The sequence below is a fragment of the Pseudoalteromonas sp. MB41 genome, assembly GCF_020966275.1.
Taxonomy (GTDB): Bacteria; Pseudomonadota; Gammaproteobacteria; order Enterobacterales; family Alteromonadaceae; genus Pseudoalteromonas; species Pseudoalteromonas lipolytica.
In genome coordinates, this window is sequence record NZ_JAJJZF010000014.1 from 57,672 (window position 1) to 111,183 (window position 53,512).

Here is a 53,512-nt window from a genome sequence, read left to right on the forward strand (position 1 = left end):
AGCTTAAATTCACCCAAAGTTTGATCTGTTCAACACTCTGCTCCCCTTTGGCTTTGCCTACTTTTGCTTCGCTCGCATAAGCAATACCATCTAAAGCAAAACTCACCAACATCAGAAAGTTCAGCAATACGGCATTAGCTGCTAATGTTGTTTCACCGATTCTAGCGCCATAAAAAGTCATAAAGCTAAAGCACAATTGCAGTGCCAGTGAACGAATGAAAATATCGCGGTTTAAATTAAGCAGCTCGCCTATTTTAGCTACGCTTAACCATGCTTTAACGGCCAAATTAATACCTTGCTTTTTAGCAAGTTGTAACACCAGAAAAACAGCAAAACCGAATGCGATATAATCGGCAATAAGCGAGGCCCAAGCCGCGCCCGCCACTCCCCAATTAAGAAAAACCACAAAGTAAATATCGAGCACAATATTTGTGATATTGGTAATTAATAATAAATAAAATGGACCTCGTCCATAATGTACACCGAGCATCCACCCTAATAGCACCAAATTACAAAGGGCCGCTGGCGCACTAAAAATACGAACAGAAAAATAGCTATACGCCTGTTCTAAAACAGCTTGATTGGCATTTGACAAGTAAGCCATTAAGGATTGAATTGGTGTGCTGAGCGCGATTAATAACAACGCAACCCCAGTTGCAAGCAACAAACTACGCTTTAACAGTTCACCTAGCAAAGTAAGGTCATTTTTACCGTAAGCTTGTGCCACCAGCCCCGTCGTACTCATTCTTAAAAAGCCTGCCAGCCAAAATAGTAACGAAATAACCGTAGAGCCTAACGCTATCCCCGCCAAGTAGTGAGCACTTCCTAAGTGACCAATCACGGCAGTATCAACTAATCCTAACAGTGGGACAGTAATATTTGATAAGATCATTGGACCGGCTAATAACAGCAAACTTTTATGGTGTGCCTTATGACGTTTAAGAAAATGTTTCATGTAATTTTTGCAGTCCTGTTAGGTTTATCAATGCGTGCCCACGGCGCCGTTATTTTACAGTATCATCATGTGAGTGAAACCCTTCCTGCGGTCACCAGTGTCAGCAGTGAAACATTTATAAAACACATGCAGTATTTAAAAGATCATCACTTTACTGTAGTGCCATTAAATGAGCTAATTAGTTCACTGCAATCTGGCAAAGAATTAACCGATAAAACCGTCGCAATTACCTTTGACGATGGTTATAAAAACAATTATGAACAAGCCGCGCCAATTCTTGAGAAGTTCGGCTACCCCTACACTATTTTTGTTAATCCAAAACTGATTGATGAAGGTAAAAGCTATGTCATGACATGGCAGCAATTAAAAGCGCTTTCTAAAAAAGGGGCACTTATTAGTAATCACACCCAAGCGCATAATTACATGCATTTAAAGCAACAGGGTGAAACTGACGCACAATGGCAAGCACGGACTAAAAACGACATTCTCGCAGCACAAAAGCGTATCAAAGAAGAGATTGGTCATGACTATAAATACGTAGCCTATCCCTATGGCGAATTTAATAATTCACTTCAAGCACTGGTTAAGTCAATTGGCTTTGTTGGTATTGGTCAACACTCAGGTGCGGTGGGTATTCATTCTGACTTTACCCGTTTACCACGCTTCCCTGCATCAGGCTTTTACTCCAAACTTGATACATTATCGACAAAATTAGCGTCACAGGCTTTCACTATCAAAGCGTTAAATTACTCAGACAGTGTTACTAACGAGAATCCACCTAGCTTAAGCATTCAATTTGATATGCAAGACTTTCATAAAAGCCAATTTGCGTGCTATGTCTCGGGGATTGGTCAAGCAGACTTAAATTGGACAAGCAAAGACACGGTGCAAATTATCTCGCCAGCTAAATTGAAAAGTGGCCGTTCACGTTTTAATTGTACGGCCCCTTCGATTGAGAAAAAAGGCAGCTATTATTGGTTTTCACAACCTTGGGTGATCACACCTTAACGGCCTGCTTAAGCATTTGCGCGGTAATTTTATCAAGACGCACAATTTCATGAGCCGCATCCAGTTCGATAGCGGCTTTTGGCATGCCCCACACCACTGACGATAACTCGTCTTGTGCAATTGTATAAGCCCCCGCTTGTTTTAATGCCAGTAACCCTTTCGCGCCATCACTCCCCATGCCTGTGAGTAACGCAGCAATCGTGGCTTTTGGACACGCAACCAATAACGAATTAAACAATACATCCACTGCAGGTCGATGGCGATTAACTAATTCAGATGTATCGAGTTGGCAATACAAAGCAGAACCTTGTTTTACAATACTTAAATGTTGATCGCCCGGTGCAATGTAAGCCCAACCGGGGCGTAATTTATCACCGTGCTCTGCCTCTTTGACATTAATTTTACAGGTACGATCCATACGCATAGCAAACGAAGTGCTAAATACTGGCGGAATGTGCTGCGTAATGACAATAGGTGGACATTGCTCAGGCATACGCACCAAAACCTCTTTAATTGCCTCGGTGCCACCTGTCGAAGCACCAATCGCCAGCACACTATTTGCTTTAAATTGTAAGGTTGATAAGGCGCTATCGGCTTCTAGGCTCTGCTCCTTGAATGTGCGAACCCGAGCACCAGCCGCTGTACGTATTTTTTGATGTAATAAATGCGCATACCGTTGCAAACTTTGAGACACGTTAGCGGTCGGTTTTGCTATAAAATCAACCGCTCCCGTTTCAAGCGCTTCGAGGGTAATGGGCGATCCCTTTTGTGTTAATGTTGATATCATTACCACCGGCATAGGCCGTAGACGCATTAAGTTTTTAAGAAAACTTAAACCATCCATTTTGGGCATTTCAATATCAAGCGTTAACACGTCAGGGTTGAGGCGTTTTATTTGTTCTCTCGCTTCGTAGGGGTCTTCTGCAGACCCCACAACGTGAATATCATCTGCTTGCTCAAGAATCTCTTTAAGCAATCCGCGTATCAAAGGAGAATCATCAACAATAAGGACTTTGATCATATGCTCTCCTAAAATAGCTCAATATCCGTTTTTGCATCTTGTTGCTCAATTTCGTGTAAGTATTTAACTTCACGTTCTTCAAGTTTATCTGTATGTAGTTCACGTAGCTTTTTCACCTGTGCTTTTCCCGTTTGCGGATCAAAGATGATCTTACGAGGCCAAGGTCCACCTACATCGTGAGATACTAAATCTAAACCCTCTTCAAGTACATAAGCATTTGCAAAACGAATATTACCCACCCCGATATCTGTCATTGAGCGAATAATTTTACCCCCGCCGAATAACTTTACTTTTAAGTTTCGTTTTGAGGCTCCATTTTTCAGAATTTCATTGATCAAGTACTCCATAGCCCAGTTGCCATAACGGCAATTAAGGCTATGCGCATTGGCGGGATCAACGCCTTTTTCAATCGGTAACATAAAGTGATTCATGCCACCAATGCCTAACCCATCATCGTAGATACACGCTGCAATACAAGACCCTAACACCGTGGTGATGAGTTCATCCGATTTTGAAACATAGAATTCACCCGGCAATACTTTCGCTATCACCTTTTGCCTGCGGTTATCCCAAAAGCGTTTTACATGCTCAAACCCTGGTAAAACTGCTTTATAATGAGTGTTCATAGACCACCTTTTGGTAGATCGTTTGGCCTAAATTCTTAAATTCTCTGTGATCTTTACCGAGTGTCTCTGAGTGCCCCAAAAATAAATGGCCTGAGTTACTAAGTAACTCATAATAGCGTCGAAAGAGTGTATCTTTGGTCGACTTATCAAAGTAAATCACCACATTGCGACAAAAAATCACATCAAAAGGACCTTTCATTGGCCAACTTTGCAGTAAGTTTAAGCGTTTAAAAAAAATGTTTTTTTGTAGCGCTGGTTTCACTTTATAAAGCTGTCCATCGTGGCTTTTTAGAAACCAACGTTTAAGCTGACTGTCTTCTAAGCCATTTACATTCGCAGCCGTGTAAGTGCCTGCTTGTGCTTTCGCAAGCACATTAGAGTCAAGATCGGTGGCCAGTATTTTCACATCCCAATCTTTTGGAAATAAATCACTTAGGGTCATTGCAATTGTGTAAGGCTCTTCACCTGTAGAGCACCCAGCCGACCAAACACGTACTCGCTTGCTCTTCGCATTAGAAACGAGCAGCTTAGGTACAATGGTATTTTTTAGGTAACTAAAGTGATGAGGCTCACGAAAGAAAGAGGTTAAGTTGGTGGTAATTGCATTTATAAACTCGCTAAACTCATGCTCTTTATGCTCTTCTAAGTAATCTAAGTACTCTTTAAAGCTTTTAAGCTTATGAAGCCGTATACGCCTTGCTAGGCGTGAATACACCATTTCTCGTTTATGTTCAGCAAGCACAATACCGCAAGCATCATATACCTGTGACGAAATGTTTTTGAAATCACTGTCTGTCAGTAAAAACTCTTTCATGTCTGGACCCACTAGCCTCAAAGAGTGCGCGCATTATAGTCAAACCATTAACTTAAGTGGTTAATCAGTCCCGCGGGTAAAAACAGCGAGACGATCATAAGCGTGTTAAGCATGATTGCACCGATACGTAAGGTAACCCACTGCAGGTAAGCGGTTACTCATGATCCCCTTACTTTGGTCACCTTGCCGTGTCTTTTTGCTCAATAAGCTTTGTTAGTTCACACCATTGACATTCACTATGGTGAAACGGCAAGCGTATTAAAACTCTTCCCACTCATCGCCTGGGTCAACAAAGTTATTTCCTTTGGGAGCTGAGCGCCCAGACGGGCTCGATTGTTTAATCGGTGACGCTGTCACTCTGCTTGTGATGTCTGTTTCCTCTTGATTCGATAGCGAGAAGAAGTTAAGCAAGCGGCGCATATCATTGGCTTGTTCTGCCATTGATTCACCTGCTGCAGATGCCTGCTCAACAAGCGCCGCATTTTGCTGTGTCATTTCATCCATTTGTGCAATGGCTTTATTTACTTGCTCAATACCTGAGCTTTGCTCTTCCGATGCCTGCGCAATATCCGAAATCATGGCCGTTACGCGTTGTACCGCTGTGACAATTTCTTGTAACGTTGAACCTGATTCATTCACCAATAATGTGCCATCTTCAACTTTGCCGACACTGTCGCGAATAAGCTCTTTAATTTCTTTTGCCGCAGCAGCTGAGCGCTGTGCAAGATTACGCACTTCACCCGCAACAACCGCAAAGCCACGCCCTTGTTCACCAGCACGTGCAGCCTCTACCGCGGCATTTAATGCAAGTAGATTAGTTTGGAAGGCAATTTCATCAATTACACTGATGATATCTGCTATCTTCTTACTCGATTCATTAATAGCCGACATACTCGTTACGGCACGGTTGACAACCTCGCCTCCTTTTTGTGCCTTGCTACGAGTCTCTTCGGCAAGCTCGTTAACCTCTTTTGCATTATCGGCATTTTGACGAACTGTACTGGTCATCTCTTCCATACTTGATGCTGTTTCTTCAAGCGAAGATGCCTGCTCTTCAGTACGTTGACTTAAGTCTGCATTGCCTTGCGAGATTTCTTCTGCACCACTGGCCACCAATGTCGCTGATGTATTTATGCGGTTAATAACCTCCGTTAACTTATCAGCCGTGGCATTCGCATCGCGTTTTAATTTATCAAATGAACCTTGGTACTCTTGTTCAATACGCTTAGATAAATCACCATTAGCCATAGCATCAAGCATATTAGCAGTGTCTTTTACGGCATCATCTACAATACCCACTAAGCTATTTAGGCCCTGTGCTAAACGTAAGAAGAAGCCTGTTTTACCCGCAATTTCAACTCGTGCCTCTAAATCACCTTTACCTGCAGCGGTTACCAGACCAGCGATTTCTTTCTCGATAGCAACTTCTGCGGTTCTATCTTCCCACTCAACAACCGTTCCAATTCGTTCGTTTTCAGGGGTAAAAATAGGGTTAGCTACCAAACCAAAAGTACGTCCACCTACTTGAATCTCAGTGCTGTAGGTATCACTCAGTTTTGATAATAAATTACGTTGATGTGCAGGGTTTTTATGGAACACATCAATATTCTGACCGAGTAAATTACTGCTGTTAAAGTTAGGCAGGTCTTTTCGAAGATCGCTCTCTGCCACTTTCATCATATTGAGCACCGCTTCGTTCATATAGATGATGTCGTTATTCGCATCGGCAATCATGGTGTTAGTGCCTACGCGGTCAAGCGCGCGACGTACCCGTAGATTCTCTTCAGCTTCACGCTTTTCGGCTTCTGCTTTATTGACACTGTCAGTGATATCTTGCCATTCAACAATTGTCCCTAAACGCTTACCCGACGAATTAACCCAAGGGGTTGCAATCAAGCTAAAAATAAGACCCGCTAAGCGCAGTGTCGTTTTATAGGGTTCAGATAAATTCTTTAGTAATTCACGTTGATGTGAAGGATGCTTATGAAAATCATCAACACAGGTGCCAATTAAATTTTCAACAGAAAAGCTAGGCAGCACTGTTTTCAATGCGGCTTCACGTGCTTTGAGCATTTGCTTCACTTGCTCATTTACAAACACTATTTCTAAATCATTGTTAGCCATCATCACATTTGCTTGGCATACACGCAGTGCATTTGACAGGTCAGCATCACGTTTAGATTGTTTTTCAAGCTCCTTCTGTGCAGTGATATCGCTGGCGAATTTAATCACTTTGACTACGCTACCATTGCTATCAATAATTGGGTTATAGGTTGCTTGGATCCAAATTTCTTTGCCGTTTTTACCGAACCGTTTAAATTCATCCGAAATAAATTCACCGCTGCGCAAGCGCTGCCAAAACTGTTGGTATTCGGGACTTTGTGCATCTTCTTCTGCAATAAACATTGAATGATGTTGACCCTGAACTTCTTCTAGCCGATAGCCCATGGCATTTAAAAAATTTGCATTGGCAGTAATGATCGACCCAGACGGTTGAAACTCAATCACTGCAAGCGATTTATTTAATGCTGCAACAACCAAATCATTATTTGACTCAACATTTTTAGGACTGCTAAACCATCCCATACCCTTCACCTTCTTGTTAATCTACCCAATTAAATGTCCATTGTTTTTTGTAGGTCGAGTAACGCGACCATTTTTTCACCCACATTTACTAACCCCGCAACGTACTGTGCGTTATCTGAGTCAGATAGATGTGGCACTGCTTTTGCCTCATGCTCAGCAATGCTATAGACATCCGAAACAGCATCAACAACGATGCCCATAATTTTACTTGCGTTCTCTAACTCTACTTTCAGTACAATCACCACTGTGAGTGGCCCATACTCAATAGCCGGAATACCAAATCGCAACCGCAAATCAACAATAGGCACTATCGTGCCACGTAAGTTGATCACCCCCTTGACGAAATCGGGTGAGTTTGGAATAACCGTTATTTCTTCCCAACTGCGTATTTCTTGCACAGTTAAAATATCTACACCGTACTCTTCTTCAGCCATAAAGAAGGTTAGAAACTGTTTAACATCTTGGTCTTGCTCAATATTCAGCTTATTATGTAGGTCATCGTGTGCTGCAATCATGACGCCTCCAAGTTAGCTTTTGACTCTATTATTAGCTCTTGACTGCCGGGCTTTCTAAGCCCTGATAACTTAATTAAGCCACTAATATCAACAATCAGTGAAACGCGGCCATCCCCTAAGATTGTTGCCCCTGAGACGCCATCGACCTTTTGATAATTCGCCTCTAAGCTCTTAATAACAACCTGTTGCTGGGATAATAAGTCATCAACCAATAAACCAATTTTTTGGTTATCACTTTCCACCACCACCAGTAAGGTTTTATCCAGTGTTTCAATCGCACCTTGATGATTAAAAATACTGTATAGACGTAAAATCGGGATGTATTCATCGCGTAGCCGCAACACATCCAAATCTTTTCCAACTCGACTGACCTTCGTGATATCGATTTGCAACGATTCAATAATCGAAATAAGTGGAATAATGTAGGTATGCTCAGCCACACGAACAAGTTGACCATCTAATATAGCCAGCGTGAGTGGTAAGCGAATGGTGAACGTTGAACCAACACCTGGGGCAGACGACACTTCAACGGAACCACTCAAGGCTTCAATATTTCGTCTAACCACATCCATACCAACACCGCGACCCGACAAGTCGCTCACTTGGTCAGCCGTTGAAAAGCCGGGTAAGAAAATTAGTTCGTTAACTTCATTATCAGATAGATCGTCTGCTTCTGATATCAAGCCATTTTTAATGGCTTTTTCGCGTATTTTGGTGGTATTGAGGCCTTGTCCGTCATCCATAATTTCAATGACAATATTACCACCTTGATGAAAGGCATTAAGCGTCACGGTACCAACCGGATTTTTACCGGCAGCAACACGTTTATCGACCGTTTCAAGGCCATGATCAAGCGAGTTTCTAACCAAATGCACCATCGGGTCAGAAATCTTCTCCATCACCGTTTTATCTAACTCAGTTTGCTCACCAAGTAGTTTCAGTTCGACTTGTTTGTCTAGTTTTTGCGAAATATCGCGGACTAAACGAGGAAAACGACTGAACACAAAACTAATAGGCAACATTCTGATACGCATAACACTTTCTTGTAAATCGCGGGTGTTATGTGCAAGTTGAGCAAGCCCCTCTTGCAACGATGCAATCGTGGCTTCAGTAATTTCTTGCTCACCTAATTGAGTCAGCATAGCTTGCGTAATGACTAACTCACCAACCATGTTGATTAAGGAGTCAACTTTATCAATACCAACACGGATTGAGGTGGATTCGGTGTTGGTTGTTGTTGATTTTACAGCAGGGACTTTCTTTACTTCGGCATCGGGCTTGGTGGCTGCTTTTTCATTTTTGTTGTCAGTCTCGACCTGCGTTGATGGCGCCGCGCTCACAGCGACTTCATCACCAAATAAACCGCCGCATAAGGTAATCGTAATATCGGCGTCATCCTCAACCCATTCGAAAATTTCTTCGATACAACTCTGGTCTTTTTCTGTGGTTAAGAAAAAACGCCACGACAAAAAGCAATCTTCGGGGGCGAGGTCGGTAACATCAGGAACAGCATCTTGAAACGCTTGAGTTTCTAAGTCACCTAACTCAGCTAATTCACTGATCATATACAGCGGTTCATTGCCGGTTTTAAATAGGTGATGATGTGGTTTAAAATCGATTTGGAAAGTATTAATACTGTTTTCGCTGAGTGGCTCCTGCACAGGCTCTGCCACTTTACTTGCCGCACGCATACCGAGTATTTCTTCGAATTTGATTCGCAGTTCATCCGCTTCGGTTAAGTCGGGTTGCTGTTCTGCTTGCAATGCTCTAAGTAAAGCTCGTAAACAATCCACTGATTTTAGTAATAAGTTTACATGTTCGGCCGTTAAATCTCGTGAACCTTCCCGAATTTGGTCTAACAGCGTTTCTAAAACATGGGTAAAATCAGCAACAGAATTAAAGCCAAATGTACCACTGCCCCCTTTAATAGAATGCGCGGCGCGAAAAATAGTGTTGATTGTTTCTGAGTCTTCTTCGCCCGGAACTAAGTTTAATAACTCAGCCTCCATAGCATCCAGTCCTTCAAAGCTTTCTTCGAAAAACACTTCATAAAATTGGCTTAGATCTATACTCATGCCCCGCTCCTATTGTTAGCGAATCACTTTTTTTAAAACCGCTAACAATTGCTCAGGATTAAATGGTTTAACAATCCATCCCGTTGCCCCCGCTGCTTTTCCTTCGGATTTTTTATCAAGGCCAGACTCGGTCGTTAGCATCAATAAAGGGGTAAATTTATAGTTTGGTAAACTACGTAATTCACGTATGAGCGTAATACCATCCATCACTGGCATATTCACATCGGATATAACGGCATCGAAACCTTGCTGTTTAGCTATGTTCAACGCCTCACTGCCATCTTTTGCTTCCGTGACTTCAAAGCCTGCTTTTTTTAGCGTAAAACCTACCATTTGTCGCATAGATGCAGAGTCATCAACAGCTAAAATTCTTTTCATAAAAACCTCTTAATTGGTATTCTCAAGTACAAGATAATGACTTAAGCCCAAACTATTTATTGCCTCTTGCAACGGCTTGCTTTCGCCTACCCAAATAATTTTGTGTTGGACTGAAAGCAAATGCTTTTGTAATGAACATAACAGCTGAATTGAGGCCGTATCGGCACGAGTCACCTCACTAATATCAAGGCAAATATCATCGTTTGCTGACAACTCTTGCAACAAATCTTGATGTAGTGATTCGACTTGAGTGATGGCTAATTCAGTAGGAAGCTTCAACATTACTGGCACTTTCCCTGCTTAAAACAATTCATAACAAAAGCTTAGACCGAGTTATTAAAATTGCCATTAATTGAATTAAAAAATTGTAAAATTTTTTAGTAGCTTACATGTTGAAATCAAAAAAGGGAGCAATCGCTCCCTCGAAAATAATCACACTTGTCTATACAGATACTTAGTGATAATAATCTGCAATTTTTTTAAACTCTTCTGTTAACGTACTGGCGTTAATAAGCGGAACATTGCCCTGTTTAAACTCGGGCTTGAAAATTGCGCGTACCGCGCCATCGGGGTCAACCATCACGACTGACGCACTGTGATCAACAGCATATTCTTGCTCATCACTGTCATTAATCGCGTAAATGAGCCCTAAATCTCTAACAAAGGGAAAGAGCTGTTTATGAGGGCCTGATACGGCTAAAAAATCAGGGTTAAAATAATCAATATAGGCTTTGCGTTTTGCGGTGGTATCTCGTTTTGGATCAACCGCTACAAACCACACTTGTACCGTGTAATCTTGGCTCAGCTGCTGTTGCACACTGGTCAATTTAGCCAACGTCATTGGGCAAATATCAGGGCAACTTGTGTAACCTAAAAAGACTAAATTCCAATGACCTTTGAAGCGACTATTATCGGCGGCGTCGCCATGCTGATCAATCAATGTAAATGACTTAACAGGCTTGGCTTGCTGATACACCAGCGCATCCACATCGGGAGGTGATTTTTCGGGGCTACAGCCCGTTAAAAAAAACACCACTCCCAAACAAAGTGCCACTAAAAAACGCGTCATAAAAGCAACCATTTATCAATAAATAAGGCGATAAAGAGTAGCATTAAATGCACAATTGAAAAACGAAATAAGTCCATCGCGGTATCATCTTTCCCACCCAGTTTTAGCTTTAATGCTTTATAAACGAAAATGGCATTTAACGCACTTGCCGCCATTAAGTATATGCCCCCTGACATACCAATTAAATAAGGTAATACACACACCAATGCCAGTAAAACAGAGTAAGCAACCACACATGTTTTGCAAAATTCGATACCATGGGTAACGGGTAACATCGGAATTTTTGCTCGCTCATAGTCACTTTTACGCGCAATCGCTAACGCCCAGAAGTGAGGCGGAGTCCAGGTAAAAATAATCATAACAAGTAGCCAAGGCGCTGCCGCCATATGACCCGTTTCAGACACCCACCCTAATAAGGGTGGCATAGCACCGGCCAGCCCCCCTATAACAATATTTTGCGGTGTGGCACGCTTTAAGAAAGAAGTGTAGATAAATGCATAACCCACTAACGCAAAAAGTGTCAGTATCGCCGTTAAGGTGTTTGCCCAAATGATCAACATCATAAAGCCTGCAGTACCAATAGCAGCTGCAAAACTTAAAGCATGTTGCTTGCTCAAACGCCCCTTAGCGACAGGACGGTGGCGAGTGCGCGCCATCTTGCTATCAATTTCACTATCAACAACATGATTAATCACCGCAGCAGCGGCTGAAAGTAAACCTATACCCAACAAGCTTGCCAATTGAACAAAAAGACCTCGCCCCATATCAGGAGCAAGTGCTAAACCGACCCATGCGGTGAGAACAAGCATCGCAACGACTTTAAATTTGCTAATCGCAAGATAGTCTTTTAACAACGCATGACCATGAGAAAATATTGATTTTTCAGTATGTAATGTTAAGGCCATTATCGCCTCCTAAGTTCTTGCTTTTAAGTGGAAACATAGTCTAACCATTGTTAATAACAACATGGCTGCCATTAAGTTATGAGCAAGCGCTACGCTTAAAGGGAAATGCCAATGAACAACCGCAAGGCCTAAACAGATTTGACACAGTAAGGCTATTAATACGGTGACCGTGCAATGCTTTATTTTTCGAGAATAAGAGTGCGAATAGATACGCCACATAATGAGTGCCAATACAACACAGGTAACAAGGGCCCAAATACGGTGTAATAAGTGAATAGACATACGTGCCTGCTGCGATAAAACACCATATTCATAAGTACTGTGTTCAAGTGGCAGTTGAAAAACGCTCTTTAACGAGAAAGGTTGAGCATAACTGCACAATGGCAACCCATTGCAGTGCGGTGCCGCATAATTAGCCGCAAGCCACCCTCCTAAGGCAATCTGAAGTATCAGGACGACTAAGCCAATCAAGGCTAATCGGTAATACGGCCGAGCTCCCGTATCCCCACCCACAATGGGTTTTGTGGTTAGCCTCAAGTACAACAAGAACACTAAAGACAAAATACTGAATCCCCCAAGCAAATGCCCCATCACCACTAATGGTTGTAAGTTCATGGTAACGGTCCACATACCTAGCGCGGCTTGAAATACCACTAACAAAAGGAGCAGTAACGTTAACTTAACTGGGGTAGTTGGGTATTGGCGTTTTAACCAAGCCAAAACAAACAAAGCCAAAATAAATAACCCAAGCGCACCGGCAAAATAACGATGGATCATTTCTTTCCACGCTTTTGCCGCTTCAAACATCATATCTGGGTAGTTTTGTTCAACATGTAGTAATGCTGTTTCGTGCTTTGGCACCGTTAAAAACCCATAGCAACCGGGCCAGTCCGGGCAGCCTAAACCTGCATCACTGAGCCGTGTATAAGCCCCCAGTCCAACGACTAACACCGACATAAAACACGTAATTAAGACTAAATATTTATAATTTTTATACATCTTTTGCATCCTTACTGAGCTTTAACTTGAACGCGCATAATTAAGTAGTTTTTTTAGATCTTTCAGTAACCCTTTTTGAATTAATCTGTTTTGTTCTGGCTCATCAGTGTAAGGATAGTGCAGTACCACCAAGCCCATATGATCGACCAAATATAAATCTCCCGCTTTAAGCGCTGAGTTTTCATCTAATTGTCGCCAACTAGTGGCTATATCTTGCTGATTTGTAAGAACGGCAACATCAACCTTTTGCTGATTCTTACCCAAGGCAATATGAAGGTTGTCTAAGCTGGCTAACTGGGCTTCACAAACCGAGTGACAGCTTTTTGGGTAGTTAAGCGCAATCGTCCATGGTTTCGGATCGCCCTGCTGCCAATTTGCAAGCTTTACTTCTGTTTCTAACAGCTCCCCGTAATTACTTGAACCGCTGGGCAGCCAATCAAGTTTCAATGCTGTATACGCTAACGCCAGTGGCACAAAGCAACATAAAGCAAATAAACTAAGTGGATTAACTTTCATTACGCCTCCTTTTCATCGCAAAATAAGCTATAACAACACAGGCCGCACCAATGAGCAGCCACTGCACAGCGTAGGCATAATGCTTGTCTGGCCCCATCACTACACTTTCGTAATGAGGAGTCGCTATGTCATCAGCTGCAAGGCGGTAGGCTAAAAACGGTTGCAGAGGTTGCGCTAGTTGACGACTAAAAATGTCTAAATCAATTGCTTGAATACGCTTAGGCCAGCCAGCTTCAGCGCCAATTTCATCTGCTAGCGTAAAGCCTTGCAGCTGACCTTGTTTGAGTTGCACTGTGGTAGATATGTGTGAAGGTTGAGGCCAATTTACGGTGGGGAGTTGACTACGATCAACCGGTGCCTTCAACCAGCCGAAATTAACAATGACAGGCGCTATATCATCATTAATTTTTACAGCAGCAAGTAGGTCGTATCCTACTTGTCCTTGGTAAATCTGATTATCTAACAGCCAATAACGCTGCGTATTGATGAGCCCATTCAAAGTCAGCTTTAAACCTGTTTTATCAACCTGATTAGGTAATAATTGAAATGCCTGCCAGTCCATTACACCTTGCTGTTCTGACTGCTCAAGCTGGCTTAATTGCTGTTGTTTTTGCTCACCACGTTGATACTGCCATACACTCAGCCGTAAACACACCAGCACAGCAAGTGACACAACGCAAATTGCAATAATTGAGCTAAGCTTTTGTTTACGCCTTAAAATCAACTGCATCTAGGAAACCTAAAATGATAAAAATCATCATTACACTGTTATTGTTATATATCGTGTTTAATCTGTTTCGGGCACTATTTGTGATGATGTCTACTAAGCAACACTCGCGACCGATGTCTCACTATTTAGGTCGACGAGTGTTTTTCTCTGCCATGGTACTGATCATCATTATTGCAGCATTAAAACTGGGCTTTATTCACACTAACCCATCGCCAATTCATAACGCTACAGCACGTACACAAATACAAATAAACACAACCACACCACGTCAACAAAGTGCCAGTACCAAGCCGCAGCTTGAAAGGCAAAATGCTTTTCACTGGTAAAGTGACCTTTAAAAATTCGCAGCAGTACCACAAATAAAATAATTGTCCCTAAGGTCACATGCATGCCGTGAAAGCCGGTCAGCAAAAAGAAGGTATTGCCATACACTCCCGCATCAAGGGTTAGACCCAAGTCTTGGTATGCATGCATATACTCATAAACTTGCAGAGCCAAAAACACCACACCAAGCAACACAGTGAGTGATAAGAACGTTTTGAGTGCCCCCCGCTTATTGTTTTCTATGGCAACATGCGCAAAGTGGATAGTGACCGATGAAGTTAATAGAATAAGGGTATTAATCAGCGGTAAGCCTTGCCAACCCATTGCTTGTGTTGTCTCTCCCGCAGGGGTTGTCAACAATGGCCATACGGCCTCAAATGAAGGCCAAAGTACCTCGTTGGTCATGGCATTATTCCCCGCACCACCTAACCAAGGTACCGAGATCATGCGGGCGTAAAATAATGCCCCAAAGAACGCCATAAAAAACATCACTTCAGAAAAAATAAACCAACTCATACCTTGTCTGAATGAGCGATCCATTTGTGCTGAATATAACCCTTTGTGCGACTCTTCAATCACGTTTTTAAACCAACTAAAAACCATATATATGAGGATCGCAATACCAAGATATAAGACGAACTGACCACTGTTTCCTTCGCCGTTTACTTGCATTACAGTGAGGCCTGCGCCTACTGCAATTAAAAACATTGCGACAGCCCCAACAATTGGCCAAGGACTCTCGGCTGGCACATAATATTTTTCGTAATTTTGATTCATTTTGTTTGCTCCTAATTAGCAATTAGCTTGGCGGCTTAATCGTTCTTGGCCACAACTTGCCCGCTAATATCAAACACGGTGTACGACAATGTTAGCTCTTCCACGTCATCGGGTAGTTCAGTATCAACATAAAACAGTAAAGTGAATTCCACTTCTTCTCCTGCTTTTAACGGCTGTTGATCAAAACAAAAACAAGCAATTTTATGTAGATATTTTGCTGCTTTACCGGGTGAAACACTTGGGATAGCTTGCATTACCTTGTCAGTATTACTGGTATTTTTAGCACTAAACTTAACTTCTCGCATGGCGCCTGGCTGCACAGCGACGCTGTACTGCTCAGACTCCACTTTGAATGGGGCGCCACTTTGCGCATGAGTTGTAAAACTCACATCAACCTGACGTTCAGTATTTACATGCTCACTGACTTTGGCTTGTTCAAGTGAGGGTTTACCATTGAGGCCCGTAACATCACAAAACACGTCATAAAGTGGCACCAATGCGAAGGCAAATGCAAACATAGCTAAACATGCTAACAACAGCTTTTTAAGCAAAGGTGCGTGATTCATTACTTAATCTCCGGTGGCGTCTCAAAGGTGTGATACGGTGCTGGTGAGTCAACTTCCCACTCCAATCCTTCAGCGCCATCCCATACTTTAGCGGGGGCTTTTTCGCCGCCTCTGGCACACTTAAAGACCACTAAAACAAACAGCAGTTGCGATAAACCAAACGCAAACCCACCGATACTGATGATGGCATTGAAATCAGCAAATTGAAGTGCGTAATCTGGAATACGGCGGGGCATACCTGCAAGCCCCACAAAGTGCATTGGGAAAAACAGCACGTTAACGCTAACAAGCGATAACCAAAAGTGCCATTTAGCCAAGGTCTCGTTATACATATTGCCCGTCCACTTCGGCAGCCAATAATAGGCCCCAGCCATAATGGAGAACACAGCACCTGTAACTAATACATAATGGAAGTGGGCAACCACAAAGTAGGTGTCATGATACTGAAAATCGGCCGGTGTAATAGCAAGCATAAGCCCCGAAAAACCACCCAACGTAAATAACACAATAAAGGCGATTGCAAACATCATGGGTATTTCAAAGCTAATAGAGCCTCGCCACATTGTTGCCACCCAGTTAAACACTTTTACCCCAGTTGGCACCGAAATCAGCATCGTCGCGTACATAAAGAACAATTCGCCAGCAACCGGCATACCTGTCGTAAACATGTGGTGTGCCCAAACAATAAAGCTTAAGAGTGCTATTGATGAGGTTGCATACACCATGGACGCATAGCCGAATAATTTTTTGCGCGAAAAGGTCGGCACAATCGTTGAGATAATACCGAACGCAGGTAAGATCATAATGTAGACTTCAGGGTGACCAAAGAACCAGAAAATATGCTGGAACATCACCGGATCTCCGCCACCAGCAGCATCAAAAAAACTGGTCGCAAAGTACTTATCGGTCAATACCATTGTCACGGCACCTGCCAGCACGGGCATAACAGCAATCAGTAAGAAAGCCGTGATCAGCCACGTCCATACAAATAGAGGCAGTTTCATCCATGTCATACCCGGCGCTCTAAGGTTTACAATTGTCACAATGACATTGATAGCGCCCATAATTGAGCTAATACCCATAATATGCACTGCAAACACAAACAGCGCGGTATTGTCGTTACTGTAAGTCGTTGAAAGCGGTGCATAGAACGTCCAACCAAAAGCGGGACCACCACCGGGCATAAGCAGCGATGCCAATAAAATAAGGAAGGCAAAAGGTAAAATCCAAAAGCTCCAGTTGTTCATTCGTGGTAAGGCCATATCTGGCGCACCTATCATCATAGGTACCATCCAGTTTGCAAGCCCTGTAAAGGCGGGCATCACAGCCCCAAATACCATGATCAACCCATGTACTGTGGTCATTTGGTTAAAAAAGTGAGGATCAACCAATTGTAAACCTGGTTGGAATAATTCAGCACGGATCACCATAGCCATGGCGCCGCCAATTAAAAACATCGTCAATGAGAAGATCAGGTACAAACTACCGATGTCTTTATGGTTGGTTGTATATAACCAACGCTTGAAACCTTTCGCTGGATGATGGTGGTCGTGATGCGCATGCTCAGTGGCTTGCTCATTAATAACGTTACTCATTAGTTCGCCTCCGCTGCTGCATCAATTGCTGCTTGAATCTGACTCGGTTGAATGACATCACCGGTATTGTTACCCCACGCATTGCGTTTATAAGTGATGACTGCTGCAAGTTGTTTTATTGAAAGCTGTTTATCAAACGCTTGCATCGCTGTACCAGGCTTACCATGTAAAACAATATCAATATGATCGTTCACATCGCCCAACACGATTGGGCTGCCTTTTAAGGCTGGAAATACACCAGGCAATCCCATGCCAGTGGGCTGATGGCAGGCTGCGCAGCTGGCCATATAGACTTGCTCGCCTAAAACAACTAATTCATCTTTCGAAAGAGTTTGATCAAGTAATGCGGCATCTGCAGCAGCGGCTTGTTCTTTCGCTTGTTTTGCGTCTGCAAGCCAAGTCGCAAACTCATCTTCTGGCAATGCCTCAACAACCACCGGCATAAAACCATGGTCTTTGCCACATAACTCTGCGCATTGGCCGCGGTACATACCGGGCTCATTAATGCGTGTCCATGCTTCATTAATAAAGCCGGGATTGGCATCTTTTTTCACGGCAAAATCAGGAACCCACCAAGAATGTATTACATCATCAGAGGTCATTAAAAAACGTACTTTTTTGTTGATTGGTAACACCAGAGGTTTGTCGACTTCGAGTAGGTAGTGCTCTGTTTTTTCGGCTTGATTATCTATTTGATCTTTCGGTGTCGCTAAAATCGAATAGAAAGCAATATCTTCTCCCATGTATTCATAGTGCCACTTCCACTGCGACCCTGTTACTTTGATTGTAATATCTGCTTTTGAAGCATCTTCCATGGCAATAAGCGTTTTGGTGGCAGGGATCGCCATAGCGATTAAGATCACAAATGGAATTGCAGTCCAAAGTATCTCGACCTTCGTGCTTTCATGGAATTGGGCAGGCTTTGCCCCTTTAGACTTACGATGATGTATCAAAGCCCAAAACATCACCGCAAATACGATGATGCCAATCACACAACAGATAATAAATATCGTCATATGTAATTCATAAACATTATTACTTATATCAGTGACACCTTTACGCATATTGAATTGGCTATTTGCCAAAGCAAGTTGCGGAAGTGCTACCAATATAAGCCACAAGGTGTAACGCAGTTTACCCATGTGACAGCTCCTTTTAATGCTATTGCAAGACGCAAAGCGAAAAGGCGTTACAGCTGGTGCCCATTCGTTTTTTTTATTGTTTAAATACCCAAACCAATCGATGGTTGATGTGTCATCTGCAAACAGCTTGGGTCTGTGTATCATCACGACGCAGTGAACGACACACTCATTGTTTAACCCCCTTACACATTTGTTGTGTGTCTTTTTCGTAAATAGGTGTTAATACAATGTACTTAACCAATTAGTTAAAAAATGAGCAATAAGCAAGTTTTTGTGGTAATAAATGTTTATTTTGGTGCAAAAATAACAACTATAATCAGCGCGTTAATTAATACTTAAGGCAAGTATAAAAACTTAAAAAGAAAGGAAAACTGCGCCGTATAAGGCTTTATGTAGAAAGTAAGGGTGAACAAATCTTAGGTAAACGGTCAAAAACAAACAACGCACCAAATTGAATCAATTTGGTGCGTTGTTTCAAAAAAGTTTAGCAAAGCAGATAAAGTAATTACTCTGCTTGTAACGATTAACGCGTAATATAAAAAGCTACATCCAATCAGCGTTGCGAATAACCCCAACCGCTAAGCCTTCAATATTAAATGACTCATGCTCTAAGTCCACTTCAATCGGGGCAAATTCTTCATTTTCAGCATGCAAAAATACTTTACGTCCTGCTTTTTCTAAGCGCTTTACAGTCACATCGTCATCGACACGTGCCACAACAACTTGGCCATTTTCTGCAACTTGCGTTTTGTGTACTGCCAGTAAGTCACCATCCATGATGCCAATGTCTTTCATACTCATGCCGTTAACTCGCAATAAGAAGTCTGCAGCGGGTTTAAACAATGCAGGGTCAACCTGACAATGGCTTTCTACATGCTCTTGCGCCAAAATAGGTTCACCCGCGGCAACACGCCCAATCAGTGGTAAGCCAAGCTGTTCTGGCTCGTCTTCTTCGACTAATTGAATGCCTCGGCTTGCTCCAGGCTTCATTTTAATCATGCCTTTTTTTGCCAGTGCTTTTAGATGCTCTTCAGCGGCATTGGCACTTTTAAATCCCAATGTTTGCGCTATTTCAGCACGCGTAGGTGGCATACCAGTGTCTTTAATAAATACTTTAATAAGTTCTAAAATTTGCGATTGGCGTTTTGTTAATGGGCGCATACAACTGGTTTTCCATACAGTACATTTAACTGTGAGTATATACAGTTATCTGAAAATCGCAAATTTAAATTCCCCTTCCTCTCATGATAAAAAACAAGCATTGAACGGTGGGGATAGATACCATATTGTATACCGATATTTCACTTAAGAAGTTAGTTTGCGAAGGAAACACAATGAGCATTTGGTATCAACCATTCACCCTCGAATTATGTAAAGAACTCGAACAGGGTATTACTGGGCAAGGCACATTAATGAAAACAATGGGCATTGAAATAACCGAAATCGGCGACGATTATTTAGTGGCCACTATGCCCGCTATTCCAGAGCATCATAACCCTATGGGGATGGTCCATGGTGGTGCTAATGTTGTTTTAGCAGAGACTGTAGCAAGTTATGCAGCCAATTTTGTGGTCGACTTCACCGCATATTATGCTGTTGGCCAAGAAATAAATGCCAATCACATTAAAGCCTCTCGAAAAGGCCTCTTAACAGCCACGGCAAAGCCACTGCACTTAGGTAAGCGAACATCTGTATGGGAAATTAAAATAACGAATGCGGCAGGTGAACTATGCTGCGTATCACGAATGACCGCAGCGGTAGTCAAGCGTTAGTGATTAACGCTCAACAGGATAAATAGTAATTTCGAGCCCTGCGCCAATCGCTGAAATACGTAATAAGGTGTCTGCGTGCAGGGCTTGATTAAAACATTTAGGTGAGTCACCCGACTCAAACCCAATATCGAAAGTACGCTTTGAGCAAGACAACCATTGCTTTAATGCATTGCGTGAGCACGACTCTATAAGTTCACATAATTGGTTGATAGCTTTATCTGGTGTGCCGATATCAGCCGCGGCTTCAATACGTGCTAATTGACGGTATTCATCTTGGTCGTAATGTAAAACCATGGCGTTTTTCTTTAAATCAGCTACCAGCGCACTAATATCGTGTTTTGATTCAAGTTCCAGATCTACATTTAAAAATTGAATTTCCGACATACTCTCGTTTTTACCCTCTATTGATATCTCTGAAACTTTAACTCAGTTTTGTACATAAACCAAATTTAGAATACAGTAAATGCTGCAAGAGCGTTGAGTCGCTCTGTCTATACCGCTGCCCAATAAAAAAATAATAAGAGGTAATCAATGAATAAGCGCGTATTTAAATATGCCCGTAAAGGGCATAAGTGGCTGGGTTACTTACTCGCCATACAACTCTTTTTTTGGTTATTAGGGGGCTTAGTAATGAGCTCAATACCCCTTCAAAAAGTACATGGTAAACATTTAGCCAATCGTAGCTTAGATAATCCATTTACCTTGCATGATTACCCCGCTTCTCTTGACCAAATAACCAAACAATTTCAGCAAATTGATAGCATTCAATACCGTCATTTTTTAACCACTCCCATCATCGAAGTGACGACTAATAAAGGCGTGTTTAACTTTGACGGTCAATCAGGTCGTGCTATGAGCACACCAACTAAAACTGAAATTATTGCCAATGCCAATGCACACTTACTCATCAAGGCGGATGTCGCGGGTGCGCAGTTACTAGAAAAAGGAGCGAGAGAAGTCGGTCACCGCTCCAATGTGTGGCAAGTGAGCTATAACGATTGGTTAAATACAACCGTTTATTTAGAAGGCGACTCCGGTAAAGTCATTACTGTTCGTAGCACTTTGTGGCGCATTTTTGACTTTTTCTGGATGCTGCATATCATGGATTATGATGAACGAGAAAATTTCAACAACCCATTACTAATTAGCTTTGCCGCAAGTAGCGTATTATTTTGTATTACGGGCATTATTTTATTACTACAAAATGTCCGTATCAGACGCCGTAAACCGATTACACGTGCTGATCAATCAAAATAGGGTTACCATCAGGGTCGGTGACAATAAAACTGGCATCACCGACCTTTTGTACCGCCAGCCCCTGTTGTTTAAAGTGCGCCTCTAGTTCATCATAAGCACTAAACTCACTTAAAGGTCTCGCACTTTGGTCCCAGCCGGGGTTAAAAGTCAGCATGGTTTTATCAAACATCCCCTGAAACAAACCTATTAAATGTTCACCGTTTTTCATAATCAACCAATTATGCTCTATCTCACCCGCAAACGGAGTAAACCCCAACTTCTCGTAAAATAGCTTTGAAGCATGGATATCTTGTACATTTAAACTTACAGAAAACGCACCTAACCGCATTGTTCAACTCCCATAGACTGTATTTATTAATGACTATAGTTTACTTTTGGCGCGTGCTCTTTTTCTTTTCAGCTCTGCGTTTTACAATAGTGTTTCCAGTAGTTCACTTATGTGATGGATATGCGTTTACTTTTATCAGCAACTTTATGCCTGTTGTTATGCTTTACGGCGTCTGCGGAACAGTTTTCAAACTTTTCTAGCGCCAAAAAATACCTTATTAAAACCTTACCCGAAAATGCTAAAAGCTTATATTGCGGGTGTGATATTAAACGCCAAGGAAAAAAACTGGTGCCCGACCCGAGCGTCTGCGGGTACATACCACGTAACGAAATCACTCGCTCTGGTAAAGAAAATGCACGCGCGAAACGAATTGAATGGGAACATATAGTCCCTGCGTGGGAGTTTGGGCACCAATTACAATGTTGGCAAAATGGCGGGCGTAAAAACTGCCGAAAAGTCAGTGAAAAGTTTCGTAAAATGGAGGCTGACATCCATAATCTAGCCCCTGCAATTGGTGAAATAAATGCCGACCGCTCAAATTTCCGCTATGGAATGGTTACAACCAGCAGCGCCAACTACGGCGCATGCCCTGTGAAAATAGATTTTAAACAGCGCGTATTCGAACCACCACTTTATGCAAGAAAACGTATAGCAGACACCTATTTTTATATGCAAAAAACCTATGACTTAAAAATATCAGATAAGCAACGCACCTTGTTTGAGTCATGGCAAAAACTCGAGATAGCCGAAATAAGCAATAGAAAAGCACTGTAAAATTTGTACACCTGTTTACAAAACTACAACCGTACTCTATTGCCTTGCCTCTTTCTTGTTGATACTTTTTAAACAATTATTTACAGGAAAGTAAACAAATGTTTAAAAATAACAAACTCGCAGTAGCAATCTTTTTTGCAGTGTCAGGCCTCTCTTTATCTGGCTGTGGTGGCGGAGGTTCATCAACGCCAACCAACCCAGATACAAGCACGCCTACACCACCCCCAACAAATTCTGGACCAACATGGACTGCGGGTACTTTTGCCTCATCGAGTGAATTTAAAGACCAATGTGCAATACCACGCACGGGCACTGATCCTTACAACAATAACCAACCATACCCAGATAAAGCAGGCTCTGAATTTACAGAGAAAATGTGGTTACGCTCTTGGAGCAATGAAACTTACCTTTGGTACGATGAAATTGAAGATAATAACCCAGATAACTTTAATTCAGTGGCCGCTTATTTTGCACAGTTAAAAACGTTCCAAAAAACAGACTCAGGTGCTAACAAAGATAACTTCCACTTTAGCGAACCGACCGAAGATTACTTTAAAGAAGCGCAATCAGGTGTCGTATCTGGCTACGGAATTAACTGGGCATTTATTAAGAATACTCCTCCGCGTGAGTTGCGCGTTGCTTATCTAGAAGATGATTCGCCAGCCGCTAAAGCAGGTTTACAGCGCGGCGATACTATTCTATCGGTTGACAATGTAAGCATTGATAGCAATACCGCAGCAGGCGTCGATACATTAAACGAAGTACTTTTTAGTCCAACAGCTGGCGAATCTCACAACTTTAAGTTGCGCAGCAATGATGGCACTGAAAAGTCGATTAATATCGTCGCCGGAAATATCACCCAAACGCCGGTGCAAAACGTTGGCACCATCACTACCGAAAACGGTTTCAAAGTTGGCTACATGCAATTTAATAGCCATATTAGTATTGCTCAGCAAGGACTTATTGATGCGGTCAATCAGTTTAAAGCCGACAATATTGATGAACTCGTAATCGACTTTAGATATAACCGTGGCGGCTTGTTAGCGCTGTCATCGCAGCTTGCTTATATGGTCGCAGGCCCTGCTAATACTCAAGGTTACTATTACTATCAAACCATTAAAAACGACAAACAACCTGTTGAAAACCCATTTCCGTTCGTTGATATTGAAGTGGACTACTCAACTTTTGAGGTAACTAATAATACCCTGCCAGATCTTAACTTAGCAAAAGTCTATGTACTGAGCACTGAAAGTACTTGTTCTGCCTCAGAAGCTTTTATAAATGGCTTAAAAGGCATTGATGCTGAAGTTATTTTAATTGGTGGTAAAACCTGTGGTAAACCCTATGGCTTTACCCCAACGCATAACTGCGCCACGACGTATTACACCATTCAGTTTACCGGTGCCAACTTTAAAGGTTTTGGTGAATACGCCGATGGCTTAAACCCAACACCAACACCACAATTTGCAGCTGATGTGAAAGGATGTGTCGTTGCTGATGACTTTGATCACTCTTTAGGCGACCAACAAGAAGGACTCCTCGCGGCCGCTCTTTATCATATTGAAAATGATAGCTGTCCTGTTGTGGCGCAAGCATCAGCAACTAAACAGCTAAACTTTGCATCACAAGCAGAACAAGAGACTGGGTTATCGCTTTCACCAAATCGTCCTATTTACAGAGAAAACATGGATTTAACTCGTCCAGTTTCAGCGAAAGGAAAGAGCAATGAGTAAAAAACATGTGCTGGCTGTCGCTATGTTAACAAGCTTAGTGGCGTGTAAAAGTACCCAAGCCGAACAACCACAAAATGCCACACTAACGCGAGTCAACCCAGGTGTCATCACTCAGTTGCAACAAGCGATTCAGTCAGCCAAAGGTGGTAGCTTAGTAACGCTCGCTGATGATGTGTTTACAAAAAGCGCAGAACTATTGATTGATCACGGCACCAGTAAAGGTCCAGATGGTATGCCAATTATGGGGGCACATAGCATTCCATCTGAAAAGTTCATATTGCAAAAAGCCGCTGATCAATGCGTACTTTACTACCCTAAAAAAGAGTTGCGTATTCCACTGCCCAATGTGGAATGCGAAGTCAAATAGCAAAAAAGGCGCAGTATGTTACTGCGCCTTTCATTTTCTAGTGCTTCTGATGAATAGCGTTGCTATCCATGCAATTGTCAATAATTAACCCTTGTCAGATATCGCTATTATAGGCTTTGATGAGGACCAAACACTTCGTAATGAATACGCTCGGCTGCCACACCTAAATTAACAAGTTGCTGTTTAATCAAAGCCATAAAAGCAATGGGTCCACAGATATAAAACGCGCCATCGCTAAGCGGTAACTTTTCAGCCAGTAAAGCAACATCCATCAAACCAGTAAAATCGGCTCCGGCTCCTTCTTTAAACCATGTAAAACAACTCAGCCCTTGGTGTGTATTAACTTCTGACAGCAAATAATCTTTAAATGCATATTGCGCAGCGTTATCACAGGCATGTAAATAATGGATAGGCTGACTAGGTTGCTTGTCAAGTAAGCTTTGCAGCATGGCCAACAAGGGTGTTTGACCAACCCCTGCAGAAATGAATACCACAGGGCTGTTACTTTCACGTAAAACAAAATCACCCGCGGGTGGGTAGACCTCTATGTGCTCGCCCTCATCTAAACTATGTAAATAATTAGAAACCAGTCCTTCTCGCTTCACACTGATCCGATAGTTTTCACCGTTACTTTTTTGTGAGATAGAGTACTGGCGAATTTGAGTATTCTCAGTCTTTTTAGAGTGGACTTTTATACCTAAGTATTGACCAGGTAAGTGCGACACAACGGGCTTTCCATCACAAGGAGTGAGGGTAAAGCTGGTAATAGAATCTGACTCAACGTGTTTTTTAGTGATCGTAAACAAACGAGTACCAAACCAGCCCCCTTTAGCTTGTTTAGTTTTTTGATATAGCGCCATTTCTTCTGTAATGCATACATCGGCAAGCAATGCATATGCTTCACGCCACGCATATTCAACCTCAGGGGTAAATTGCTCTGGCAATAACTCTTTTAAGGTCGCAATTAAATGCCCACCAACAATCGAGTAGTGTTCTGGCAAAATATGGTAACTCGTGTGTTTATGGTTAATACGCGCTAACGCACTTTTTAAGACCTCAAGATTATCAATATTTGCAGCATAAGCAGCTAACGCATTGAATAATGCAAATTGCTGATGCCCTGATTTTTGATGGGTCATATTAAAAATATTTTTTAGCTCAGGATTATAACTAAACATACGATCATAAAAGTACTCAGTAACTTGCGGACCTGCTTCTGCAAGCAAAGGCAGTGTACTTTTTACAACCTGGATCGTTTTTTCAGATAACATATTTTTTCCTATTCAAGAGTAGTTAACCTGGACGGCCATCAACACGACGTTTAAGTAAAATGGGCGCACAATGAAATAAAAATAAAATAAAACCCAGCACCCATAGCAATGCACTTAATTGCCACGCAAGGTGATGGTTTAAAATAGCGGGGAGCAGAGCACGGACAATGGCAGCTCCTGCAATAAGCATAAAGGCGACATTCACGAGTACAGGCACCTGTAAAGGACGACTTGTATGGCCATGCGATACACGCACCATCATGGCAAGAATCATTAAGCCAATCGTGCCAACAGTGACAAGATGCAACGCATCTTTAAAGAGTATGAGTGGGCTGTAAAAGCTAACAGCGATTAACGCTAAACCTATTGCCAGTGCCCAATAAGCAAAATGCAGAGACCACAATAAAGGCACTTTTAATACACCTGCATGCCACCACAAAATACTGCGATAAAAATGCAAGGTAGCTAGCCATGCGAATACCCAGCCAACACTCAATGTGTTAAAAAATAACTGGCTTAAGAAATACCAAGCAATGGCAAATAACGAACTGAATAGCAGTAGCTTATCAAGCTTAGGGCTGCGCACTTGTTCAGTAATATTAAGACCGCGTGCGGTAAAAAAAGGCACAACACGCCCCGCAACAACCCCCACCAATAACACCATGAGTAAAACGGCGGTATCAACAATACTTAGCGCAAAGGAAAACTTTTGCAAAACGACCAAACTGAGGAAAATCATATTGCACGCGCATAGCATGGCGGTAATAAAAATGAACAAATAATTATGACGGCTTTTAGCCTGTAAGAGCATATCAGTCAAAATAGCAATACCAGCCAACCACCACACAAGCTGAAATCCCCCTACCAAGTAAAGGTTAAGTTGACTAATACCATTTACGTCAACAAAGAAACTGCCGCGTGCGATAACCCAAGTCACACTAAGTAAACACAATTTAATACCGCTAACACTTGGCACACCTGTCCACGTTTGCGCTGCGGTCAGTAAGAATCCCATAGCAACGACCCCTGCAAACCCAAATAGCATTTCATGGGCATGCCACAGCGTAGCAGGCATTGTTAACTGCCAACTTGCATAGCCACTCAGAATTAGCAGCCAGTAGCTCATAGATAAAACAGCCAAAATACCAGCCCCTAAAAAGAAAGGTCTAAATGCTAATCCCCATACTGGCCATTTACTTAGCTGATAAACATGGATTTTTTTTGGCATTGGCTCTGTTAAATTAATGACTTTCATTGCAACCCTTATTTGCCTGAATTAGTCAGCTTATTGCACAGTTCACGCCAAAAATAAAAACCATTAATTTTCAATCAATTAAAAACAAATCATTGCCTTATGTGTCATAATGACTCACCATTATAAAAGACAAAAGAACACATTTAGGTCAATTTGACATGACAAGCCAAAAAAGCATCCTCGATATTGCATTGGCACTTGCCCACGTAAATCCAAACAAAAACGACTTTAGCGATCTACTAAGCTGTATAAGTGAATGGATACACTGTGATGCCGTTGCCCTACTTATTAAGCAGGGCGAAACGTTAAAACCCGTCGCCCAGCGCGGCTTGTCTCAAGACACTCTTGGCAGACGCTTTGAGATAAACGAGCACCCTCGTTTATTTGAAATTTGCAGAAGCACCCAACCGCTCAAGTTTGCTAAAGAGTGTGAGCTTCCTGACCCTTATGATGGTTTATTACAAAGTCGTGAGGGGGATTTTCCTGTACATGCATGCATGGGGCTGCCCCTTTACAGTCAACAGCAAGATTCACAATTACTGGCTGTTTTAACCTTTGATAGCCTCAACGAATATGCTTTTGATGATGTCCCCCATACTCAGCTCACACAGCTTATGCAATTAGTCGCAGCACATGTTGAAACCCTCCTTACAGTGCAACATTACCAGCAACATGCACAGCACAATCACCAACTAGCTCAGCAACTTAATCTTGAGGCTTTAACCCGAGAAGGTGTTGAAATAATTGGTAATAGCCACTGTATGCAAATACTAAAAAATGATATTCAATTAGTGGCTGCATCGGAGTTTAGCGTACTGATACAAGGCGATACTGGAGTCGGGAAAGAGCTTGTTGCACGTAATATTCATCTCAATTCGAAGCGACGAGAACAACCCTTAATCCACCTTAATTGTGCTTCGTTACCTGAGAATCTGGCAGAAAGTGAATTTTTTGGGCACAGCAAAGGCGCATTTACTGGCGCCCATTCAACTCGCCAAGGTAAATTTCAACTCGCTGATGGCGGAACACTTTTTCTTGATGAAATTGGTGAATTACCCTTAGCAATGCAAAGTAAGTTGTTGCGCGTACTGCAAAGTGGCGAAGTGCAAACCGTGGGTGAAGATCAAAGTCGTTACGTTGATGTACGCGTTATTGCAGCAACAAATCGCGATTTAAAACAAGAAGTTGCTGAAGGACGTTTTCGCGCAGATCTTTATCATAGGCTGCGCGTTTACCCACTTAACGTACCCGCACTAAAAGAGCGCGAAAATGATGTGATTCTTTTGGCTGGCTTTTTTGTTGAGCAAACTGCGCGCAAACTTGCTATAAAACAGCTAAAACTGAGTATCGATACGCAAATATTGCTACGCCAATATGATTGGCCTGGTAATGTGAGAGAGCTTGAACACGTGATAAGTAGAGCTGCTTTGAAAGCCAAACAACAACAATGGCAACAGAAAATCATCACCATTGAACCACAGCACTGTGATATAGAAAAACGTGCTACAAACACGCACACAACGACTCAGCTTATCAATACCAATACATCCTCGCTGTCATTAAAAGAAGCTACCGATGCGTTTAGTTATCAGATGATTATGCAGCAACTAGAACAGCACAACTTAAACTGGGCAGCCACTGCCCGCACGCTTAAAGTCGACAGGGCCAACCTTGTGAGGCTGGCCAAACGTTTGGGTATTAACGTAAAAAAGTCGCTCTAGTTTTTTAATTTTTTAAAATAGGCTTTTAGTAGCTGGCTAAACGCCTGTACTTTCGCGGTGCGGTGCACCAAGTGATGTGTTACCAACCAGAGGTCGGTCGGCCAAACGAGTTCTTTTGCAAGCACAGGCACTAAATCTGGGTATTGATCTGCGACCTCATGCTGTAAACCACCAATGCCCAGCCCCCTAACAATAGCACGCGTTGCTTCTGATGTTTCTGATACTCTAAGCTTGATTTGTGCGGGTGCTATGTGCTCATCAACCCAAGCAAAATAAGGCACTTTAGCGTTGTAACCAGCTACACCCGACACAAAACTATGCTGCTCTAACTGCTGTAAGGTTTTCGGCAAACCATATTTTTCAATGTAGCTTTTTGACGCATAAAACCCGGACGATAACTCAGCCAAATGCTGAGCAATATAATCTCCTTCATCAGGGCGAGGGCCTGCACGTACAGCAATATGAGCTTGACCATGGTCAAGACGTAATCGGTTTTGGTCAAGGATCACTTCAAGCCGTACTTGCGGGTGTAGGCTCTGAAACTGTTCGCATACTTCACTTAATACATCAATGAAACCACTGACCGTTGTCAGTAATAAACTGCCACGCAGTTGACTGTCGGCAGCAATAATATCGTTGTGTAGCTTTTCGAGCTCTGCATTAATCGCTTTCGCTGTCGCAAAGAGCTTTGCACCTATTTCTGTCACGGTGTAACCACGCGCATGGCGATGAAATAAGCGTGCATCAAGATTCTCTTCTAAGTTATTAACCCTTCTGAGTACCGTGCTGTGATGAACACCCAAAGATTCTGCCGCGGCAGTTAATGTACCTAGTCGTGCGACTTCATAAGCAACTTTTACATCTTGCCAATCATCAAATTGAATTGCCATAGCGCCCTCTTGTGTGCGTATATGCACATAAGTTTTGCGTTTATTTGGCTTTTCTGCAAGCTGTTTTTTGCTAAAGTTAAGATATCAACCGTGAAGCTTAAAAGGAAGCCATCATGACAGCACCAAAAATCATTGCCCTCGCAGGCAGCTTACGTAAAGACAGCTTTAATCAAAAACTAATTAATGAAGCAGCACGCTTCGCCCTTGAAAGCGGTGCTGAAGTAGAAGTGCTTAAACTAAGCGATTTAGACTTACCACTATTCGATGAAGATATAGAAGCACAGGGTACACCTGCAGGTGCACAACGTTTAAAAGATAAACTACGTGCTGCCGACGGTATTTTATTAGCAAGCCCAGAATATAATGGCTCTATTACAGCACCTTTAAAGAATGCCATCGACTGGGCTTCGCGAACTGAGCAAGGTGCAGTGCCTGCATTTCGTAACAAAGTAACGGCACTGTTTGCGTCATCACCTGGTGGTTTAGGCGGCCTACGTGGTTTAAATCATGTACGCGATATTTTATCCGGCATCGGTAGCCTAGTATTAGCTGACCAACTTGCAGTGCCCGCTATCCACACGAAATTAGATGAACAAGGCCGCATTAACGATGCCGATACCGCCGAACAAGTTGCCAGCCTTGCACAGCAGCTTGTCAGTGTCGCCAGTAAATTAAATAAGTAAGCGTTTAACTCAACTTTGTCGCTGCTAATTTTGCAGCGATGAAGTCTTCATGAGTCACATACAGAAGACTCGCGACACGGCGAATAACTAATTCTTCATGTTTATCAAGTTCGCCATCAGCGTACGCTAAACGCCATAACAGCTCGATGATATCGATGCGCTGCTCGGCACTGCACTGAGCGTTAATTTGCTTAGAAAATTGGAAGTAATCAATCGCTTCATCTAAGTTTTTCGACGCACCTTCTACAAGCTCCAGCACTTCTTCGTCTGATAAAGAAAAGTATTTCTTTAAGGTGTTGTTCAGTACCTGTTGCTCATCATCTTGTAACTCATTGTCAGCGCGCATCACCTCAATTAATAGTGCAGCAACAGCCGTTTTGAGGTCATGTTCGCTAATGTTAGATTGGCTGTTGTCCATTGCTGAAAAGAGCTGTTTTATTTTACTGAGCATCACATTGTCCCTTTTGGGTGTTAAACTACGTATAGATGTAACGTTACCTTAGTTTGACTATGGATGCTAATTCATGGTTCAACGATGCGATGAATTAACGCATTAATCACATGGAGTTAAGTGTTTATGAGTGGAGTTAGAAGTACACAAGCACTACTGTTCAGCGCGATGATATTGATTGCGGGGTGCAGTGCTGCCCAGGCCGCAAAAGGCGAAACCGAGAAACTCTACGACTTTGATGAGAAAGTCCATTACTATCAAACCAAATTGGCAGATGGTCGTTATCATCTTGAAATTCAATCTGATGATTACCCACATTTCAAAAATCAAAGCGTCTTTTTACTGCGTCATGCTAGCCGGTTATGTAAGGACAAACCTTTTATGTTAAGAGTGACTGATGGCGTACAAGAGTACGAGCGCTTTCCTACGAAACCACGTGCCTACCAGCCACCTTTAACCGTAGTATTGCAATGTGAAGACGACGCTAATTAACCAAAAGGCTGGATAATAAGTCGGTATCCAGCGGCTACTATTAACGCCAACTTCTTGAGTTTACTTGGAGCTAGTTAATCAGTGTAGCCCCACGGAGCGTTTGGAGGTGTAATCGGTTTTGTTAAGTCAAAGTCAACACGAAACTCACGACCCTCACGCACTAAACGGTAGGTGAATTGTTTTGGGTAAATATACATTTGCCACGTATTCCCCATCGACTGCGGAATACCTTGGCTTGCAAACAACTCTTTTGAATATTGATCTGCAGGAAATGACTGAGCATTCACAAAGCCAGCATCAACAGTATGACCGCCATACATTGTAGACGCATCATCGCTGCCATCTTTATGGCGATGGTCGTGCTTTAAACTCAAACCACTGCCCGTTTTAGTTATGATCCATGTACGCGACGCATCATCACCAACATGAAATGGTACTTGCAACTCACGCTCGTTACAGTGGCGCACATGCATAATAAGCTTTTTACCTGCAAATGAGCTTGGCCCAGTGGCATTATCAACCGTAACTTTTCCCTCATACGCTTTGCCACAATGCGCTGCAATATTATTAAAAAAGCCATCATGGCTCGGTATTGACACTAACGGCGCTGGGCGTGCAATTGCCACTGATGATGCTGTCACTAGCATTGATGCCACTAAATATTTCATGGTGTGTTCCTTAAATAAAAAATACGTGTTTTAGATTAGCGATTTATACATGACAAAGAAAGCAATCACGATAAGTAATAAATAAAAACGCGGCTTACGCCGCGTTTAGGTTCCACATGTAATACACGTTTATTGCCAAGGTCTCGTGGCTGCAAGTTGCTTTTCAAAAGCATCTATTTGGCCGTTAAGCGTCTCGGTTACTCCGATAAAATCTAGGCCACTTAATAAACGTTCTTTAATGTCATGACGAATATCAAAATGAATGGTCTCAAATTTATCGCTACGAAGTTGCTGATTTTCTAAATCAACCTCAATATGAATATCATCATACTGTTCACTCAGTACAAATAATTGCTCAAGTGTTTCTGCCGGTAATGCGATAGCAAGCATTTGGTTATTGCCGCAGTTATTAAAGAAAATATCTGCAAAGCTTTCCGCTAAAATGACTTCAAAACCATATTGCTTTAATGCCCATGGCGCATGCTCACGCGATGAACCACAACCAAAGTTGTCGCGAGTTAAAAGAATTTGCGCACCTTGGTAACAAGGGCGATTCAAAATAAACTCGGGGTTTGGCTCGCCATTATCTAAGTAACGCCAATCATAAAAAAGCGCCGCATCAAAGCCATCACGACTTGTCGAAGTTAAAAACTGCTTTGGAATAATTTGGTCAGTATCTACATTGTTTTTATCTAACGGGGCCATTAAGCCACTAAAAAATACGCTCATTAGGCTTCTCCTCTGATATCAACAAAACGACCATGAATTGCAGCTGCCGCAGCCATTGCTGGGCTAACTAAGTGAGTGCGCCCACCGCGACCTTGGCGTCCTTCAAAGTTACGATTTGAGGTCGATGCACAGCGTTTACCTGCTTCTAATCGGTCGTCATTCATTGCTAAACACATTGAACACCCCGGCTCACGCCATTCAAACCCTGCTGCCTTAAAGATATCAGCAAGTCCTTCGTCTTCTGCTTGCTTTTTAACAAGGCCAGAGCCTGGAACAATCAATGCCTCTACACCGGCTGCAACTTGCTTACCTTCAACAATCTGTGCAGCGGCACGTAAGTCTTCAATACGACTATTAGTACATGAACCAATAAATACCGTATCAACCGTTGCTGAAGACAGCTTGTCACCCGCCTTTAAACCCATGTATTTCAGTGCGCTGCGAATCGCATCGGCTTTTATTAAATCAGGCTCTTGGTCTGGGTCTGGAATACACTCATCTACGCCAATAACTTGTTCAGGGCTGGTGCCCCAAGTAATTTGCGGTTGAATGTCGGCTGCTTGTAATTCAACAACATGGTCAAACTGCGCGCCTTCGTCCGTTTTTAGTGTTTGCCAATAGGCAACTGCTGCGTCAAAGTCATCGCCTTTTGGTGCAAATGGGCGACCTTTTAAGTAATCATAGGTAGTTTGATCAGGTGCAATTAAACCGGCTTTTGCGCCCATTTCAATGCTCATGTTACACAGCGTCATGCGTGCTTCCATTGACAGTGCTTCAATGCCTTCACCACAAAATTCAGCTACATACCCAGTGCCACCCGCGGTCCCTAGCTTACCAATGACCGCCATAATTAGGTCTTTCGCTGTGACTGTTGGGCGTAAACGACCATTAATTTGAATTTTTAACGACTTGGCTTTTTTCTGCTGTAAGGTTTGGGTTGCTAATACGTGCTCGACCTCTGAGGTACCAATACCGTGCGCAAGTGCACCAAACGCACCATGGGTTGAAGTATGACTGTCACCACAAACAATGGTCGTACCCGGTAAGGTAATGCCCTGCTCAGGCCCCATTACATGCACAATACCTTGATTAATCGAATTTAAATCATAAAGTTGAATACCAAACTCTTTACAGTTTGCATCCAGTGCCATTAACTGGTTTTTAGACACTTCGCTTGCAGCATCTAACGAACGGCTTTTTGTTGAAACGTTATGATCCATGGTTGCAAAGGTTTTTTCTGGGCAACGCACTTTGCGGTTTTTCTCACGCAGACCTGCAAACGCTTGTGGTGATGTTACTTCGTGAACTAAATGACGGTCGATATACAGTAAATCGGTTTGATCATTAATACTGGCGACCACATGGGCTTGCCAAATTTTATCATATAAGGTTTGGGCCACTTGCTATTCCCTCGTTTTAGCTGCACTGAATGACGAGTTCAGCGCAATCAATTTTAATTAAATACGTGCAACAATTGCTGCAGCAACATCACTGGTGGTATACCCTGCATTTGGATAGATGTCAGGCGTACCCACACCGGCTTCAACCGCCTCTGCCACCGCTTTTTCGATAGTCCGTGCCGCTTCATCTTGTCCAAGCGAGTAACGCAACATAAGTGCAGCACTTAAAATTTGCGCAATCGGGTTTGCCACCCCTTTTCCTGCAATATCGGGGGCAGAGCCACCCGCAGGTTCATACAAACCAAAGCCAGACTGGTTCAAACTCGCCGATGGTAATAAGCCCATAGAGCCTGTGATCATCGCGCATTCATCCGACAAAATATCGCCAAATAGGTTATCGCAAAGTAGTACATCAAATTGGCTTGGTTGCTTCACTAATTGCATCGCCGCATTATCAACATAAATGTAATCGAGGCTTACTTCTGGGTAATCTTTACTGACTTCGGTGACCACTTCTCGCCACAGTACACTTGACGCTAACACGTTGGCTTTATCAACCGATGTAACATGGTTACTACGTAGTTTTGCCGCTTCAAACGCAAAGCGAGCAATGCGTTCAATTTCTTTACGCGAATAGGTTTGCGTATCGAATGCGGTCTCTTGTTCGCCTTCACCGCTGCGCCCTTTTTCACCAAAATAAATACCGCCCGTTAACTCACGTACACATAAAATATCAAAGCCTTGTGCGCTAATATCTGCACGAAGTGGTGAAGCTGCACTTAAGGCTGGTAGCAACTGTGCGGGGCGTAAATTACAAAACAAACCAAAATGCTTACGCAGTGGCAACAACGAAGCACGCTCAGGTTGCTCATTCGGTGGTAAGTTCTCCCATTTTGGGCCGCCTACAGAGCCAAATAAAATAGCATCAGCATTTTCACACGCAGTAAGTGTACTTTGCGGCAATGCTTGACCAAATTCATCAATCGCAGCGCCACCTATCGCATGGTGATTACGAGTCAATGTAAAACCAAACTTTTCACTTACAGCATCCAATACGGTTTCTGCTGCAGCCATTACTTCTGGACCAATGCCATCGCCTGCTAATACGGCGATGCTGTAATTAGATTGACTCATCCTGCTTTCCTTTGTTGTTTTAAATCAGACACTTTTTGTGCACGATAAATTAAGTTATACACACGGATCATGGCACGCACTGAGGCTTCAACGACATCTGCCGCAATGCCCGCACCGTGATAAGGGCGACCATCGTATTTAGCAATAATATTTACTTGGCCTAATGAACTTGCGCCTTGCCCTGTGGCTTCAAGGTTGTATTCAATCATCTCAACCGACATACCCGTTAAACGCTCAATTGCCAAAAACGAGGCTTCTACCGGGCCATTGCCCGTTGCAGCTTCTTGCTTTGATACACCGTCAATGGTCATGCCAATCGTAGAGCTGGCAACCGATTGCGAATTAGACGTTGAGTTAACAAACTCAAGTTGATACTTCTCGTCTTTATCTCTGATTTGATTGAAGTAAATCATCGCCTCTAAGTCATAGTCATACACAGTGCCTTTTTGGTCTGCTAATGCTAAAAAGCTCTCGTATAAGCTATCCATGTCGTAGTCAGACTTTTGATAACCTAACTCTTCTAAACGGTGCTCAATAACATGACGCCCTGAACGCGATGTCATGTTTAATTGATTACTGGGCACACCCACACTTTCTGGCGACATGATCTCGTAAGTATTCTGCGCTTTTAAAACGCCGTCTTGGTGAATACCCGAGCTGTGCGCAAACGCATTCTCACCAACAATGGCTTTGTTTGGCTGGACCGGCATATTACATATCTTCGCCACTTGACGAGAAGCGCGGTAAATTTCTTCACTGTGAATATCGGTATGCACTTTTAAGTGGTCTTCACGCATTTTCATGATCATCGCCACTTCTTCAAGCGAGCAGTTACCTGCACGCTCACCTATGCCGTTAATCGTACACTCAATTTGGCGAGCGCCCGCCTGCACCGCAGCAATTGAATTCGCCACTGCTAAACCTAAATCGTTATGACAATGCACACTTAAGCGCGCCTTATCGATGTTGGGCACATTATTCATTAAGTGATGGATCATCGCCGCATACTCGTCTGGCGTTACATAGCCCACGGTATCAGGTAAGTTGATGGTCGATGCACCTGCATCAATGGCCTTTTCAACGATACGGCATAAATCCCAATGTGGTGTACGGCCAGCATCTTCACACGAAAATTCCACGTCATCAGTATAGTGACGAGCAAGCTTAATCGACTTTACAGCCATGGCGGTGGCGTCGTCTAAGCTCATTCGTAGTTTATGTTCAAGGTGTAATGGACTGGTTGCAATAAAGGTATGAATACGCCCTTGCTCTGCTGGGCGAAGCGCTTCACCACAGGCTTCAATGTCTTTTGCAACCGCACGCGCTAAACCACAAATAATTGGTCCTTTTACTTCGGTCGCAATACGCTGTACTGAGCGAAAATCTGCCGGGCTTGATACCGGAAAACCCACTTCCATTACATCCACGTTTAAGCGGCTAATGGTATGCGCAAGTTGAATTTTATCGTCTTCTGTTAGGCTCGCTTTAAGCGCTTGCTCACCATCACGTAAGGTTGTGTCAAAAATCCAAACCTTATCTTTCATAAACTGTCCTCGTTCCCAATGACCCATTAGCGAGATAAAAAAAACCCCGCGCTTGCGGGGTTTTATAATGTTTTACAAATGCAAATACACTAAGCCCCGCCTACTCGCTTAAGCAGTAAGAGGTTTAGTTTTAATGTAATTAAACGTGTCATTTGCATCTTTATTTACTAAATGTGTGTTCAGTGAGCTGTATTTTTAACATTCAACAAACAGGCTTGCAAGCATAATTTTTCTAAAAAGTAGATTGAAAAGCGATAATAATAGAAATTTAAAATCCATTAAACCGTACATTTTGAATAATCAATCCAAAACCTAAGTCGACAGCGTTTAATTTATCGTTTACAGCCGACTCCCGTGTTTAGATTAACTTTTAAGAATGATTGTTGTCTCGCACATACATTGTGGCGCCGCGAGCAATATAACGTAGTTGCCAAATTAGACGCTCTACTAACTCTTCTCGCTGCTGTCCTTCAATATCAAGTGCCTCAGCTCCGGCGTTAAATACTAAAGTCACCATGGCCTCCGCTTGAATATACGCATGGGTGGCATCGCATGGGGTTTCGCTTTCAAGGTAGTGAGCAAGTTCTAAGATAAAGTGTTTAATTTCACGCGCGACAGCAGCACGAAATGCCTTAGAAGTGCCAGAACGTTCACGCAGCAGCAACCTAAACTGATTACTCGAGTTATCAATAAACTCCATAAAAGTCACAATAGATGTCGTAATGACACTGCCACCACTGGCTATTCGCCTACGTGCTTGACGCATTAATTGACGCAGCGTTAAACCCGCTTCATCTACCATGGTTAAGCCAAGTTCGTTCATGTCTTTAAAGTGACGGTAAAACGAGGTAGGCGCAATACCGGCCTCACGGGCAACTTCACGCAAGCTTAAATTAGAAAAACTATGATCCGCACTCAATTGATTAAATGCTGCTTCGATTAGTGCTTGTCGTGTTTTTTGTTTCTGTTGCGCTCTAACACCCGACATGGAAACTCCCAGCGTGAATTTTTAATGATTTTTCGGTTAATGAGACAGTCTAATACTTGACGCGGAGAGTTTGAAACACTATTTTAGCGTACAAGTGTACGCTCAGATTTTGAAAGATGAAAAAACCACCTATTATTTGGACCAATGTCCTATTCTTTAGCCTTACTTTTTTGGCTGCCGTTACTTTAGTGCCATGGTATGGAATTACCTATGGATTTACCAGCGCACATTGGATTGCATTCGTTGCGTGTATGTTTTATGCGGGTATGTCGATTACCGCAGGGTATCATCGCCTGTGGGCACACAAGACTTACGATACTCATCCAGTGATTGAAGCCTTTTTTGCCCTTGGTGGTGCATTTGCACTGCAAAACAGCGCACTGCATTGGAGTAGTGATCACCGTATTCACCATGGTCAAGTCGACGACCCTGTCAAAGACCCTTACGCAGCTACCAACGGCTTTTGGTATAGCCATATAGGCTGGATGCTACGTGACTATCAAGGTGATGAGTATGGCAACTACAACAACTGCCGAGATTTACAGAAAAATAAAGTGGTAATGTGGCAACACCGCCATTACATGAAGTTAGTATTAGCCACTAATATTGGTATTCCATTTGCGCTGGGTTTAATGCTGGGTGATGTGTGGGGCATGCTATTACTTGCGGGTCTGCTACGTTTGGTATTAAGCCAACACTTTACCTTTTTTATAAATTCAGTGGCGCACATTTGGGGCTCTCGTCCATACACAGAAAAAAATACTGCTCGTGATAACGGTTTTTTAGCGTTATTCACTTATGGCGAAGGTTATCATAACTTCCACCATATTTTTGCCAGCGACTATCGTAACGGCATAAAATGGTATCACTATGATCCCACTAAGTGGATGATCCGCTCATTGGCCGCGATGGGTTTAGCCTCAAAGCTCAAACGTACGCCTGTTGAACGTATTGAAAAAGCGAAAGCAGAAACCTTGATGAATAAGACCCAAGATAAGCTCGCAAAATTGCCTTTAGCCCAAGATAAGCTTACATTATTACAATCTGAGTACGAATTATTGCTGAAAAAGCTGCAACACTTTTGTGCCCTGCAAAAACGCGTGTTAGAAATCAAAAAAAATAAAATGATAAAACAATGCGAAAAATCAGCAGTAATGACACAATATCATGAGCTTGAAGCCGCTTGGGAAAACCAAAAGCAGGCTTGGCTTGCACTAAATGCGAGGTTATTAAAAGCCTCTTTTAGTTAACATAGGAGCGGCTGTGGCCAAACAAAACGTAAAGCAAAAAGATACGCCTTCGTATCAGTACGACGCGATTATCATAGGCACAGGTCCTGGCGGTGAAGGCACCGCCATGAACCTGTCTAAAAGTAACAAAAAAGTAGCTGTTATTGAGCGCCAAGAATCAGTAGGTGGCGGTTGCGTCCATTGGGGCACTATTCCTTCAAAAGCCTTACGCCACTCTGTTAGTCGTTACATTGAATACAAAGCGAACCCACTTTTTAATATCAGCGAGCGCCCTAACCGCCTCACTTTCCCTGATATTCTTCGCCATGCTAGTAATGTCATTTCGAAACAATCTAACCTACGCAGTAGCTTTTACGACCGTAATCGTATTCATATGTACCAAGGCGATGCTGAGTTTATTGATAAACACACAGTGAAAATTACTCACATCGACGGTTCATTTGAAACGTTAACTGCACAAACCATTGTTATCGCAACGGGTTCTCGCCCTTACAGGCCACCAGGCGTTGATTTTTCGCATCCACGAATTTACGACAGCGATACCATTTTAGGCCTTGAACACGACCCTCATCGCGTGCTTATTTATGGTGCAGGTGTGATTGGCTGTGAATACGCCTCTATTTTTAAAGGCTTAGGCGCGAAAGTTGACTTAGTTAACACCCGTGATCGCTTACTAGCCTTTATGGATGCTGAGATTTCAGATGCACTGAGTTACCACTTTTGGAATAGCGGCATTGTTATTCGCCATAACGAAGAGTTTGATCGCATCGAAACCCGTGATGACTGTGTCGTGATGCATTTGAAGTCGGGTAAACGTGTCAAAGCAGACTGTATTTTGTTTGCTAACGGACGTACAGGTAATACCGACACTCTAAACCTCGATGCTGTGGGCTTAAAAGCCGATAGCCGTGGCCAGCTTAAAGTAAATGAAACATACCAAACAGAGGTTGATAACATTTATGCTGTAGGTGATGTTATTGGTTACCCAAGCCTTGCGAGTGCTGCCTTTGACCAAGGGCGTATTGCTGCTGATGCCATTGCATGTGGTAACTGCGAAGAAAAATTGATTATTGATATTCCTGCCGGTATTTATACGATTCCTGAAATGAGCTCAGTGGGTAAAACCGAACAAGAGCTTACCGCAGCTAAAATTCCATACGAAGTTGGCCGTGCACAGTTTAAGCATTTGGCACGCGCACAAATTGCCGGGACTGAGGTAGGTAGCTTAAAGATTTTATTCCATGTTGATACTAAAGAAGTGCTTGGTGTGCATTGCTTTGGTGAACGTGCGTCTGAAATTGTCCATATCGGGCAAGCAATTATGGAACAAAAGAACGGTGGTAACACCATCGATTACTTCGTAAATACAACCTTTAACTACCCAACCATGGCTGAGGCCTACCGAGTTGCTGCGTTAAATGGTTTAAATCGCTTATTTAAATAAGCGATTGAACGTATATAGAAAAGCCCGCATATTGCGGGCTTTTTTATAACTAGAGCGACTTACTTGTGATATTTAGCACTTAACTCATGCACTGAGTTAATAAATATACCGGCATGTTCAGGGTCAACATCTGGGGTAATACCATGCCCTAAATTAAATACATGACCAGAACCTGTACCAAAGTCTTCTAAAATTGTGGCCACTTCTTGACGAATACGCTCTGGCGTACCGTGCAGCATTGATGGGTCCATATTACCTTGTAGTGCCACTTTATCACCAACACGACGCTTTGCATCACCAATATTGATTGTCCAATCAAGGCCTACTGCATCACAGCCTGTTGCTGCAATTGCTTCAATCCACTGACCACCATTTTTAGTAAATAGTGTTACCGGCACTTTACGACCGTCGTACTCGCGAATTAAGCCATCAACGATTTTATGCATATACTGTAGTGAGAATTCATTGTAATCACGCGGGCTTAACACTCCCCCCCATGAATCAAAAACCATCAATGATTGCGCACCTGCTTTCACTTGTGCGTTGAGGTAATCAATCACTGAATCAGCTAATTTATCGAGTAATAGGTGTAGTGTTTGCGGTTCTGCAAACGCCATTTTTTTGATTTTCCCGAATGTTTTGCTGCTTCCACCTTCAACCATGTATGTGGCAAGTGTCCAAGGTGAACCTGAGAAGCCAATCAGTGGCACTTCACCTTTGAGTTCACGACGAATGGTGCTTACCGCATTCATCACATAGCCTAATTCATCAGTTGGATCGATATTAGGAATCTTTTTAACATCCGCTAATGATGAAATTGGGCGCTCGAACTTAGGACCTTCGCCGGTTTCGAAATAAAGGCCTAATCCCATCGCATCTGGGATAGTTAAAATATCGCTGAATAGAATCGCAGCATCAAGCGGGTAACGACGTAATGGCTGTAAAGTCACTTCACAAGCAAGTTCGGCGTTTTTACATAAGCTCATAAAGTCGCCTGCTTGAGCACGTGTAGCACGGTATTCAGGTAAATAACGGCCTGCTTGGCGCATCATCCATACCGGTGTAACATCGACAGGTTGCTTTTGTAGTGCACGTAAATAACGGTCGTTTTTTAATTCGCTCATGCGTTTTAGATCCTAGAACTGAATGAAATTGCGCTGATTGTATCACCATATTGCGCCGCTCACTATGGATAGATAACCGACCCTAGACATAGATCATAGTTTTTAGCTACGCCACATAAAACCGCACAATTATTGAACGAAATTAAAATAATTTTAAAACTTTTTATTAATAAATTTGCAACATCGAAAAAAGCTTGGTATAACTTATCCCGCGTTAACAAAAACAATAATAAAAATTGTATAACAATAAGAACAAAAATCTTCCCATAACTATAAGAAAGCTTGTTTTAACAAGTTCGGAAAAAGAATTAAACCACCAATTTTGGTGGTTTTTTCTTTTCTTAATCAACAAGATACCCCCTCTACCTCATTAGATTGATAATCCAAAATAAACACTAGTAGTTTTTAATTATTTCCCATACACTGCTGTTAGAGCATAAAAGTCCAGCCTTAGACAACAGCGTAAAGAAGCAGAAAAACGCTGCTTAAATATGCGCCTCTAAGTTGGCTTTTAACAATCTGTTGCAATTAGGCACTAAGAATTTAGTTGATCTTTGTGTCATATTTCCTTCTTATATAGGGAAGGAAAACCAACTCAGCGAGGAGATGAAATATGCTGACGCGTTTGGAAAAAGCTCAACAAAAGTGGGGAGGTAGCCATTCTGTCATCGATAAATGGCTTACAGAACGTCAAGAGCTACTTGTGTTGTTTTGCCGTATTGCGGGATTTTCACCGTATGAAAAGAAAGATCACGCCCTACCTGATCAACTGCAAATCCAAAACTTTTGTCAAATACTGATGGATTACCTGTCAGCGGGACATTTCGAAGTGTATGACGACATTGCCAAGGCCTGTGAAGAAAAAGGCCCAGAAAGCCAAAAGCTAGCCAATGCGCTCTACCCACGAATTTCTGAAACTACCGATGTTGCATTAGACTTTAACGACAAATACGCTGAAGTTGACTCAGATGACTTGCTCGACGAATTTGATAAAGATTTATCAGTGCTAGGTGAAGCACTTGAGCTGCGCTTTGAATTAGAAGATGAACTAATCGATAATCTCTATTCAAACCACACCAGCTAACACAGTAAGACGGCAGCAGAGAACACTTTCTCTGCTGGAAAGTCTTGTTATCTGCCTACCTTAATAGAATGTTATATTCCATTTCATAACAAAAATTTGAAATAATTATTTTAATGCGTTACTCATAGTAAAAAAATGAGGCGCACGATGAACAAACGTACTTTCTTAAAATCTCTTTCTGTTCTTGCAGCAGGTGCAAGTTTAGCAACCAGCCAACCACTGATTGGCGCATCACACACTGCAACTCCCACTTTAGTAAAACCAAAGCCATTAAAAAAAGGGGGAACCATTGGTCTGTGCAGCCCATCAGCGGCAACCGCTGAGCACGCTGACATCATACTCGCAAAAGGTGTAATAGAAGCACTCGGCTATAAAGCAAAGCTTGCCCCTAATATTTTAGCCCGACGCGGTCATTTAGCTGGCACAGATGCACAAAGAGCGAGTGACTTAAACAGCTTATTTGCCGACCCACATGTCGATGCGATTGTGTGCTTACGGGGTGGGTCGGGTGCGGCTCGTATCCTGCCACTTTTAGACTATGCAACAATTCGCAATAATCCGAAACCTCTTATGGGCTATTCTGATATCACGGCATTACATAATGCATTACTCGCTAAAGCCGGGCTTATTAGTTTTCATGGCCCTAATGCCACCAGCGATTGGAATCCATTTCATGTTGCGCAATTTAAAAACATGTTTGAACAACGTCAGTTAATGCGCTACCAAAATTTACCCAAAGCAGACGATGAACTAGTCAACAGCCAATACTTAACCCAAACCATCAATGCGGGTCAGGTCAGTGGCCGTTTAATCGGGGGGAATCTCACTGTACTCACAGCACTCGCAGGCTCTGACTACTTACCTGACTTTAATGGGGCTATTTTATTTTTAGAAGATATTGATGAAGCCCCTTATCGTATTGACCGTATGATGAGCACCCTTAAACTTATGGGCGCACTAGATAAAATAGCGGGGTTTGTATTTGGTGATTGTAATGACTGTAAGCCTGGTCGAGGCTATGGCTCATTAACCTTAGATGATATCTTTGCTGATTATATTAAGCCATTAGGCATTCCGGCTTATCGCGGTGCAATGATTGGTCATATTAAACGCCAGTTTATTTTACCGGTCGGTACGGTGGTGGCACTTGATGCCGATAAAGGCACGCTGCAAATGAAAGAAACAGCATTTAGCAGCTAAAAAAAGGGCCTACTTTAGGCCCTTTTCTCATTGAGTAAAAAATTACTCTGCAGCAGCTGCTTTTTCTTCGCTTTGAATTTCAAGTAGTTCTACTTCAAACACAAGCGTTGAGTTAGCAGGGATCTTACCTAGGTCGCGCTCACCGTAAGCAAGATCAGCTGGAATAGTGAACTTGTATTTAGAGCCAACAGGCATTAACTGTAAACCTTCAGTCCAACCTGGGATCACACGGTTAAGTGGGAAAGTCGTTGGCTCATTACGTGAATAAGAGCTATCGAACTCAGTTCCATCTAGTAAAGTACCTTTGTAGTGTACTTTTACCACGTCAGTAGCGACTGGCTTTTCGCCATCACCTTGTGAAATCACTTCGTACTGTAAACCAGACTCAGTTACTGTCACGCCTTCTTTCTTCGCGTTTTCTGCTAGGTATTTTTCGCCTTCAGCTTTGCTCTGTTCAGCTTCTACTTTTGCTTTTTCTTGTTGCTTAGTACGAATGCTTTGATCAAGCGCTGTTAACACTTCACGAATTTTTTCGTCGTCTAATTTTGCGTTACCTGCAAGTGCGTCTTCAAAACCACGCTTTAATAGCGCTTCATCTAATTCAACACCTAACTCTTTTTTGTCAGCTAAGTCTTGATTCAAGAAATTACCAACAGAGGCACCGATACCGTATGCTTGTTGTTGTGCTTCAGTCTCTAGTTTAACTTCAACTTGCTGTTCTTTTTTTGCTTCTTGATTACAAGCTGTAAGCGCTAAAACTGACGCTGCAATCAATGACAATTTAATCGTCTTTCTCATTTTATATCTCCGACACACTTTGCAGTTGTCAATTATTGTATTATTACTAGTTAAAGATTAACGACCTACATGGTAGGCTGCTTGTCTAATAACTAAACTTCATGCAAACGCATGATCAGTGATTAGAATAACAACCTAGGCCTTTAATGAGCCCTAGTCTAACCTCTCAATCACGAAGAGTTAAGGGGAAATACCCGTAATATGTCGATATTTCGTACTTTTTTGTATCTGCTAAGCCTAAGCTTAGTTGTTGCCTGCTCTGAGCAACATGAGCAATCCACTGCACGTTATGAACATGCGGCTAAAGGTGCGTTTGCATCTGCTATTTCGCATGATGGCAAATACAGCGTGATCTCATCTATACACCATGGGGTCGCGCTGTGGGATAATCAACAGCAGGTATTAAAATACCAATGGTTTCAACAACAAGCTCAAGATAGCCTCGTTCACACTGTGGCAATCTCTTACGACAATAGCCATGCTGTCACCGCAGAAAAGTCCACATTTGCTGTGTGGGACATTAACTCAGGTAAAAACACGGGCTACTATAAAATACACGCCTCAACAATTAGAGATATCGCGATTAGCAACCAAGGACGCAGCGTGTTATATGGCCGCGCCGACGGTGTAGTCGTTTACCTCGACTTAGAGACCGGAAGACGCATAGAGTTCCTTGGCCACCAAGAAAAAGTGAATGTTGTTGACCTTTCACCGAATGGTCATTACGCAATCAGTGGTTCTAATGACTATGTTGCCTACTTTTGGGATACCCGTACAGGGCAAGTTATACATCGCTTTAACCACCCGACTCGCGTTACTCAAGTCGCCCTCGATCCACAAGGCCGCTATGCATTTACAGCTGACAGTATGAAGCAAGCAAATGTATGGCAACTGACTACAGGTGATCTTGTTAGCAAACTGGCGTATATTGCGCGTCAGAAAATTTTTACCGCAGTGCGTTTTAACGATGAAGGCACCTTAATCGCAACCGGGTCACCCAATCGACTTGTTGAATTATGGCAGCTAGACTCAGGTAAAAAATTGCAAACGTGGCAAGTGGTTCCTCGTGAAGGAAGTCGCCCGAAATCGGCCGTGGTGTTAGATGTTGCGTTTACTGATAACAACCAAGCGTTATTAACCGAAAGCTCCAGCGGATTCGCTGAAAGTTTTAATGTAAGAGAATCAAATGAACACAATTGAACATCGTCTAATGGAACTTGAAGCAAAAGTCGCTTTTCAAGATGAAACAATTGAAATATTAAATGATGAGCTTAAAGCGCATCAGCAACAGCTTGCAAAAATGAAGCGCCAGACTGAATTGCTTGCAGAAAAGATTAAAGAAGCACAACAACCTTCTTTAATGTCGCAGATGCATGAGCCGCCTCCGCCACATTATTAATATTGAAAAATTTAGCCGGGTTAATCGCCCGGCTTAAACACCCCAATCACTTGTTCAAACTGGCGTGTTGAGGCTTGTACTGCTTTTTCTGGCTGGGTCATTTTATGGCCACACTGCACACATTCTACTTTCTCAACATCATGCTCTTTATAAAGCATCATCGTATCCATCGCATTACACTCTGGGCATGATGCCCCTGCGATAAAGCGTTTTTTTTGTCTCATACATGATCTCCGGTGCCATTTAGGCGGCTATTTTAGCCTAATAATTCTGTGTTTGATACGATTGCGAAGCCTAATACGATCCGTGTTATGATATGCGCAATTAAAACTGTGGTGTGCAAGTAAACTTTCATGATCCAAATTTCAGACATCGAGCTTCTTCGTGGTGGTAATGCCTTATTAAAAGGTGCCTCTGCAACCTTATTCCCTGAGCATAAAGTAGGCCTAGTCGGGGCTAATGGCTGTGGTAAATCCACATTGTTCGCGCTATTAAAGTCTGAATTACAACTCGATGCTGGTGAATGCAGTATTCCTAAAGACTGGTCCATTTCTTCTGTAAAGCAAGAAACACCGGCTCTCAATATTAGTGCGCTTGATTACGTACTCCAAGGCCATCCTGACTATTACACACTCAGAATCGCACTGCGCGAAGCCGAGCAAAATAATGATGGCGCGGCACAAGCAAAGGCACATATTGGTCTGGAAAATATCCAAGGTTACAGCATTGAAGCAAAAGCCGGTGAACTGCTACATGGTTTAGGTTTCTCCAATGAGCAAATTGACAACCCTGTGAGTGCCTTTTCGGGGGGGTGGCGTATGCGCTTAAACTTGGCACAAGCCCTTATTCGCGATGCCGATTTATTGCTTTTAGATGAGCCAACCAACCACTTAGACCTTGATGCTGTTTACTGGTTAGAGCGCTTTTTACGCGCCTATACTGGCACACTTGTGCTTATCTCACATGACCGTGAGTTTCTCGATGCGGTGGTTGATCAAATTTGGCATATCGACCAGCAAAAAATTAATATTTATAAAGGCAATTACTCGCAATTTGAACGCCAAAAAGCAGAACGCTTATTACAGCAACAGGCCATGTTCGAAAAGCAACAAGAACAAATTGCGCATCTTGAACAGTTTATTACTCGCTTTAAAGCCAAAGCAAGTAAAGCGAAACAAGCACAAAGCCGGGTAAAAGCACTGGAGCGTATGGAAAAGCTGGCGCCAGCACATGCTGATTCACCCTTCGATTTTGAATTCGCTGAACCAACCGCACTACCGAACCCGCTCATGACACTTGACCAAGCCAAAGCGGGCTATGGCAATACCACCATTTTACACAGCATTAAGCTCAACCTCGTACCGGGCAGCCGTATTGCCTTGCTTGGTCGAAATGGCGCGGGTAAATCAACGCTAATAAAATTATTAGCTGGAGATCTGAAACCTCAAGCGGGCGAAGTGTTTCAGCATCAAGGATTAAATATTGGCTACTTTGCGCAGCACCAACTCGAATCGTTGGATCTAAGAGCCAGTGCCGTTACGCATTTACAACGTTTAAACCCGCAGGCAACAGAGCAATCACTGCGCGACTTTTTAGGGGGCTTTGCATTTTTTGGCGATAAAGCACTTGAGCCAGTTGCTCCATTTTCGGGTGGCGAAAAAGCACGTTTAGTACTGGCTATGTTGGTGTATCAAAAGCCCAACTTACTGTTACTCGATGAGCCCACCAACCACCTTGATTTAGAAATGCGACATGCTCTTGTAATGGCTCTACAAGGTTTTGAAGGGGCAATGGTCACCGTATCGCACGATCGCCACATGTTAAAAAACACAGCCGATGAATATTACCTTGTTGATAACGGAGAAGTAACCCAGTTTGGCTATGATCTTGACGCGTACTACCAATGGTTACTCAATGCGAACAAAGAAGCTGCAAAAACAACTGAAGACAGCGCACCGAAAGCGCATTCAAGCATCAATCGTAAAGAACAAAAGCGCTTAGAAGCCGAGTTTAGAAAATCAGTACAACCACTTAAAAAGCAAATTGAAAAGCTCGAAAAGCAACTCGATAAACACTCAGCGGAATTAGCTGAAATCGAAGAGGCACTTGGCGATAACGCGCTTTATAACGATGACAACAAAGCAAAACTCAAAGAGTTACTCGCAAAACAAGCGACATTAACGCCAAAAGTAAATAACATTGAAGAAGAGCTACTGATGGCCCTTGAAGAAATGGAAGAAAAAGAACAAGCGTTTGCCGATGAACTTGCTTAACAGTGACGATTTTTGGCAATTTGCATGTCAGCTTTATAGTAAAGATGACATGCAAGCACGCCTGTTAGATTACCAAAACCAGCAAGGTAAAAACGTTAACCTGTGTCTGCTATTGTATTATTTAGATTCTCTTGGGCTTGCTTTAAACAACTCTCAACTTAATCAGCTTGAATTATGCATTATTGAATTTGACGAGCAGGTATTAAAGCCTCTACGTAAGACTCGCGCCTACCTAAAAGCCAATCAAACCGAAATTGCTGATTACGCCACGATTCGTAAAGAATTACTCAGTGCAGAATTAAAACTCGAAAAACAACAGCAACAGCTTCTTATAAACGCACTGAATACGATGACTCTAACGCCATGTTCCAATGCGAATAATATAGGATTATATATTAAGTAAAGTGGTGAGTTCGCAGTCAATCCAACGCCACTCATAGTAAGTAGTAAGCCATACCCTTAAGGCTTTATCTGAAGCAAAACGCCTCTCGATCGACTGACGTCTAATCGCTAATAGCCTATCAAACTTGATCCAAATCAACTTCTAAATCGCCTTGTGTAGCTTCAGGAAAATAGCTTGATCTGGATCATATCACCCACCCCAAAGCCAGCCTATGATTAACCCATAGACATTAGGAGGCACAACCATGAACGTATTCTTTAGAGATTTTTTTAGCGACCCCGTCTTATTTATGTCATTTGGCATTTTGGCAGTTGTTATCGTTTTATGCCTTTTTTACGTCGGATATTTCATCAAGAAAGTTCACGACGCAGAAGTTCCTAAGTAAGAATTAAGCACGACGCACAAAGCCCCCATCCAATTTTATTGTTTAGGGGCTTTTTATTTGCAACAACACAAAATTGCCACCTGTTCTAAAAAAGCAAAAACTTGCTACAATGGGCGCTTGTTTTGTCTTGAAAGTGTCAACTATGTTACCTGAGTTTAAGCCTGCGTGGTGGATGCGCAATCGCCATTTGCAAACCATAATGCCGCGCTTCTTTCGTCCTTTTCATAATACACGCTACGACTTATCAACAATCGACACCCCAGATGGTGACTTTTTAGAACTTGCTTGGGCACAGCCACACAATGAACATGCTCCATTAGCCATTGTGTTACACGGCCTAGAGGGCAACATTAATAGCTTTTATGCCAAAGGCATGATGAAAAAGCTCAAGCAGCAAGGCTTTGCGGTAGTGCTCATGCACTTTCGTAATTGCTCACGCGAAGTTAATCGCCTTGCGCGTGCTTATCATAGTGGCGAGACCGAAGATTTACGCTTTTTTATCAACCACCTAAAAAACACATTTCCCTCACGTCCTCTTTTCGCTGTTGGCTTTTCGCTAGGCGGTAATGTGCTTGCTAAATATTTAGGTGAGCAAGGTAGCCAATCGAACTTACATGGTGCAGCCGTGGTATCGGCTCCTTTTGATTTATCGGCATCATGCGAAGTAATACGTAAAAGTTTAGGTAAAATTTATCAAAAGTATTTGCTTGATCGCATGAAAAAATCAATGCAAAGAAAGCTGCCACAAATAGAACAGCAAATTAGTCTTACCCCAGAAAAGTTAATGGCTATTGATGACTTATGGCAGTTCGATAACTTACTAACGGCTCCCTTGCATGGTTTTGCTGGCGCTGAAGATTACTATCAACAAGCAAGCGCCAAACCGTTTTTAAAAACGATCGCAACACCGACACTTATTGTGCACGCAAAAGATGACCCGATGCTATCAATTAAAGCCGTGCCCGATAGCACAGATGTCAGTGAACATGTTACTCTGCGTATCTCCGAAAAAGGCGGCCATGTTGGTTTTATTAGCGGTAATAATCCGTTTAAACCCGAGTACTGGCTTGAGCGTATTGTGCCTGAGTATTTTCAACAGTTAGTTAAAAAGAGCAGTGATGATCATTCCACACGAAAAACTTGATAAAGAGACACTTTACAATTTAATTGAAAGCTATGTATTACGTGAGGGCACTGACTATGGCGAGCAAGAGGTAAGTATTGAAAGTAAGGTGGCGCAGGTTACTCAGCAACTAAAAAAAGGTGACGCAATGGTGTTCTTTTCTGAACTACATGAATCTGTCACCATTATTTCAAAAGCCGAGTTTATCGCATTACAAGCCGACCCAGAGTATCAAGCGTCGTTTAACGACTAAACTTGTAACTTTTTCTACAACCCTTCACAATGGCTTTTTAACTTTAAAGAGCCATTAAGAATGAAAAAACTAAGCTCATTGGTTGCCGCTGTTTCGTTGGCCTTAATCAGCCAAGCTCATGCAAGTGAGACGACGGCATCAGATAAAGCCATCAAACTAGCAAAAGACACGATTTTAATTGATACACACATTGATGTGCCTTACCGTATTCACGATAAATGGGCCGATGTAACTAAAGCGACTGATGACGGCGATTTTGACTATCCGCGTGCAGTGCAAGGCGGCCTAAACGCCCCTTTTATGTCAATTTACATTCCAGCTAACCTCGAGTTTGAAGGCAAAGGTAAAAGCTACCAACTTGCTAATCAGTTAATCGATAGCATGGAAGCCATTGTACAGCGTGCCCCAGATAAATTTGCAATGGCTGATTCAACAGCAGATATCAAAGCACACTTTAAACAAGGTAAAATGTCGTTGGCAATGGGGATGGAAAATGGTTCACCGATTGAAGGTGACATGAAAAACCTGAAGCATTTTTATGACCGTGGTGTGCGCTACATCACCCTTGCTCACTCGCAAAGCAATCACATTTCAGACTCTTCTTACGATATTCGCCGTAAATGGAAAGGCTTAAGCCCATTTGGTAAAGAGCTGGTCAAAGAGATGAACAACATCGGTATGCTTGTAGACGTATCGCATATTTCAGATGATGCGTTTTACCAGGTCATGGAAATTTCGAAAGTACCAGTGATTGCCTCTCACTCATCGCTGCGTAAATATACGCCAGGCTTTGAGCGTAATATGAATGACGATATGTTATTAGCACTCAAAAAGAATGGCGGTGTTATTCAAATCAACTTTGGTTCAAGCTTCGTAACCGCTCAAGCTGGTTCTTGGTATGATAAGCTAAAAACAGCAAAAGCAGACAAGAAGAAGGAAGGCACGAAGCTCAGCAAAGATTTTGACGCAGCTTATCGTGCTAAGAACCCATTCCCGTTTGCAAGCCTTGAGCAAGTACTTGACCATATCGACCACGTAGTCGCGCTAATAGGCATTGATTACGTCGGTATTGGCTCTGACTACGATGGTGTTGGTGACTCACTGCCTGTAGGCTTAAAGGACGTGTCTAGCTACCCTAACCTTGTACAAGGCCTCATAGATCGAGGCTATAGCGATAAAGATATTAAAAAGATCTTAAGTGGCAACATGCTTCGAGTTTGGCAACAAGCTGAAGAGTACGCAAAAGCGCATTAAACTAACCTCATTATCACCATCTTAAAAGCGCAGTTAATGCGCTTTTTTATTGATTGCAACATCGTTTATTGATTAAAAAAATAGCATGATTTAATCTGATGATTACACAGAAGTAATTAGGATGATGTGACATGGCTTCATGGCAAGGAAATGTTGCGCTTGTATTTGCAACCGCTGCATTAGGCATAACGTTATACAACCAGTTTGGGGCATCTAAGCCACTCAACAAACCGCAACCCGCAAAGTACGATTTTTCATCTGTAAGTGGTAGCGTTCCCCTTGAAGACAGGGAAAACCTCGTCGCATTGCATGGCTATATTCTAGACCTTGAAACTCGAATTAACGCACTAGAACAAAGTAGCCCTAAAATTGAGCCAACTTTAATTGCAGAACAAATCGATAAAGTCATCGAACAACGCGAAAAAGAACGTATTGCAGAAGCAACCAAAAGAAATCCATCGGTTAATTGGTTTAGAAACTTGCCTGATGATTATCGTCAGCGCATTAAGGCCGATCAACACTATGCAAACAAATCAATTAACGACGCATTTTCTGCACTACTAAATATCAATAATAGCGATGACGACCGTTTGGCAGCCTATGGGCAACTTAAAATGACGTTAGGCATGCTCAGACGTGATCTAGATGAAAATCAACACACAGCCGTTGTCGACGCGATGCTCAATATCAGTGAGTATACAAGTGAACCAACCACACGAATTCATGCCATAGAGAATCTATCGCGACTCGATTCTGTTTCACCAAAACTAGCCGACTACTTTCAAAAGCTCTTGCAAAGCGACGATAACGACTATGTTCGTAGCGTGTCAGCCAGTGCCCTTGTGAGCCAATTTTATCGTGCTAATCAACTCGATAAAAAAGAGTTTGCTCTTGAGCTTGCACAGCGTATTCAAAGCTTAGAATCAAGTGGCGATAGTAAAGTAGCTGATATTATGACCGACAGCCTAAAACACCCACGACTAAGAGAAGAATTAAACAAAGTACTTGGAAATAGTGGTTAGTAGCGAGTAGCGAGTAGCGAGTAGCGAGTAGCGAGAACAAAATAAAGCCACGTTAACCTCAAGCAAACTTTTTGATGTTTAATCACACCAGTAAGTAACCCCCGCTCGGTTGTGATCTGACTTCTAATATCTAACTTCTAATATCTATTTTCTCATCCATAAAAAAACCCGAGACTAAGCTCGGGTTTTTCTTGAATGCTTAATGCATCACTATAGTTGATTACTCAACGATAGTTGCAACAACACCAGCACCAACTGTACGGCCACCTTCACGGATAGCGAAGCGTAAACCTTCGTCCATCGCGATTGGAGCGATTAGCTCTACAGTCATCTTGATGTTATCACCAGGCATTACCATTTCAACGCCGTCTGGTAACTGTACGTCACCTGTTACGTCAGTTGTACGGAAGTAGAACTGTGGACGGTAACCTTTGAAGAATGG

At 42.6% G+C, this 53,512-nt stretch carries 57 protein-coding genes and 1 pseudogene (1 of these 58 running past the window's edge); 23 read left to right on the plus strand and 35 right to left on the minus strand.

Going from position 1 to position 53,512, the window contains the following annotated elements:
• A protein-coding gene (gene dinF / locus LPA49_RS13960) for an MATE family efflux transporter DinF (RefSeq protein WP_118844724.1) crosses the window boundary here: on the minus strand, positions 1-955 show its 5' portion. The gene continues 380 nt to the left of window position 1, outside the view; the window shows 955 of its 1,335 coding nt (coding positions 1-955); its start codon is at positions 953-955; the stop codon falls past the left edge of the window.
• Between dinF and LPA49_RS13965 the strand changes: the two genes are divergently transcribed.
• Positions 932-1,963 carry a polysaccharide deacetylase family protein gene (locus LPA49_RS13965; protein WP_036973405.1) on the plus strand — a complete coding sequence of 344 codons (1,032 nt, stop codon included), beginning with the start codon at positions 932-934 and terminating at the stop codon, positions 1,961-1,963. The two genes, dinF and LPA49_RS13965, sit on opposite strands and share 24 nt — an antisense overlap.
• On the opposite strand, the gene LPA49_RS13970 is transcribed toward LPA49_RS13965, so the two are convergent.
• From LPA49_RS13970 to LPA49_RS14030, 13 genes are all read right to left on the minus strand, one after another.
• Positions 1,953-2,984 carry a chemotaxis response regulator protein-glutamate methylesterase gene (locus tag LPA49_RS13970; protein ID WP_118844725.1) on the minus strand — a complete coding sequence of 344 codons (1,032 nt, stop codon included), beginning with the start codon at positions 2,982-2,984 and terminating at the stop codon, positions 1,953-1,955. The two genes, LPA49_RS13965 and LPA49_RS13970, sit on opposite strands and share 11 nt — an antisense overlap.
• Before the next feature lie 8 nt (positions 2,985-2,992).
• Positions 2,993-3,610, minus strand: a complete 618-nt coding sequence (gene cheD / locus LPA49_RS13975; RefSeq protein WP_036973407.1) for a chemoreceptor glutamine deamidase CheD — start codon at positions 3,608-3,610, stop codon at positions 2,993-2,995.
• Positions 3,594-4,424, minus strand: coding sequence for a protein-glutamate O-methyltransferase CheR (locus LPA49_RS13980; RefSeq protein ID WP_036973409.1), 831 nt, complete (start codon positions 4,422-4,424; stop codon positions 3,594-3,596). The genes cheD and LPA49_RS13980 overlap by 17 nt, the downstream gene beginning before the upstream one ends.
• 258 nt (positions 4,425-4,682) lie before the next feature.
• Positions 4,683-7,010: a methyl-accepting chemotaxis protein gene (locus tag LPA49_RS13985; RefSeq protein ID WP_065979414.1), complete on the minus strand. Its 2,328-nt coding sequence runs from the start codon at positions 7,008-7,010 to the stop codon at positions 4,683-4,685.
• A 29-nt stretch (positions 7,011-7,039) separates the two neighbouring features.
• Complete coding sequence (locus tag LPA49_RS13990; protein ID WP_065979415.1) at positions 7,040-7,525, minus strand: chemotaxis protein CheW; 486 nt, start codon at positions 7,523-7,525, stop codon at positions 7,040-7,042.
• The gene (locus LPA49_RS13995) at positions 7,522-9,600 is read right to left on the minus strand and encodes a chemotaxis protein CheA (RefSeq protein WP_118844726.1); all 2,079 of its coding nucleotides are present in this window, start codon (positions 9,598-9,600) and stop codon (positions 7,522-7,524) included. The genes LPA49_RS13990 and LPA49_RS13995 overlap by 4 nt, the downstream gene beginning before the upstream one ends.
• Positions 9,601-9,615: 15 nt before the next feature.
• Positions 9,616-9,978 carry a response regulator gene (locus LPA49_RS14000; RefSeq protein WP_036973415.1) on the minus strand — a complete coding sequence of 121 codons (363 nt, stop codon included), beginning with the start codon at positions 9,976-9,978 and terminating at the stop codon, positions 9,616-9,618.
• 9 nt (positions 9,979-9,987) lie between these two features.
• Positions 9,988-10,260 (minus strand): lipid asymmetry maintenance protein MlaB, encoded by a 273-nt coding sequence (locus tag LPA49_RS14005; protein ID WP_036973417.1) that lies wholly within the window; start codon positions 10,258-10,260, stop codon positions 9,988-9,990.
• Positions 10,261-10,432: 172 nt separating this feature from the next.
• The gene (locus LPA49_RS14010; protein ID WP_118844727.1) at positions 10,433-11,047 is read right to left on the minus strand and encodes an SCO family protein; all 615 of its coding nucleotides are present in this window, start codon (positions 11,045-11,047) and stop codon (positions 10,433-10,435) included.
• Positions 11,044-11,952 (minus strand): heme o synthase, encoded by a 909-nt coding sequence (gene cyoE, locus LPA49_RS14015; RefSeq protein ID WP_074989193.1) that lies wholly within the window; start codon positions 11,950-11,952, stop codon positions 11,044-11,046. The genes LPA49_RS14010 and cyoE overlap by 4 nt, the downstream gene beginning before the upstream one ends.
• 9 nt (positions 11,953-11,961) lie before the next feature.
• On the minus strand, positions 11,962-12,951 hold the full coding sequence (locus LPA49_RS14020) for a heme A synthase (RefSeq protein WP_074989192.1): 990 nt from the start codon (positions 12,949-12,951) through the stop codon (positions 11,962-11,964).
• A gap of 21 nt (positions 12,952-12,972) precedes the next feature.
• Entirely contained in the window at positions 12,973-13,467 is a 495-nt protein-coding gene (locus LPA49_RS14025; RefSeq protein ID WP_036973422.1) for a hypothetical protein, read from the minus strand.
• On the minus strand, positions 13,457-14,197 hold the full coding sequence (locus tag LPA49_RS14030) for an SURF1 family protein (RefSeq protein ID WP_180311214.1): 741 nt from the start codon (positions 14,195-14,197) through the stop codon (positions 13,457-13,459). The genes LPA49_RS14025 and LPA49_RS14030 overlap by 11 nt, the downstream gene beginning before the upstream one ends.
• A gap of 14 nt (positions 14,198-14,211) precedes the next feature.
• Here LPA49_RS14030 and LPA49_RS14035 point away from each other — a divergent pair, with 14 nt between their 5' ends.
• Positions 14,212-14,523, plus strand: a complete 312-nt coding sequence (locus LPA49_RS14035; protein WP_075594307.1) for a DUF2909 domain-containing protein — start codon at positions 14,212-14,214, stop codon at positions 14,521-14,523.
• On the opposite strand, the gene LPA49_RS14040 is transcribed toward LPA49_RS14035, so the two are convergent.
• The 5 genes from LPA49_RS14040 to lexA form a co-directional block, all read right to left on the minus strand.
• Positions 14,423-15,298: a cytochrome c oxidase subunit 3 gene (locus tag LPA49_RS14040; RefSeq protein WP_036973425.1), complete on the minus strand. Its 876-nt coding sequence runs from the start codon at positions 15,296-15,298 to the stop codon at positions 14,423-14,425. The genes LPA49_RS14035 and LPA49_RS14040 overlap by 101 nt on opposite strands.
• Positions 15,299-15,333: 35 nt before the next feature.
• A complete protein-coding gene (locus LPA49_RS14045) occupies positions 15,334-15,864 on the minus strand; it encodes a cytochrome c oxidase assembly protein (protein WP_036973427.1) in 531 nt (176 codons plus the stop codon).
• On the minus strand, positions 15,864-17,459 hold the full coding sequence (gene ctaD / locus LPA49_RS14050) for a cytochrome c oxidase subunit I (RefSeq protein ID WP_036973428.1): 1,596 nt from the start codon (positions 17,457-17,459) through the stop codon (positions 15,864-15,866). Before ctaD ends, LPA49_RS14045 begins: the two co-directional genes overlap by 1 nt.
• Positions 17,459-18,601: a cytochrome c oxidase subunit II gene (coxB, locus tag LPA49_RS14055; RefSeq protein ID WP_036973429.1), complete on the minus strand. Its 1,143-nt coding sequence runs from the start codon at positions 18,599-18,601 to the stop codon at positions 17,459-17,461. The genes ctaD and coxB overlap by 1 nt, the downstream gene beginning before the upstream one ends.
• 543 nt (positions 18,602-19,144) lie before the next feature.
• Positions 19,145-19,762, minus strand: a complete 618-nt coding sequence (gene lexA, locus LPA49_RS14060) for a transcriptional repressor LexA (RefSeq protein WP_036973430.1) — start codon at positions 19,760-19,762, stop codon at positions 19,145-19,147.
• Positions 19,763-19,935: 173 nt separating this feature from the next.
• Between lexA and LPA49_RS14065 the strand changes: the two genes are divergently transcribed.
• A complete protein-coding gene (locus LPA49_RS14065; RefSeq protein WP_036973431.1) occupies positions 19,936-20,373 on the plus strand; it encodes a PaaI family thioesterase in 438 nt (145 codons plus the stop codon).
• Positions 20,374-20,376: 3 nt separating this feature from the next.
• Here the strand turns inward: LPA49_RS14065 and LPA49_RS14070 are convergent, their stop codons facing one another.
• Positions 20,377-20,757 (minus strand): hypothetical protein, encoded by a 381-nt coding sequence (locus tag LPA49_RS14070; protein ID WP_074989190.1) that lies wholly within the window; start codon positions 20,755-20,757, stop codon positions 20,377-20,379.
• 147 nt (positions 20,758-20,904) lie between these two features.
• Here LPA49_RS14070 and LPA49_RS14075 point away from each other — a divergent pair, with 147 nt between their 5' ends.
• A complete protein-coding gene (locus LPA49_RS14075; RefSeq protein ID WP_065979421.1) occupies positions 20,905-21,630 on the plus strand; it encodes a hypothetical protein in 726 nt (241 codons plus the stop codon).
• Here the strand turns inward: LPA49_RS14075 and LPA49_RS14080 are convergent.
• Complete coding sequence (locus tag LPA49_RS14080) at positions 21,605-21,958, minus strand: VOC family protein (RefSeq protein ID WP_230236852.1); 354 nt, start codon at positions 21,956-21,958, stop codon at positions 21,605-21,607. The genes LPA49_RS14075 and LPA49_RS14080 overlap by 26 nt on opposite strands.
• A 120-nt stretch (positions 21,959-22,078) precedes the next feature.
• Between LPA49_RS14080 and LPA49_RS14085 the strand changes: the two genes are divergently transcribed.
• The 3 genes from LPA49_RS14085 (at position 22,079) to LPA49_RS14095 (ending at position 24,832) form a co-directional block, all read left to right on the plus strand.
• Entirely contained in the window at positions 22,079-22,732 is a 654-nt protein-coding gene (locus LPA49_RS14085; RefSeq protein ID WP_143104581.1) for an endonuclease, read from the plus strand.
• A 98-nt stretch (positions 22,733-22,830) separates the two neighbouring features.
• Entirely contained in the window at positions 22,831-24,465 is a 1,635-nt protein-coding gene (locus tag LPA49_RS14090) for a S41 family peptidase (protein WP_065979423.1), read from the plus strand.
• On the plus strand, positions 24,458-24,832 hold the full coding sequence (locus tag LPA49_RS14095; protein ID WP_036973440.1) for a hypothetical protein: 375 nt from the start codon (positions 24,458-24,460) through the stop codon (positions 24,830-24,832). Before LPA49_RS14090 ends, LPA49_RS14095 begins: the two co-directional genes overlap by 8 nt.
• A gap of 107 nt (positions 24,833-24,939) precedes the next feature.
• Here the strand turns inward: LPA49_RS14095 and hmpA are convergent, their stop codons facing one another.
• Both hmpA and LPA49_RS14105 read right to left on the minus strand, forming a co-directional pair.
• Positions 24,940-26,103: an NO-inducible flavohemoprotein gene (gene hmpA, locus LPA49_RS14100; RefSeq protein WP_036973442.1), complete on the minus strand. Its 1,164-nt coding sequence runs from the start codon at positions 26,101-26,103 to the stop codon at positions 24,940-24,942.
• A gap of 22 nt (positions 26,104-26,125) precedes the next feature.
• A complete protein-coding gene (locus tag LPA49_RS14105; RefSeq protein ID WP_074989185.1) occupies positions 26,126-27,358 on the minus strand; it encodes an NnrS family protein in 1,233 nt (410 codons plus the stop codon).
• A gap of 158 nt (positions 27,359-27,516) precedes the next feature.
• On the opposite strand from LPA49_RS14105, the gene norR reads away from it, so the two are divergent.
• Positions 27,517-29,079: a nitric oxide reductase transcriptional regulator NorR gene (norR, locus tag LPA49_RS14110; protein WP_230236855.1), complete on the plus strand. Its 1,563-nt coding sequence runs from the start codon at positions 27,517-27,519 to the stop codon at positions 29,077-29,079.
• Here norR and LPA49_RS14115 read toward each other — a convergent pair.
• Positions 29,076-29,969: a LysR family transcriptional regulator gene (locus LPA49_RS14115; protein WP_036973449.1), complete on the minus strand. Its 894-nt coding sequence runs from the start codon at positions 29,967-29,969 to the stop codon at positions 29,076-29,078. The genes norR and LPA49_RS14115 overlap by 4 nt on opposite strands.
• Before the next feature lie 113 nt (positions 29,970-30,082).
• Here LPA49_RS14115 and LPA49_RS14120 point away from each other — a divergent pair, with 113 nt between their 5' ends.
• Positions 30,083-30,652, plus strand: coding sequence for an NADPH-dependent FMN reductase (locus LPA49_RS14120; RefSeq protein WP_036973450.1), 570 nt, complete (start codon positions 30,083-30,085; stop codon positions 30,650-30,652).
• 4 nt (positions 30,653-30,656) lie between these two features.
• On the opposite strand, the gene LPA49_RS14125 is transcribed toward LPA49_RS14120, so the two are convergent.
• Positions 30,657-31,103, minus strand: coding sequence for a TerB family tellurite resistance protein (locus LPA49_RS14125; RefSeq protein ID WP_180311217.1), 447 nt, complete (start codon positions 31,101-31,103; stop codon positions 30,657-30,659).
• Between the two features lie 126 nt (positions 31,104-31,229).
• Here LPA49_RS14125 and LPA49_RS14130 point away from each other — a divergent pair, with 126 nt between their 5' ends.
• Complete coding sequence (locus LPA49_RS14130; protein WP_065979428.1) at positions 31,230-31,595, plus strand: hypothetical protein; 366 nt, start codon at positions 31,230-31,232, stop codon at positions 31,593-31,595.
• 74 nt (positions 31,596-31,669) lie between these two features.
• On the opposite strand, the gene LPA49_RS14135 is transcribed toward LPA49_RS14130, so the two are convergent.
• The 6 genes from LPA49_RS14135 to fabR form a co-directional block, all read right to left on the minus strand.
• The gene (locus tag LPA49_RS14135; protein WP_036973454.1) at positions 31,670-32,263 is read right to left on the minus strand and encodes a hypothetical protein; all 594 of its coding nucleotides are present in this window, start codon (positions 32,261-32,263) and stop codon (positions 31,670-31,672) included.
• A gap of 129 nt (positions 32,264-32,392) precedes the next feature.
• Positions 32,393-32,992, minus strand: coding sequence for a 3-isopropylmalate dehydratase small subunit (leuD, locus tag LPA49_RS14140; RefSeq protein WP_036973455.1), 600 nt, complete (start codon positions 32,990-32,992; stop codon positions 32,393-32,395).
• Complete coding sequence (gene leuC, locus LPA49_RS14145; protein WP_036973457.1) at positions 32,992-34,392, minus strand: 3-isopropylmalate dehydratase large subunit; 1,401 nt, start codon at positions 34,390-34,392, stop codon at positions 32,992-32,994. The genes leuD and leuC overlap by 1 nt, the downstream gene beginning before the upstream one ends.
• A 57-nt stretch (positions 34,393-34,449) precedes the next feature.
• Entirely contained in the window at positions 34,450-35,526 is a 1,077-nt protein-coding gene (leuB, locus tag LPA49_RS14150; RefSeq protein ID WP_180311218.1) for a 3-isopropylmalate dehydrogenase, read from the minus strand.
• Positions 35,523-37,070: a 2-isopropylmalate synthase gene (gene leuA / locus LPA49_RS14155; protein ID WP_036973462.1), complete on the minus strand. Its 1,548-nt coding sequence runs from the start codon at positions 37,068-37,070 to the stop codon at positions 35,523-35,525. Before leuA ends, leuB begins: the two co-directional genes overlap by 4 nt.
• A gap of 370 nt (positions 37,071-37,440) precedes the next feature.
• Positions 37,441-38,058 (minus strand): HTH-type transcriptional repressor FabR, encoded by a 618-nt coding sequence (gene fabR / locus LPA49_RS14160; RefSeq protein WP_036973464.1) that lies wholly within the window; start codon positions 38,056-38,058, stop codon positions 37,441-37,443.
• 116 nt (positions 38,059-38,174) lie between these two features.
• Here fabR and LPA49_RS14165 point away from each other — a divergent pair, with 116 nt between their 5' ends.
• The gene (locus LPA49_RS14165; protein ID WP_180311219.1) at positions 38,175-39,308 is read left to right on the plus strand and encodes a fatty acid desaturase; all 1,134 of its coding nucleotides are present in this window, start codon (positions 38,175-38,177) and stop codon (positions 39,306-39,308) included.
• Positions 39,309-39,321: 13 nt separating this feature from the next.
• Positions 39,322-40,752 (plus strand): Si-specific NAD(P)(+) transhydrogenase, encoded by a 1,431-nt coding sequence (sthA, locus tag LPA49_RS14170; RefSeq protein WP_036973466.1) that lies wholly within the window; start codon positions 39,322-39,324, stop codon positions 40,750-40,752.
• Positions 40,753-40,811: 59 nt separating this feature from the next.
• Here the strand turns inward: sthA and hemE are convergent, their stop codons facing one another.
• Positions 40,812-41,876 (minus strand): uroporphyrinogen decarboxylase, encoded by a 1,065-nt coding sequence (hemE, locus tag LPA49_RS14175; RefSeq protein ID WP_036973467.1) that lies wholly within the window; start codon positions 41,874-41,876, stop codon positions 40,812-40,814.
• A 613-nt stretch (positions 41,877-42,489) separates the two neighbouring features.
• Here hemE and LPA49_RS14180 point away from each other — a divergent pair.
• Together LPA49_RS14180 and LPA49_RS14185 are read left to right on the plus strand one after the other, a co-directional pair.
• Positions 42,490-42,960 carry an Rsd/AlgQ family anti-sigma factor gene (locus LPA49_RS14180; RefSeq protein ID WP_036973468.1) on the plus strand — a complete coding sequence of 157 codons (471 nt, stop codon included), beginning with the start codon at positions 42,490-42,492 and terminating at the stop codon, positions 42,958-42,960.
• 147 nt (positions 42,961-43,107) lie between these two features.
• Complete coding sequence (locus LPA49_RS14185) at positions 43,108-44,160, plus strand: LD-carboxypeptidase (RefSeq protein ID WP_174403897.1); 1,053 nt, start codon at positions 43,108-43,110, stop codon at positions 44,158-44,160.
• Between the two features lie 42 nt (positions 44,161-44,202).
• Here LPA49_RS14185 and fkpA read toward each other — a convergent pair whose 3' ends face one another.
• A complete protein-coding gene (gene fkpA / locus LPA49_RS14190; RefSeq protein ID WP_065979435.1) occupies positions 44,203-44,958 on the minus strand; it encodes an FKBP-type peptidyl-prolyl cis-trans isomerase in 756 nt (251 codons plus the stop codon).
• Positions 44,959-45,159: 201 nt separating this feature from the next.
• Between fkpA and LPA49_RS14195 the strand changes: the two genes are divergently transcribed.
• Together LPA49_RS14195 and LPA49_RS14200 are read left to right on the plus strand one after the other, a co-directional pair.
• On the plus strand, positions 45,160-46,158 hold the full coding sequence (locus tag LPA49_RS14195; protein WP_036973471.1) for a WD40 repeat domain-containing protein: 999 nt from the start codon (positions 45,160-45,162) through the stop codon (positions 46,156-46,158).
• Positions 46,145-46,357 carry a SlyX family protein gene (locus LPA49_RS14200; protein WP_036973473.1) on the plus strand — a complete coding sequence of 71 codons (213 nt, stop codon included), beginning with the start codon at positions 46,145-46,147 and terminating at the stop codon, positions 46,355-46,357. The genes LPA49_RS14195 and LPA49_RS14200 overlap by 14 nt, the downstream gene beginning before the upstream one ends.
• A gap of 20 nt (positions 46,358-46,377) precedes the next feature.
• Here the strand turns inward: LPA49_RS14200 and LPA49_RS14205 are convergent, their stop codons facing one another.
• Positions 46,378-46,581, minus strand: a complete 204-nt coding sequence (locus tag LPA49_RS14205; protein WP_036973475.1) for a YheV family putative zinc ribbon protein — start codon at positions 46,579-46,581, stop codon at positions 46,378-46,380.
• A 129-nt stretch (positions 46,582-46,710) separates the two neighbouring features.
• Between LPA49_RS14205 and LPA49_RS14210 the strand changes: the two genes are divergently transcribed.
• The 7 genes from LPA49_RS14210 to LPA49_RS14240 all read left to right on the plus strand — a co-directional run bounded on the left by LPA49_RS14210 (position 46,711) and on the right by LPA49_RS14240 (position 53,070).
• Positions 46,711-48,630 carry an ATP-binding cassette domain-containing protein gene (locus LPA49_RS14210; protein ID WP_180311220.1) on the plus strand — a complete coding sequence of 640 codons (1,920 nt, stop codon included), beginning with the start codon at positions 46,711-46,713 and terminating at the stop codon, positions 48,628-48,630.
• Entirely contained in the window at positions 48,617-49,033 is a 417-nt protein-coding gene (locus tag LPA49_RS14215) for a TIGR02444 family protein (RefSeq protein ID WP_065979437.1), read from the plus strand. The genes LPA49_RS14210 and LPA49_RS14215 overlap by 14 nt, the downstream gene beginning before the upstream one ends.
• A 244-nt stretch (positions 49,034-49,277) precedes the next feature.
• Complete coding sequence (locus LPA49_RS14220) at positions 49,278-49,418, plus strand: DUF3149 domain-containing protein (RefSeq protein ID WP_074989877.1); 141 nt, start codon at positions 49,278-49,280, stop codon at positions 49,416-49,418.
• A 142-nt stretch (positions 49,419-49,560) separates the two neighbouring features.
• Entirely contained in the window at positions 49,561-50,562 is a 1,002-nt protein-coding gene (locus LPA49_RS14225) for a hydrolase (RefSeq protein ID WP_036973479.1), read from the plus strand.
• Positions 50,537-50,794 (plus strand): YheU family protein, encoded by a 258-nt coding sequence (locus LPA49_RS14230; RefSeq protein WP_036973480.1) that lies wholly within the window; start codon positions 50,537-50,539, stop codon positions 50,792-50,794. The genes LPA49_RS14225 and LPA49_RS14230 overlap by 26 nt, the downstream gene beginning before the upstream one ends.
• A gap of 60 nt (positions 50,795-50,854) precedes the next feature.
• Entirely contained in the window at positions 50,855-52,048 is a 1,194-nt protein-coding gene (locus tag LPA49_RS14235) for a dipeptidase (RefSeq protein ID WP_074989875.1), read from the plus strand.
• Between the two features lie 131 nt (positions 52,049-52,179).
• The gene (locus LPA49_RS14240) at positions 52,180-53,070 is read left to right on the plus strand and encodes a HEAT repeat domain-containing protein (protein ID WP_036973483.1); all 891 of its coding nucleotides are present in this window, start codon (positions 52,180-52,182) and stop codon (positions 53,068-53,070) included.
• 220 nt (positions 53,071-53,290) lie between these two features.
• Here the strand turns inward: LPA49_RS14240 and LPA49_RS14245 are convergent.
• Positions 53,291-53,512, minus strand: a pseudogene (locus tag LPA49_RS14245) (elongation factor Tu); the annotation flags it as partial.

Bases quoted from the DNA above. Each gene is read 5' to 3' on its own strand.
- LPA49_RS14180 (WP_036973468.1), top strand. From the start codon at position 42,490: ATGCTGACGCGTTTGGAAAAAGCTCAACAAAAGTGGGGAGGTAGCCAT.
- LPA49_RS14165 (WP_180311219.1), top strand. From the start codon at position 38,175: ATGAAAAAACCACCTATTATTTGGACCAATGTCCTATTCTTTAGCCTT.
- LPA49_RS14205 (WP_036973475.1), bottom strand. From the start codon at position 46,581: ATGAGACAAAAAAAACGCTTTATCGCAGGGGCATCATGCCCAGAGTGT.
- LPA49_RS14215 (WP_065979437.1), top strand. From the start codon at position 48,617: ATGAACTTGCTTAACAGTGACGATTTTTGGCAATTTGCATGTCAGCTT.
- LPA49_RS14235 (WP_074989875.1), top strand. From the start codon at position 50,855: ATGAAAAAACTAAGCTCATTGGTTGCCGCTGTTTCGTTGGCCTTAATC.
- LPA49_RS14095 (WP_036973440.1), top strand. From the start codon at position 24,458: ATGAGTAAAAAACATGTGCTGGCTGTCGCTATGTTAACAAGCTTAGTG.
- LPA49_RS14070 (WP_074989190.1), bottom strand. From the start codon at position 20,757: ATGTCGGAAATTCAATTTTTAAATGTAGATCTGGAACTTGAATCAAAA.
- LPA49_RS14040 (WP_036973425.1), bottom strand. From the start codon at position 15,298: ATGAATCAAAATTACGAAAAATATTATGTGCCAGCCGAGAGTCCTTGG.
- LPA49_RS13980 (WP_036973409.1), bottom strand. From the start codon at position 4,424: ATGAAAGAGTTTTTACTGACAGACAGTGATTTCAAAAACATTTCGTCA.
- LPA49_RS14200 (WP_036973473.1), top strand. From the start codon at position 46,145: ATGAACACAATTGAACATCGTCTAATGGAACTTGAAGCAAAAGTCGCT.
- leuA (WP_036973462.1), bottom strand. From the start codon at position 37,070: ATGAAAGATAAGGTTTGGATTTTTGACACAACCTTACGTGATGGTGAG.
- LPA49_RS14065 (WP_036973431.1), top strand. From the start codon at position 19,936: ATGAGCATTTGGTATCAACCATTCACCCTCGAATTATGTAAAGAACTC.
- fkpA (WP_065979435.1), bottom strand. From the start codon at position 44,958: ATGAGAAAGACGATTAAATTGTCATTGATTGCAGCGTCAGTTTTAGCG.
- LPA49_RS14120 (WP_036973450.1), top strand. From the start codon at position 30,083: ATGACAGCACCAAAAATCATTGCCCTCGCAGGCAGCTTACGTAAAGAC.
- LPA49_RS14210 (WP_180311220.1), top strand. From the start codon at position 46,711: ATGATCCAAATTTCAGACATCGAGCTTCTTCGTGGTGGTAATGCCTTA.
- LPA49_RS14035 (WP_075594307.1), top strand. From the start codon at position 14,212: ATGATAAAAATCATCATTACACTGTTATTGTTATATATCGTGTTTAAT.
- LPA49_RS13965 (WP_036973405.1), top strand. From the start codon at position 932: ATGACGTTTAAGAAAATGTTTCATGTAATTTTTGCAGTCCTGTTAGGT.
- cyoE (WP_074989193.1), bottom strand. From the start codon at position 11,952: ATGGCCTTAACATTACATACTGAAAAATCAATATTTTCTCATGGTCAT.
- LPA49_RS14240 (WP_036973483.1), top strand. From the start codon at position 52,180: ATGGCTTCATGGCAAGGAAATGTTGCGCTTGTATTTGCAACCGCTGCA.
- LPA49_RS14020 (WP_074989192.1), bottom strand. From the start codon at position 12,951: ATGTATAAAAATTATAAATATTTAGTCTTAATTACGTGTTTTATGTCG.
- LPA49_RS13970 (WP_118844725.1), bottom strand. From the start codon at position 2,984: ATGATCAAAGTCCTTATTGTTGATGATTCTCCTTTGATACGCGGATTG.
- LPA49_RS14125 (WP_180311217.1), bottom strand. From the start codon at position 31,103: ATGCTCAGTAAAATAAAACAGCTCTTTTCAGCAATGGACAACAGCCAA.
- cheD (WP_036973407.1), bottom strand. From the start codon at position 3,610: ATGAACACTCATTATAAAGCAGTTTTACCAGGGTTTGAGCATGTAAAA.
- LPA49_RS14010 (WP_118844727.1), bottom strand. From the start codon at position 11,047: ATGACGCGTTTTTTAGTGGCACTTTGTTTGGGAGTGGTGTTTTTTTTA.
- LPA49_RS14195 (WP_036973471.1), top strand. From the start codon at position 45,160: ATGTCGATATTTCGTACTTTTTTGTATCTGCTAAGCCTAAGCTTAGTT.
- LPA49_RS13990 (WP_065979415.1), bottom strand. From the start codon at position 7,525: ATGATTGCAGCACACGATGACCTACATAATAAGCTGAATATTGAGCAA.
- LPA49_RS14090 (WP_065979423.1), top strand. From the start codon at position 22,831: ATGTTTAAAAATAACAAACTCGCAGTAGCAATCTTTTTTGCAGTGTCA.
- LPA49_RS14005 (WP_036973417.1), bottom strand. From the start codon at position 10,260: ATGTTGAAGCTTCCTACTGAATTAGCCATCACTCAAGTCGAATCACTA.
- leuB (WP_180311218.1), bottom strand. From the start codon at position 35,526: ATGAGTCAATCTAATTACAGCATCGCCGTATTAGCAGGCGATGGCATT.
- LPA49_RS14075 (WP_065979421.1), top strand. From the start codon at position 20,905: ATGAATAAGCGCGTATTTAAATATGCCCGTAAAGGGCATAAGTGGCTG.
- LPA49_RS14000 (WP_036973415.1), bottom strand. From the start codon at position 9,978: ATGAAAAGAATTTTAGCTGTTGATGACTCTGCATCTATGCGACAAATG.
- LPA49_RS14080 (WP_230236852.1), bottom strand. From the start codon at position 21,958: ATGCGGTTAGGTGCGTTTTCTGTAAGTTTAAATGTACAAGATATCCAT.
- lexA (WP_036973430.1), bottom strand. From the start codon at position 19,762: ATGCGCCCATTAACAAAACGCCAATCGCAAATTTTAGAACTTATTAAA.
- LPA49_RS14225 (WP_036973479.1), top strand. From the start codon at position 49,561: ATGTTACCTGAGTTTAAGCCTGCGTGGTGGATGCGCAATCGCCATTTG.
- coxB (WP_036973429.1), bottom strand. From the start codon at position 18,601: ATGGGTAAACTGCGTTACACCTTGTGGCTTATATTGGTAGCACTTCCG.
- LPA49_RS14085 (WP_143104581.1), top strand. From the start codon at position 22,079: ATGCGTTTACTTTTATCAGCAACTTTATGCCTGTTGTTATGCTTTACG.
- LPA49_RS14045 (WP_036973427.1), bottom strand. From the start codon at position 15,864: ATGAATCACGCACCTTTGCTTAAAAAGCTGTTGTTAGCATGTTTAGCT.
- LPA49_RS13995 (WP_118844726.1), bottom strand. From the start codon at position 9,600: ATGAGTATAGATCTAAGCCAATTTTATGAAGTGTTTTTCGAAGAAAGC.
- LPA49_RS14025 (WP_036973422.1), bottom strand. From the start codon at position 13,467: ATGAAAGTTAATCCACTTAGTTTATTTGCTTTATGTTGCTTTGTGCCA.
- norR (WP_230236855.1), top strand. From the start codon at position 27,517: ATGACAAGCCAAAAAAGCATCCTCGATATTGCATTGGCACTTGCCCAC.
- fabR (WP_036973464.1), bottom strand. From the start codon at position 38,058: ATGTCGGGTGTTAGAGCGCAACAGAAACAAAAAACACGACAAGCACTA.
- LPA49_RS14030 (WP_180311214.1), bottom strand. From the start codon at position 14,197: ATGCAGTTGATTTTAAGGCGTAAACAAAAGCTTAGCTCAATTATTGCA.
- LPA49_RS14130 (WP_065979428.1), top strand. From the start codon at position 31,230: ATGAGTGGAGTTAGAAGTACACAAGCACTACTGTTCAGCGCGATGATA.
- LPA49_RS14230 (WP_036973480.1), top strand. From the start codon at position 50,537: ATGATCATTCCACACGAAAAACTTGATAAAGAGACACTTTACAATTTA.
- hmpA (WP_036973442.1), bottom strand. From the start codon at position 26,103: ATGTTATCTGAAAAAACGATCCAGGTTGTAAAAAGTACACTGCCTTTG.
- LPA49_RS14115 (WP_036973449.1), bottom strand. From the start codon at position 29,969: ATGGCAATTCAATTTGATGATTGGCAAGATGTAAAAGTTGCTTATGAA.
- LPA49_RS14135 (WP_036973454.1), bottom strand. From the start codon at position 32,263: ATGAAATATTTAGTGGCATCAATGCTAGTGACAGCATCATCAGTGGCA.
- LPA49_RS13985 (WP_065979414.1), bottom strand. From the start codon at position 7,010: ATGGGATGGTTTAGCAGTCCTAAAAATGTTGAGTCAAATAATGATTTG.
- ctaD (WP_036973428.1), bottom strand. From the start codon at position 17,459: ATGAGTAACGTTATTAATGAGCAAGCCACTGAGCATGCGCATCACGAC.
- leuD (WP_036973455.1), bottom strand. From the start codon at position 32,992: ATGAGCGTATTTTTTAGTGGCTTAATGGCCCCGTTAGATAAAAACAAT.
- LPA49_RS14220 (WP_074989877.1), top strand. From the start codon at position 49,278: ATGAACGTATTCTTTAGAGATTTTTTTAGCGACCCCGTCTTATTTATG.
- LPA49_RS14105 (WP_074989185.1), bottom strand. From the start codon at position 27,358: ATGAAAGTCATTAATTTAACAGAGCCAATGCCAAAAAAAATCCATGTT.
- LPA49_RS14185 (WP_174403897.1), top strand. From the start codon at position 43,108: ATGAACAAACGTACTTTCTTAAAATCTCTTTCTGTTCTTGCAGCAGGT.
- hemE (WP_036973467.1), bottom strand. From the start codon at position 41,876: ATGAGCGAATTAAAAAACGACCGTTATTTACGTGCACTACAAAAGCAA.